This is a genomic window from Canibacter zhoujuaniae (assembly GCF_011752015.1).
GTDB lineage: Bacteria > Actinomycetota > Actinomycetes > Actinomycetales > Microbacteriaceae > Canibacter > Canibacter zhoujuaniae.
The window spans coordinates 1-56838 of the sequence record NZ_JAAIKA010000003.1 but is presented as its reverse complement, the minus strand read 5'-3'; the positions used below and the strand labels follow the sequence as shown (position 1 = coordinate 56838).

Below are 56838 nucleotides of genomic sequence, written 5' to 3'. Positions count from 1 at the left end.
GCTGGCAAATTAAATGAAGCAGCCCCAGAGCTAATTTGCAACTGGTTTGCGACCAGCTCAAGTTCAACCGTATCGCCCGGCAGCTTATTTGCAATTGTTGCAAGCAATCGCCCCGCAACTAGAACACGACCAGATTCATTAATCTCAGCCTGCACAGTTGTTTTTGCTGACACCTCAAAGTTAAAAATTGAGAATGTGACGTTGCCATCGTGTGCCTCAAGCAGAATGCCACCGAGAATTGGCTGTGCTGCACGTGCTGGCAACATTGCTACTGGAAAGCCAACAGCTTCTGCAAACACTTCACGGTTCATGCTAAAACGCATTGCGATGCTCCTATATTTAAGTGCTTGAAACCCAACACACTGAATGTAACTGTCTTTAATTTTTACATACGTGTATGTGATTTTGTAATTTCCCTTGGGTGACAAGGACTAACGAAAAATTTGATCCGCTTTGTAAATAACGGTTAGTAGTAATAGGGGCTGTGGATACTGTTGATAACTAGCTTGTGACCTTAAAAATCAATTGAACTACACATTTGTAAGTTGTTTATTAACAGTTAATAGCAATGTTTACCGCTAAATTACGCAGATGTAATTAGTTGTCCACAATCCACAGATTGTAGGTGTTAATACACAAAAAGTCACAGAAAATTTTGGTTATCCACAGGTGTCGTGTTTAAATCACGATTTTTGGGATAAATAATTAAGTCGGGCATGAGCTGTTTAAGAAGCTAAATTCTCTATTTTCCCGGTGATTTGATTCGTGTTGTGAGCTCTGAGATTGTTGTGTAAACCTTCGCATCGCTTCCGAGCAGCTGTGAAATTTTCTTTGTTGCGTGTAACACAGTTGAGTGGTCGCGCCCACCAAAGAAAGAACCTATTTTGGGCAGTGACAGACTTGTGAGCTCCCTGCAAAGATACATCGCAACTTGGCGTGCGAACGCAATATCTTTTGACCGCCCAGGCCCGGTTAGTTCATCATTTGAGACACCAAAATACTTTATGCATGCGTCGATAATCTCTTGCGGTTGAATGTCTGCGGCTGCATCGTCTGGCAGACTGCCTTTTAGTGCGGTCTGCACTAATTCAAGGGTGACATCTTCTTTATGCAAGCTCGCAAACGCAGTAACGCGCAATAGAGAGCCCTCAAGTTCGCGAATATTTGAGGTAATTTTTGAGGCGATGTATTCAAGCACATCGTTGCTGAACTGCAGATCGTCACGCTGCGCTTTTTTCTGCAGAATTGCGATACGGGTTTCTAGGTCGGGAACATGAATATCGGTTGACAAACCCCATGTGAAGCGTGACAGCAAACGCTCTTCAAAACCCTGCAACTCCCGTGGCTGCACATCGCTCGTTAAAACCACCTGCCGGTTGCTGTCGTGCATCGCATTAAAAGTGTGGAAAAACGTTTCTTGAGTTTCCATTTTGCCGCTGAAAAACTGCACATCGTCAACAAGCAGAACATTATATTCACGCCAGCGAGTGTTAAATTCTTGACCCCGGCCCTGCGAAATTGAGTTGATGTAGTCGTTGGTAAAGTCTTCAGCATTCACATAGCGCACTTTTAGATCAGGGTTTAATTCGAGCGCATGATTACCGATCGCGTGCAACAGGTGTGTTTTACCAAGCCCAGAACTACCGTATATAAAAAGCGGATTGTATGAATTTCCGGGCGCTTCTGCCACGGCCAGCGCGGCTGCGTGCGCAAGATTATTTGTTTGCCCAATAACAAAACTGTCAAATGTGTGTTTTGGATTCAGCTGTGTTTCAAGATTTGGTGTTACAGCGCGAGTTTCAATATTTTGGGGGCGGATCGCCGGCGCTGCTGGATTTACTGTAACCGGTGCGGCAGTTGTTTCTGCCTGTTTTGCAGTTTCTGTGTGACCCCACGGATTTATCGGTTTTGCCTCATTAACTGGGGTGGGATCTTTTGCTATTTCCGGTGCTGCTGTTTTTGGTGTTTCAGAAAGTTCAGGAACTTCTTCGAGATTAATAACTGTAATGTCGTTGAGATTACTGGCCTCGGGGATTTGTTTGAAAGCCTCAATAATTTGCAGCCGCAGGCTCATAATGATGCGGTGCGTGAATTTTAGATCGACTTCAAGGAAGAGAAAACCATCTGCGCTGCCCTGTGTGCGAGCAAGACGCAATTGAGCCCAGTATGAGGGTGTGACCGCGTTGTTGCGAAGAATTGCGATAACTTGATCCCAAATGTTTGCTTCAGTGCCCAAAATAATGCCGATCCACAAAGAGTATTAACAGGAGTTATACACAAAATACTGCAAATTATTACCGTTTTTTGGCGCAATTACAGAAAATTGTGGAAAACTCTCACGGAGATATCCACAATACCGCGATGCGCGGCGTGGAAGCTAACCGGATTTTTTGATACTCCACTAACGGCTGATTCTGCAGTTAAATGCACCGTGTGTTGTGGAATATTTTTTGCCATAACAGGGTGTTTACGCTAAAGTTAGTTATTTGTATGGTGCATATATTTGTGTCGCCTAGATAGTTGCAACCTTAAAAGGTTGTGAATCCAGTCTTATTTTCATGGAGAATTTTTATGAGCAAGCGTACATTCCAGCCAAATAACCGCCGTCGTGCCAAGAAGCACGGCTTCCGCCTGCGCATGCGCACCCGTGCTGGTCGTGCGATTCTAGCTGCACGTCGCCGCAAGGGTCGCAGCAAGCTCAGCGCATAAGCTATCTGCTGCCATGGCGGGCACGCACCGCATTAAGCGAGGCGAAGACTACCGCCGCATTGTGCGCAGCGGCTACCGCGTGGGAGGCAGGCTCAGCCTGGCCCACGCGGTTTTACTGTCCCCTGAAACACCCAGTCAGTTTGGGTTCATAATCTCAAAAACTGTCGGCAATGCTGTGACGCGCAATCGCGTGCGCAGACGCTTAAAAGAAATCTGCTACCAATCTGTGAAAGACGGCTTTTCTGGTGCGGCTGTTGTTTTTCGAGTGTTTCCAGGGGCTGCAGAAGCTAGTTTTCAAGAGCTTGAAAACGCGATCCGCAAGCAGCTTGAGCGACTAGATCGGGATCTGATTGATGCGAGTAACTAGATTGATACGGGTGCTTGTGCTGCTGCCGCGCAACTTCGCGATTGGGTTTATGCGTCTCTACCGTGCGATAATTTCTCCGCTTTACGGGGATGTTTGTAAATACTATCCAAGCTGTTCGCGGTACGCTTTAGAGGCATACCAACAGCGATCCTTTGTTATTGCCACAGGGTTGACCGTGTGGCGTCTGCTTCGCTGTAATCCATTCTCCCCTGGTGGCGTCGACCATGTGCACCGGGCAAAACAACCAAACACCGAACTGACTCGCGGCGGTTTTGTGAGACCTGCGAGTTGAAAGGCGTAAGTAAATGGGCTTTTTTGAAACACTGTTGTGGCCGATCCGTTGGGTCGTGGAAGCTGTGCTGGTGCTGTGGCACAACCTCTTCACTGCCTTAGGTCTCGAGTCTGCCTCGGGTATCACCTGGGTGCTAGCCGTCCTCGGGCTTGTTGTTGTTGTGCGCTCTCTGATCATCCCGCTGACACTTAAGCAGATTCGCAGTCAGCGCAAGATGATGGAGCTTGGCCCAGAAATGCGCAAAATCCAAGCTAAATACAAGGGCAAGCGAGATCAGTTCTCGCAGCAGCAGATGCAGCAGGAAACCTTTGCGCTCTATCGCAAACACGGCACAAATCCGCTCGCTTCGTGTTTCCCAATACTGGCGCAGATGCCTATTTTCTTTGCGCTGTTCTACGTGCTACGCAATGCTGCAAATAATGTGCCCGGTATCGGTTTTATGACACAGGAGCTAACAAGCTCCTTCAATAACGCAGTTTTCTTGGGTGCTCCGCTGAAGATGTCGTTTGGTGAGGCGAGAGACGCTGGTGAGTGGAGTGTGCTTATTCTGCTCGGTGTGATTATGGTGCTTATGATCGCCAGCCAGTTCTTCACACAGCTGCAAATTATGTCGAAAAACGTCTCAGACGAGACGAAGGCATCACCCATGTATCGACAGCAAAAAGTGCTGCTCTACGTGATTCCGTTCGCCTTCCTCTTCTCAGGGTTCATCTTCCCACTTGCTTTGAACATCTACTGGTTCTCTTCAAACATCTGGACAATGGTGCAGCAGGCGATAGTTATTAACCAAATGCCAACTCCAGGGAGCGAGGCGTGGCGCAATCGTCAGGCGCGACTGAAGGCTAAAGGAAAACTCACAGACGATGAGGTAGCTGAGCTAAACCGTGTCGAGGGCGTAAAAAACACTGCGGGCCAGCGGCAGCAGCCGATGAGCGCAAAGCGCGCGAAAAAGAAGGGTGGCAATCAGTAATGACTGAGAACGTTCAAAATACTGAAGACCTGTTAGAGCTTGAGGGTGATCTCGCAGCCGACTATATTGAAGGCTTGCTCGATATCTTAGATCTTGACGGTGACTTAGATCTTGCTGTTGTAAACGGTCGGGCCACTGTATCTGTTACAGGCGGGGGTGAAGAGCTAAATCGGATCGGAACTCCTAAAGTTGTGCAGGCACTGCAGGATCTCACCCGGCTTGCGGTGCAGCGTGAGACCGGCGAATTTTCACGGCTGATTTTGGATATTGGCGGATCGCGCCAGGCGCATGAAGAGAAACTGCGCAAGCGCGTTGATTACGCGATTACCCAAATTATTGCAGGGCGTGAAAGCGTTGAATTTAGCGGTCTTTCTTCTTACGAACGAAAGCTCATTCACGATTATGTCGCAGAATGTGGCTATAAATCTGAGTCTCAGGGTGAGGGCGCAGACCGTCGTTTAGTGGTCTCTGCCGCCTAAATTGTTTCACGTGAAACAATGACTGAAGTACGAGAACAAGAGCCGGAGTTTCTTGACGATTTAGCTGGCGCCCACGCCGACAAACTGCGTGACTTTGCGACAGATCTTTTTAATCGTGGCGAACTGCTGGGGTTAATTGGGCCGTTAGAGCCGGCGAGACTCTGGACAAGGCACATTATTAACTCTGCGCTGCTCGCACCGCTGCTGCGACAGAACGGAACACTCGCCGACATTGGTTCCGGCGGAGGGTTTCCGGGGATCGTGCTCGCCGCGCTGCGTCCAGACGTGCAGATTCGGTTAATTGAACCGATGGAGCGCCGGTGCGCGTGGTTGCATGAACAGCGCACTAACCTGAGACTGGATAATGTTGAGGTGCTGCGCGGGCGAGCTGAAGAATATCACGGTGCTTTTGAGGTGCAGCAGGTTACTGCGCGCGCTGTTACCGCACTCCGTAAGCTGCTTCCGATCACTGCTCCGCTATTGGAAAACGGCGGCGAAATGCTGTTTCTGAAGGGCCAAGGAATTGACGCTGAGATTGCGGCTGCTCAGAAACAACTGCAGCGAGCACGGGTGCACAACTATAAGGTGCATGTGCTGGGTCAGGAAATTACAGAACCGACCCGAGTTTTCCGCGGCACAGTAGCGCGTTAAACCGTTTGTTCAGCAGATTAGTGTGCGTAACTCCGAGATAAATTCATAGTGGTTATCGCTATGCTTGGAGGAGTATTTATTCACTAAAATTCTGAAGTTAGATAGGGAAGATGTCGCTCGATACCCCGTTAGCAAATGAGATTGCTGAGAAGCTGCGTCGCAAGCGCTATTTGGCAAAAGTGGCGACTCCTTTGCCAGATCAAGTGCGGGTTTTCACGGTCTCTAATCAAAAGGGTGGCGTGGGTAAAACCACCTCAGCTGTTAATTTAGCTGGTGCGCTTGCTCGTCGCGGGGCGCGTGTGCTGGTGATTGACCTTGATCCACAAGGAAACGCTTCTACCGCCCTCGGCGTTGCGCATATGCCAGATACGTCAAGTATTTACGAAGTATTAATCGGCGACGCTGAAATGGCCGATGTTGTGCAGCCGAGCACAGATCACGAAAACTTACTTTGTGTGCCGTCAACCATTCACCTTGCCGGTGCTGAAATCGAGCTAGTCGGTCTTGAACAGCGTGAATATCGTTTAGCTAATGCCCTGCACACCTATCTGACAGAGCAAACAGACCCGTTCCATTATGTGATTATTGACTGCCCTCCCTCACTCGGGCTGTTAACAATCAACGCTTTTGTAGCGGCAACAGAGGTTTTGATCCCGATTCAGTGCGAGTATTACGCACTGGAGGGCCTGTCGCAGCTCATCAACAATATTCAATTGATCAAGAGTCATTTAAACCCACGACTTGAGCTTTCAACAATTTTGTTGACCATGTATGCAACACGCACAAATCTCTCTGCAGAGGTTGCCGCAGAGGTGCGTGAGCACTTCCCCAAGCAGACACTGCATACGGTCATACCACGTTCTGTGCGGGTGGCTGAAGCGCCGAGCTTTAGCCAGACCGTGCACAATTATGACGGCAACAATATTGGCGCTCTTGCATACCTGGAAGCTGCGCACGAAATAGCTGAACGCTTTGCAGAGTCGTCTGAACCAACCCCAGTCGAAGAGAAAGAGGGTCACTAAATGGCTAAAAAACGCAGTGGTTTGGGTCGTGGGATTGGTGCGCTTATCCCCCAGGCACCGGCTGGTGCTGATCGCCCAGTTGATGTTTTCTTTCCTTCAGCTGGCGGCACAGCGGCTGCAACTGCAGACTCTGTTGCAAGCCAACTACAACAGTCTGGTGAGGCTGATGAGAAAACCGGTGTGACGGGGTATCTCAGCAATGCGAAGTCGCAACACGCGCAGGCGGTTAGTGCTGCCGGGCGCACGATCGACGACACAGCGCCCGAGGCAAAAGCACAGCAGTCACTAAAGACTGTGCCGGGTGCGCAGCTCACCGAACTTGCGCTGACCGACATCACTCCAAACCGTGTAAACCCGCGCACCGAGTTTGATGAAGAAGCGCTAAAAGAACTTGCGCACAGCATCAAAGAATTTGGTGTGTTTCAACCTGTTGTTGTGCGCGCCATCGAGCCGCAACCACCGATTGGGCAGCCACGCTATGAGCTCATCATGGGTGAGCGACGTTTCCGCGCGAGCGGGCGGGCAGGCTTAAAAACGATCCCAGCGATTGTGCGCTCGACGGCAGATGAAGACATGCTGCGCGACGCTCTGCTTGAGAATCTGCATCGCGCAGATCTGAACCCGCTTGAGGAAGCATCGGCGTATCAGCAGTTAATGAGCGACTTCGGTATCACCCAAGAGCAGCTTGCGGCAAAAATCGGTCGGTCGCGGCCGCAGATAGCAAACACACTGCGTCTATTGCGCCTGCCAGAGTCTATCCAGGTGCGTGTTGCAGACGGACGACACAGCGCGGGGCACGCTCGTGCGATCCTATCTCTGCGCGACACAGAGGCGATGGAGAAGTTCTCCGACAAAATTATTGCCGAAGATATGAACGTGCGTGCCGCTGAGAGCTATGCCGCAAAGTTAAAGGCGCCAGGCAAGGCAAAGGTGCGCACCGGCGGTATTAACAATTTTGGTGCAGCATCCAAGCAACTACAAGAACTCTATGAAACCGCCGTCGAAATCAATATGGGCGCAAAGAACGGCCGAATCGTTTTCAAATGGGAGACGTTTGCAGACCTTCAGCGTCTCTTGAAGGCTCTCGGCGCTGACTAATCCAACGAGGAGAAAATATGACTTTCCAAACTCTAACTCAGTCGCTTGCGCAGACAGGCGCTCAGATTGCCGGTATTGTTATTGCGGCGGTTATTCTTGTCGGTCTGGCAGTGCTGCTATTGCTGCTTGCCGCAAAGCGCCGCAAACGCGATGCTGATGACGATGCTGATGCAGCAGGTGCCGCAGCAGCAGACGCAGGAGGCGCTGCAGGTGCTCCCGCAGATGCTGAGGTCACCGCTGCTGGCAGCAGCGCAGCTGCGGTCTCTGACGACTCCAATACCGAGCGCATAATCGATCCGGATGCGATTGACGACGATCCGAGCAAATTCACCAAAGACTAATTAGATTAACGGTGAGAGACAAGAAGAGCCGGGCCCCAGTATTAACCGGGGCCCGGCTCTTGTGTTCATTTTACAGAACGAAGTATGCAGGCTAATTAAATAATGCCCTCAAGGTGCTGCTCAATCATCTGCTTTGGCATAGCGCCGATCAACTCACGCACCTCTTCGCCGTTTTTAAACACCTTCATAGCAGGAATGGAAGTGATTCTGAACTGTGCAGCAAGGTTCGGGTTTTCATCGACGTTTACCTTTGCAACGCGCAGCTTGCCCTCCTGCTCTGCAGCGATTTCATCGAGCACAGGAGCCACCATACGGCATGGTCCGCACCACGCTGCCCAGAAGTCAACCAGAACTGGAATATCCGACTCGAGCACATCGCTCTGGAAGCTGTCTTCGGTCACTGTAATTGCATTTGACATTGTGTCCTCCTTGAAATGTTTCACGTGAAACATTTATTTTTGGTTTACTTATGCAGCCTTATCTGTGAGGTTTGCGAGATAGTGCTCGACATCGATCGCGGCAACACAGCCACTGCCAGCGGCTGTGATTGCCTGACGGTAGCTCGGGTCGATCACATCACCCGCTGCAAAAACTCCGGCAATACTGGTCTTCGAGGTGCGCCCCTGCACAGCAATGGTGCCCTCTGCGGTGAGTTCCAGTTGATTGTGAATAAGGTGAGTGCGTGGATCAGAGCCGATAGCGACGAATAATCCGTTTACCTCGAGCGTGCTTGTTTCGCCGCTCTCAAGGTTGCGCAAATTGAGCGCCTTAAGCTCTTCAGAGCCAATAGCTTCAACCACCTCGGTGTTCCACACGAACTCAATTTTTGGATCGTTGAAAGCGCGATCCTGCATGGTTTTTGAGGCGCGCAGCTCGTTGCGGCGGTGAATCAGATACACCTTAGATGCAAAGCGGGTCAGGAAGGTTGCTTCCTCAATTGCAGAATCGCCGCCACCGACGACCGCCACAACCTTGTCACGGAAAAAGAAACCATCGCAGGTGGCGCACCAAGAAACACCGTGACCGGAGAGTTTATCTTCACCCGGCACCCCTAGCTTGCGGTAGGCGGAACCTGTTGCAAAGATAACGGTCGCTGCCTCATGCGCGGTGCCGTCAGCGGTCGTAATAACCTTGGTCTCACCATCAAGTGCGAGCTTGTCGACATCCTCGTAGCGCACCTGGGTGCCAAACTTTTCAGCCTGTTCCTGCATTTGCGCCATGAGCTCTGGGCCCTGCACGCCATTCGGGAAGCCGGGAAAGTTCTCAACCTCAGTGGTGTTCATCAGGTCACCACCCGGTGACACGGAGCTCGCGAACAGAACAGGTTTAAGACCCGCACGGGCGGTGTAGATTGCCGCGGTAAGACCGGCTGGGCCTGAGCCAATAATTGCTACGTTGTGCTTGGTCAATGTATCTCCTTGCCTTGTGACATAACCAACGCTACCGGAGTATTCTTTATTCCTCTGTCAGGATAAGCTGTCTGAGGCGTTTGCAACACTTCAATTCGGGCGTAGTGTGCGGCGCAGACCGGCACGGTGTTGCCTGACGGAGCGAACGATACCGAATGTAATAAGCCCCAGGGCTAGAACACCCACGAGGCTCAAACCGATAATTTCGACATTTGTTGAGAGGCGGATTGGGATCACTATGCGCCCGAGACCCTGCTCTCCGGTTGTGTCACTGATGCGCACTGTAAGCCCGGTGTCGGCGCTTGAAACTCTGCTTGAGATGGGCACGGTGAGGGTGACTGTCTCCCCCGGCATAACGGTAACAGCTTTATGTTCTGTGTCTTCGGGAGCAATTGAGATAGCTGCTGAGGTGGGGTGCGCCCGCACAGTAACCTGCGCTGTAAAAGGCAGATTGTTGCGCACCTGCACCGGCACGTTTGCTGAGGATCCAAACAGCTGTAGCTGTGGCGCCGCAACTAAATGGACTCCGCGTGTAAGCAGTTCATCGCGATCGGCAAAGCCGCTTGCAAGAGTTAGAAACGGTGTTTCTGTGCCCACCTGCTTCATGCCAAAAAGCGCAAGAAGTCGCGCGCGTTGATAGTCTACGAGCTGCTGTGGGTTAAGGAGCGCTTCCTTCCCAGCGGTTACTTCAGCTTCGCGCTGCAGCGCCTCATCTAGCGCCGCTAGGCGTTTTTCTAACTCGTCGTCAGTGACCGCTGTATCGTGTGTGTATTGCCCGACACCGCTTACTTGCGCTTCGAGGTTGGTCGTGTCCAGATAGCCAGCAGTGAGCAGGGTTTTGAGCAGCGCAACACCGCGATTATTGTCTGTTAGCTGCGTGCGATCCAGTGTGAGCACAAGCGGCTCATCGGTGCCGTCTGCCGTAGTGAGCCCTGCAAGTAACTCAGTTAACGCAAGGTTGCGGTCAAAAGAATCAGCTGCGGCGGTTGCTGCGGCGGCATAACCAGCGAGTGTTTCGTCATAGGCGGTGGCGCTGCCGGTGTTTAGTTGCGTGCGCACCGCAGTGTCACTCATTAGCAGGTCACTGCTGGCAGCAAGGATGTGCGGAAAACCGTGTGTTGCTGCGTAACCGACCGCAGCAGAGCTTGCGCTACCTGCGGCAAACCAGGCAAGCTGCGGTGCCTCCCAGGTTTCGAGTTCCGCCAGTGTTGGTGCCGAACCAGGAAAAATCCCGTCTTTAGTTATGAAACTAGCGCCCGTCGCCGTTAGCGGAGAGGCGAGCTGTAACAGCTGCTGTGCTGCTAAATCGGTGTCTCCCCAGGGCAGAATATATGTTTCCAGTGCGGTGTTTTCGAGGCGTGTCAGAAACTCCGTTGCCGCTGCTGGAGCTGCTGCACCGAGTGCTCGAATGCCCACAAAAATTCGAGGATCCACCGCTAACGTTGCACCCAATTGCTCTGCGGTGGTTAACAGCTGCGGCAGGGGCGCGCTCGGTTCAAAAACTAATGCGAGATCGTCTTCTGTTGGGAGGGTCGCAATATTGCTGGGGTAGATAATTGGCACAACAATGCTTAAATTGGGCGCCTCCCCCACTGTTTGCTCCCCCTCGCCGGCTGCTACCTCTTCTGCGGCGGGAGTTGCAGTTGTATTAGGTGCCTCTGCTGTATTAGGTATATCTGCTGAGTGAGGTGCAATAAGCAGCGGGTGTGTTGCCACTGTGACTGTGCCATCGTGTGCGGTGAGCCGCGCAACCAAACGATACACAGTCGGTCGCCTGTGGGTGCCCTCGCTTAAAGCTGCATGAAAAACACTGTTGTCGATTTCAAGCTGTGTGGTGAGGTGAGCACCCTCCCGCAACTCCGCAATGCTGTGTGAACCCAGCGGGAGATACCCTTCCGGGATTGGCTCACCATTAGTAAACTCTGCGGGCAGAGCGGCTGTCAGCGCAGCACGAGATGCGCGCTCACCTGTTTCAAGAAAAAGCTCAACGCTGCTCGGCTGCTGAAAAGCTGAACCGGTGTTGCTAACCCGCAGATCCAAGCGCAGATCATCGTCTGTGTTCTGCGGCTGTGCGGTGCGGTGCGCGATTTCTAACACCAGATTTGATGTTTTAATATCGCTCTCAGACGTGAAAACAGTTGCGTTAGCGGCGGGAGTGAGCGCAGTAAATGCGAGACAAAAGGCCGCAAGGGCTGCACTAAAACGCAGAGCGCTACCACCCCGCACCCACCTAATCATGTTTCGTATTCTACGCGAGCAGCACTTTTAGGAAACCTGAGCGCGGTAACCTAGAACTCATGCGTCCAATTGCTGAAGCCATGTTCGAACTGCACCAGATTGCCGACTCTGAACCGGTGCAGCTTCTGGCTGACGCCTTTTCTAAAGCGGGATACGAACTGGCACTAGTGGGTGGCCCAGTGCGTGACGCAATGCTTGGCAGGCCGGTTACCGACCTTGACTTCACAACCAACGCGCTGCCGGATAAAACGCGTGAAATTGTTGCCGCAGTGGCCAGCAAAACCTGGGATGTAGGGCGTGAATACGGCACAATTGCTGCGCGCGTTGCGGGTGAAACCGTTGAGATTACAACCTATCGCGCTGAAATATACCGTGATGATTCGCGCAAACCAGAGGTTACTTTTGGCGACACGATTGAAGATGATCTCGTGCGCCGCGACTTCACCGTAAACGCCCTCGCGTTTATGCTCCCCGAGCGGCGCATCGTTGACGTTGCGAACGGCATTACGCACCTCATGGAGGGAGTGCTCGACACCCCAAGCACGCCCGATCAGTCATTCACAGATGATCCACTGCGCATGCTGCGTGCGGCACGGTTTGCGGCGCAGCTTAAATTTAATCTCGCCGACCGTGTTACCGCCGCGCTCGCGGAGTATGCGCATCGACTAGAAATTATTTCAGCGGAGCGGATCCGTGATGAGTTTGTGAAGCTTATTTCCTGTGACCAGCCCATCCGGGGCTTGCGTATCTTAGTAGCTGCCGGTCTGATGGAGCTGTTTCTGCCCGAGCTGCCGGCGCTGCAGTTGGCGCAGGATGAGCACAAACGACATAAAGATGTGTACGAACACAGCTTGACAGTGCTTGAGCAGGCGATTGCCCTAGAGCGGGTGCGGTTTGAGGCGGTCGATGTGCCCTTAAGGATCGCCGCGCTTTTACACGATATTGGAAAACCGGCCACGCGACGCTTTGAGCGTGGCGCAGTGACGTTTTATAACCACGACGTTGTGGGCGCGAAACTCGCTAAAAAACGGTTGAAAGAGCTGCGTTTCGATAATGACACGGTGAAGCAGGTTGCTCGTTTGATCGAGCTGCACATGCGATTTTTCGGATACAGCGAGGGCGCATGGACAGACTCAGCCGTGCGACGCTACGTGCGGGATGCGGGAGAGCAGCTGGAACAGCTGCATATTCTGACCCGCGCTGATGTCACAACACGCAACCAGAAAAAGGCACGTCGCTTGGCGGCAGCCTATGACGAGATTGAGCGCCGCATTGCAGAGTTAGCCGAAGCGGAGGAGCTTGCGGCGATCCGCCCCGATTTGGACGGTGAGCAGATAATGCAGCTGTTAGAAATTAAACCGGGTCGTGCGGTGGGCGCTGCGTATAGGTATCTGCTTGAAATTCGGCTTGAGGAGGGCGCTCTGGGTGAAGAGGAAGCAACCCGCCGTCTCCTTGCGTGGTGGAACGAGCCAGAGCAGGCAAAACTGCGTTAGCGAGCGCAGTTTAAAAACCAGATTTATTTCAGCGCGCACAACCTGATAGAGTAATAAGGTTGCCTGTTCTGTCTGAACTGGCAATAAGGCACATTTTGCCCTCCTGTCACGGAAATCCCGTGGCCGTAGAGTCCGAAGGAGGTGGGTCAATAGTGCATCCATATGAACTAATGGTGATTCTCGATCCCCGCACCGATGAGCGCACTGTGCAGCCATCAATCGAGAAGTTCCTTTCTGTAGTTACCGCAGACGGTGGCGAGATTGTGGACGTTGATTACTGGGGTAAGCGTCGTCTCGCATACGAGATCAAGAAGCAGTCTGAGGGTATTTACGTTGTAGCTAACTTCAACGCAACCCCTGCAGCAACCGCTGAGCTTGATCGTCAGTTGAATCTTTCAGAGTCTGTGATGCGCACCAAGGTGTTGCGCACAGACGAACTAATTGCGCAGAAGGCTGAAGCAAACCGCCGTGAGCAGGCAAAGGCCGCTCGCGCTGCAAAAGCAGGCGCATAACAAATGAACGAGCCAATTATCACTGTCGTCGGCAACCTAGTGGCCGACCCTGAGTTGCGCACTTCGCAGTCAGGCAATCCGTGGGTTACCTTCCGTATTGCATCAACCCCACAAACCAGAGACCGCAATACCGGGAAATGGGTTGACGGTGAAGCGCTCTGGTTGGGTTGCCGTGCATTTGGCACGCTGGCTGAGAATATCGCCAGCACCCTAACCAAGGGCACCCGAGTTATTGTGCAGGGGCAGCTTTCCCAGCGCAGCTACACCGACAACCAGGGGCAGCAGCGCACCAGCCTCGACCTGAACGTAGATGCAATCGGACCTGAGTTGCGGTTTGCAACTGCGCAGGTTACTCGCAGTGCTGCACGCGGCCAGGGTGGCTTTGGCAGCTCGCAGGGCGGGTTTAACGGTCAGCAGGCACAGTCAGCTTGGGGCAGTGCCGCAGGCGGCGATACCGCGCAGCAGACCCCGTGGGGTAACGCTGGTGGTGCGCAGCAGGATCCGTGGGCAGATGCTGGCAACAGTGCTGCCGGTGGCGACACCGCAGCCGGTGGAGCAAACCAGGATCCGTGGGGCGCAGCGGGCACCTTCTAGTGCTCGTGAAAGTGCTCGTTCAAAACTAGAGAGATAAATTCATCGCGGGCTGCTTGGCAGCTCGTAGATTCTAAACTTTAAGGAAAAATTATGGCAGGCAAGGCAAGCGGCGCAGGTCGCAAGGGCCGCGGTAAGGCAGCAAAGCCTATCGCACCCGCTAAGAAGCAGACCGTTGGAGTAATCGACTACAAGGACGTCGCTACTCTGCGCAAGTTCATCTCTGAGCGTGGCAAGATTCGTTCACGCCGCATCACCGGTGTTTCAGTTCAGGAACAGCGCCTCATCGCAAAGGCAATTAAGAATGCTCGCGAGATGGCTCTGCTTCCTTACTCAGGCTCAGGCCGCTAAGGAGGAATATCATGGCTAAGATCATTCTTACCAATGAGGTGCAGGGCCTCGGATCAGCAGGCGATGTAGTAGAGGTAAAGAACGGCTACGCACGCAACTATCTCGTTCCACAGGGTTTTGCTGTGAACTGGACCCGCGGTGGCCAGGCACAGGTTGACCAGCTGCGCAAGGCTCGTGAAGCACGCGCGATTGCTTCAGTTGAAGAAGCAGAAGCGCTGAAGCAGAAGCTTGAAGCAGAGAAGATTCGCATTTACGTTAAGACCGGCACAGGTGGCCGTCTCTTCGGCTCAATCCGTCCGGCTAATGTAGCTGATGCGGTTGCTGAAGCTGGTATCGGCGAGGTTGATAAGCGGAAGATCACCGTTCCGTCAATTAAGTCAACCGGCGACCACAAGGCTGTTATTCATCTGCACGACGGTGTTGACGCTAACGTCACTCTGCAGGTTATCTCAGCGAAGTAGGTTTCTTGTCTCGTAAATAGCGAGACCGGACTACTGCAAATTTGACCCGCCTTAAGGTGTGATACTCACATCTTGAGGCGGGTTTTTGTTATTTCGGTGAGTGGTTTTACGATAAACGGCGTTTAAGGCGGGTTTGTGACTCACAATGATCGGATTACATCAGGAGGGCATCGAAAGTGCGTTAGAGCGGATTCTGTGAGGTCAAATTTTAAAGGCTGCGGTGGTTTAAAATTTGGAGATTTACGATTCGCTTTCCCGAGAAAGTGCGCACAGGCAAAGTTTTCCACAGGCTCTGCGCTCTATGTGGAAAACCTCAGGGAGCGTGATTTGCTGACATTTTTACGTTTTTGGGAAATTCACGCATGTGTGCGCCGGTGCTGTAAATTTTCCACACGCACATAAAAAATGCAAGTCTAAAGTTAAGGCTTAAGGTTGATATAAATTTCTTTAGAAGTTTATATAAATGCCTGGTCAGAGGGATAAAAATTATTTACTACAAGACAGTATTCACAATTTCTCAACATTAATGTGGATAACTTTACGGCGTTTTGCGCCTGTTATTAACAGAGTTATCCACAGCTTGAAAATTGTGAATTGCCCCGTTTTCAACGGCGCATTACGATAAAGCAGGGATAAACTCATACACCCCTGAGGTAGTCTCCTTGGTAGTACTTATTCACAGGCTGCTTATTCGATTTGGAGAACCGCATGAGTGACGCGAGCAATTGGGAGCTGCCAGCTGCAGATGCCTGGCAGTCTGATCCAACCCCAAACCAAGCTGGTGGCCCAATCACCATGCCACCGTACGATATGCGAGCCGAACAGGCCGTGCTCGGCTCAATGCTGCTGTCGGGTGACGCATTGGCAACAGTCACCGGAATTTTACGCGGCAGTGATTTTTTTGTCGGCAAGCATGAGGTGCTGTTCGATACGATCCTCAGTCTCTACTCACTCGGCGAGGCGGTCGATCCGGTCAGTGTGCCGGCGATGCTGCATAAAAAAGGTGATCTGCAGCGTGCGGGCGGGGAAGATTACATTCAGTCGCTCACATCGGTGCCACCGCGCACCGCAGCCGTCGAGTCTTATGCGCAGATTGTCGTTGAAAAGGCTCTTCTGCGCCGTCTGGTTACCGCTGGCTCGCGCATCACTGAGATGGGCTATCGCGGTCAGGGAGACGCAAAAGATCTTGTCAGTCAGGCTGAGCAAGAAGTCTTTAACGTCATGGGTGACGATAAGAGCGCAGACTACGTGCCGCTGAATGAGGCGGTGACTGACGCTGTTAACGAGATTGCGAAAGCGCAAAGCATGCCCGACGGGCTGCGCGGCGTGAGCACAGGGTTTCGTGAGCTAGACGAAAAAACAAACGGTTTTCGCGGTGGGCAGATGATTATTATCGCTGCGCGACCAGCGATGGGTAAGTCAACTCTGGCGTTAGATGTTGCCCGTGCCGCCGCCATCAAGAGCAACACAACAACTGTGTTCTTCTCTCTTGAAATGACTCGCACAGAGATCGCAACCCGTCTTATTGCGGCAGAGTCGAGCATCCCTATGGGGGTGCTTACACGGGGTGACCTTGACGATGACAACTGGAGCCGCCTCGCGCAGACGCAGGCAAAAATTAACGAGGCACCACTTTTTATCGACGACTCACCAAATATGACACTGGTGGAAGTGCGCGCAAAATGCCGCCGCTTAAAAGAGCGCAATAACCTCGGCATGGTTGTGATCGATTATCTGCAATTGTTGAGCAGCGGGCAGCGCGTCGAGAGTCGGCAGCAGGAGGTGAGTGAGTTCTCACGCTCGCTGAAGCTGCTTGCAAAAGAGCTTGATGTGCCGGTTGTGGCGCTCTCGCAGCTGAACCGTGCCTCAGAGCAGCGCGCAGACAAGATGCCGGCGATGAGCGACCTGCGCGAGTCAGGCTCCCTCGAGCAGGATGCCGACATGGTAATTCTGTTGCATCGCGATACCTCTTCAGAGCCGGATAATCCAAGAGCGGGCGAGGCAGATCTCATACTGGCAAAGCAGCGCAACGGCCCAACAGGCACGATTACAGTTGCGTTCCAGGGAATGTATTCACGCTTCCGTGATATGGCTTAATGCTGTGTGCGATGCTTAAACCGCTAATGTTTCACGTGAAACATCGCTCTTGCGCTCACAGCCCCGAGCGGTAGGATAGCTTGACGGTTTGCGCAGAATAGTGTGGAGAGAGATTGACTGCATCATCAAAAATTAAGCATGAAACCCGCGGCAAAATCAACCTCGGGCAGACGACCATTTCTGCCGCCTATATCACCGCTGCATTGGTGGTGCTCTTCACAGCACAGTTGCACAACAACCTAGCTTTTGATGTTGTGCTGCTGCTTGGCTCTTTTATTATCTTCTCTCTTGCGCGGGCCGGGCAGCTGATGCTAAACCGCCGTGCGAAAGCGGGTGGGTTTGCCCTTATCGGCTTAAGCATCGCGGTAGACCTGGTGGCCGCTCTGACCCTGCTAATTCTTGGTGGCACCGTTGTGTCAGTTACCACGGGGCTATTAATCTGGCTGGCCGGTATGACTGTGGTGCGTGTGCTTGCGCTGCTTAAAGATGCAGCGACCCCGGTAAAAGAACTGCGTGTTGCGACAGTGTTCACTCTGCTTGCAACACTGGCGGTGTTTTTGGTACGTGCCGATGCGATTGCAGCAATCGGTCTGTTTGGGGCGTACACTGTTGTTATAGGTATTTTCGGCATGATTGCCGCATTTGACCACGGGCGAAACGTCAAGTAACGCGCAGTTAGGCCTGTATCACAATCAAACACAGTGAGTTAGAGACTGTTAACGAAACTGCTTAAAGCAAAACGGGAGAATTTTTAATGTCTAAGCAACAGCAGCCGGTCGAACCGAGCAAGCGCGACCGCCTAAAACCGGTTGAGCTACTCGTTTTCTCCGCGATTATTGCCGTGTTTGCCTCGGCTGTTGTTGCTATGGCAACAAAAGATTTCCGCATGCTTGTGCCGGTGACGTTTATCGCCACATTTATAGTGACCCTAATGGTTGTCGCACTGCTTGGGCTGTCTGCGAAGCCAAACGCTGAAGATGAGCTTGCCCGCAAAGCCCTCGAAGAGATGCACCGCAACGAGGGCTCGGGCCACCACGACTAAATTAGATCGACCAGGGTGCTAGCGATACCCGTGTAGGCAGCTGGCGTAAGCTGCAGCAGTCGCTCTTTCGCCTCTTCGCCGATGTCTAGACCGCTGACGAACTCCTGGAGTTCAGCCTGCCCGATACGACGCCCGCGCGTCAACTCCTTAAGAGCCGCGTACGGATCGGTGATTTCAGAGCGGCCGGCGGTGACCTCAGCGCGAATCACGGTCTGGATCGCCTCAGCAAGCACCTCCCAGTTTGCATCCAAATCTGCTGCGATAGTGTCAGCTGCCGCATCAATCTGATTGAGCCCGCGCAGCACATTGTCGAGGGCGAGCACGGAGTGCCCGAAACCGACTCCGATATTGCGCTGTGCTGAGGAGTCTGTCAGATCGCGCTGCCAGCGACTGGTCACCAGGGTCTCGGCGAGAGAGCCAAGCACAGCGTTTGAGAGCTCTAGGTTTGCTTCAGCATTTTCGAAGCGGATCGGGTTGACCTTGTGCGGCATGGTTGATGACCCGGTTGCGCCCGCCACCGGTATTTGGCGGAAGTATCCGATTGAAATGTAGCTCCAGATGTCTGTTGCGAGGTTGTGCAGGATCCGGTTTGCGTGCACAACACGGTCGTACAGCTCTGCTTGCCAGTCGTGTGACTCAATCTGGGTTGTGAGCGGGTTAAAAGTTAATCCCAGGCTCTCAACGAAGCTCTGCCCGATCTTCTGCCAATTTGCTTGCGGATCAGCGCTAATGTGCGCCGCAAAGGTGCCTGTTGCGCCACTGAATTTGCCGAGATACTCAATTGCATCTATCTGCCGCAGCTGACGCTGTAAGCGGTGCACGAACACCGCAAGCTCTTTGCCCAGAGTTGTTGGTGTCGCAGGCTGGCCGTGTGTGCGGCTCATCATTGCTAGATCCTGATATTTCTTTGCCTGCGAAGTAAGTTCTGCAATTACCGCCGCAAGTTTTGGGCGCCACACTTTTTCAACAGCGTTTTTCACTGTGAGAGCGTAAGACAGATTGTTGATATCTTCGCTAGTGCAGCAGATGTGGGTGAGTTCAGCGATGCTATCGAGACCCTGACGTGTGAGCTGCTCACGCACAAGATACTCAACCGCCTTCACATCATGCTGAGTGGTTGCCTCAATCTCTGCAAGGCGGGCAATTTCTGTCTCGCCAAAGTTTGCTGCCCAGTCACGAAGCTCTGTAAGTTGCGCGTCAGACAGCGGTTTAGAGCCGAACATTGAGCGCTTAGTGAGATGCGCGATCCACTCAACCTCGATGTGCACACGCGCCCGGTTGAGCCCGGCTTCGCTTAGATAGTCTCCGAGCTCATTAACAGGCTTGCGATAGCGGCCGTCGAGCGGGCTGATGGGCTGAGGTGGCAAAAGTGACATCGGTTCCTCCGAGCTGGATGCAGGTTTCTAAATCTATTGTTCCCTATTTGCTTAGGCACACTCAAACCTCTTGCAGAAGCCGGTAAAGCGTGGCCGTGCGGCCGCGGCTGCGCTGGGTGAATTATCACGGTTTCGGAATACGCGACGACTACAATAATGAGAATGAATAATGACAGCCTCAAGGTGCGGTTTCGGCCGGAAGTCGCGAGTTTTCCCGCCTATCGGCAGGGTGCGGGGCTTAAGCGCGCGGGTTTTAAACTGTCAAGCAACGAAAGCCCGTGGCAGCCGCTGCCAGCGATCCTCAAAGCTGTGCAAGAAACAGATACTTTTAACCGCTACGCAAATCCGCAACTGCCAGAGTTGCGCGACAAACTTGCAGCCAAGTTTGCTGTCGCTGGTGACCAGATTCAATTTGGGGCTGGATCGGTCGCGATTCTCTACCAGCTTATTCATGCGGTAGCCGGGCCGGGCGATAACTACATCTGCGCCGAACCAAGCTTTGAGGCATACCCACTGCTCGGCCTCGCCTCAGGCGCCGCCCAGTTTGGAGTGCCACTCACCGCAGACGCACGCCTCAACCTCCCGGCAATGAGCCGCAGCATTAACGCGAATACACGCGCAGTTATTTTATGCTCGCCGAACAACCCGACAGGCCCGGTGATAACAGAAACCGAGTTTCTAGAATTTATGGCCGCCGTGCCCGAGCACGTGCTGGTGGTGCTAGACGAGGCATACGCCGAATTCGTCAGAAAAGCAGACGCAGTAGACGGCATGAAACACCTTGCTGCCTTCCCAAACCTAGTTGTTTTGCGCACCTTCGCTAAAGCACAGGGCATTGCCGGGCTGCGGCTCGGCTACGGTTTTGCAGACGCGGGCATTTGGCGGGCTGCTGCTGCGACCGCAATACCGCTGTCAGTTTCAACGGTTGCTGAGGTGGCGGGTATCGCAGCCCTCAGCGACGAAGCACAAACCCAGATGCGGGGCAGGGTGCAGCTAATTGTAAACCGCCGTGAGGCGCTGCTTGATGGGGTGCGAGCACTCGGCTTTAACCCACCAGATGCGCAGGGCAATTTTATTTGGCTGTCAAACGTTGAGATCTCTCGTGTTGGCCCGAAAGTGTTTGGAGACCCCGGAGCTAAGCTGGCCGAAAGCTTCCGGCAGGCTGATATTCTGGTGCGACACATTCCAGGGCGGGGTGTGCGCATCACCGTCGGCGAAGCAGAGAGCGTTGACGCGGTGCTTAACGCGCTCAAAGACTACCTAGCACAGCACGCTGGAGAGGGTAAGGATGACTAACACAGACCCCCAAGCGAGCTTTGATCTTGCCACCGGGCTCAGCGGGCTAAAGGGCGGTGACGATCCTGCGCCTGTGCGCTTCTTAGATGCTGCGGGCAACTGGGATCCGAGCGACTCCGCTGCACCGTTTGCGGCCGCGCTCGCAGAGATTACAGCAGAAGAGCTGAAAGCCTGGTATTCCGATATGGTTGTTACTCGCGCCTTTGACCGTGAGTGCACAAACCTGCAGCGGCAGGGGCATATGGCGCTCTGGGTGCCGAGCGTTGGCCAGGAGGGTTGCCAGGTTGGGTTTGCTAATGCGGCAGACACAGACGACTATATTTTCCCCGCCTACCGCGAGCACACCGTCGCGCGGGTGCGCGGGGTGGATCTTGTTGATGTTGGAAAACTATTCCGCGGCGCACACAACAGCGGCTGGGATCCGAAAGATCCGAAGAACGGCAACACACACATTTACACCCTGGTGTTGGGTGCGCAGGCGCAGCACGCGGTTGGTCATTCGCTAGCACAGCTGCTGGATGCAAAACAGGCAGCCGGAGTTAACACCATGGATCCGGGCGAGCCTGGCACCGCAACCGGGAAAGCGACGATGGTGTTCTACGGCGACGGCACCACCAGCCAGGGAGATACCAACGAAGCGCTTATCTTTGCGGCGAGTTACCAGACACCAACCCTGTTTATTGTGCAAAACAACAGATGGGCAATTTCGGTGCCCGTGTCTAGGCAGTCACGCACCCCGCTGTATCGCCGGGCGCTCGGCTTTGGAATTCCGGCTGTGCAGATCGACGGGAATGATCCGCTGGCAGCATACGCGGTTGCAAAAACATTCCTAGACGATGCAAAAAATGGTGGCGGCCCGCGCTATATTGAGGCCCTCACTTATCGGATCGGCGCGCACACCACGAGCGATGATCCAACCCGCTACCGCGATGCAGAAGAGCTGAAACACTGGCAGGAGAGCGACCCCATCAACCGCCTGGCGCACTATCTGCGCTCGCAGGGAGTGACGGACGAGTTTTTCGCGTCGGTTGATGACACAGCTGCCTCTGAGGCACACCGCGTGCGGGAGGCACTTTTGAGCATCGAAAAGGGGCACCCCGATTCAATGTTCGCCCATGTTTACGCTGAGAATCATCCGCTGATTGACGAGCAGCGCGCTTGGATGGCGGCATATGAGGCATCGTTTGAGGAGAGCGCAGAATGAGTGTAGAGACGAAAGCCCTTGCGCACGCCTTGAATCAGGCGCTAGCTGATGCGATGGAAGCTGACAGCAGCGTGCTTTTAATGGGTGAGGATATTGGCAAACTCGGCGGTGTTTTTCGCGTCACCGATAAGCTGATGAGCCGCTTTGGCAGTGCGCGGGTGCTGGATACCCCGCTTGCTGAGGCGGGTATCGTTGGCAGCGCTATCGGGCTTGCAATGGCGGGCTACAGGCCCGTGGTGGAGATCCAGTTTGACGGTTTTGTTTACCCCGCCTTTAACCAGATCGTCAGCCAATTGGCGAAATACCGCAGCCGCACGCAGGGCGCAATCACCCTACCGGTTGTGATCCGCATCCCCTATGGTGGGCATATTGGCGCCGTTGAACACCATCAGGAGAGCGTTGAAAGCTATTTTGCGCACACGGCAGGCTTGCGCGTGGTTGCGCCAGCAAATCCGAATGATGCATATTGGATGCTCAGGCAGGCGATCGAATCACCCGATCCGGTAATTTTCTTAGAGCCGAAGGCGAAATACTGGATGAAGGGTGAAGTCGATTTTGAGAAGCCAGCCGCTGGGCTCTATGAGAGCCGTGTTGCCCGCGCTGGCAGTGACGTAACCCTTATCGGGTGGGGTGCGATGACTTCAACTCTCTTGCAGGCGGCGCAGATTGCAGAAACAGAGGGCACATCTTGTGAGGTGCTCGACGTGCGCGGCCTGTCACCGGTTGATTATGAACCGCTGTTTACCTCTGTGCGAAAAACCGGCCGGGTTGTGATCGCGCAGGAGGCCCCGGGGAACGTCAGCCTCGGTAGCGAACTAGCCGCAACCATTACTGAACGCTGTTTCTATACTCTTCAGGCGCCAGTCTTGCGAGTGAGCGGTTACGATACGCCGTTTCCGCCGGCGATGCTTGAGGGGCTCTACCTGCCAGATGCAGACCGTGTGCTTGAGGCTGTCGACCGCACAATGCACTACTAAGAAAGGCTATGCACGATGAGCGAAAAGGTATTTAACCTCCCAGATGTTGGTGAGGGTCTCACCGAGGCCGACCTCGTGACCTGGCTGATTAAGGTGGGCGACACAGTAGAACTGAATCAAACCATCTGCGAGATTGAGACCGCAAAGAGCCTGGTAGAGCTGCCGAGCCCGTTTGTGGGCACGGTCACAGAGCTGATAGCCCAGGTAGGTGACACAGTGCCTGTTGGCGCACCGCTTCTGAAGGTTGACGACGGGGTTGCTGCTGCGGCGACAGGGGAGAACGCACCCGTTAGCGACGAGGATGCAGAGATCGCTGAGGCTGTTGCAGATGTTAGCGCAGGTGTGAACGAAGAGAAGCAGGCCGTGCTCGTTGGTTACGGGAGCCAGGTGCCTGCGCGCAGTCGGCGCAGGAGCGGGGGAGAGCCGCTGCTTGGCGCGAAACCGTCGGTTGCAGATTCATCACCCGTTTTGGTGAAACCACCGATCCGTAAACTCGCGAAAGACTTGGGCGTTGATCTTGCTAGTGTGCGCGGCTCGGGGATCGGCGGCGAAGTTTTGCGCGACGATGTTGTGCGTCACGCCTCGCAGGCGAGCGTGTTCCGCAACCTGGATACGCCCGAAGCGGCGAGCTCTCGTGAAGAGCGGATTCCGGTCAAGGGTGTGCGGAAAACGATAGCGAATGCAATGACTGCAAGCGCCTTCAGCGCTCCGCATGTGAGCGTTTTTACTGAAATAGATGCGACGCGCACGATGGAGTATGTCAAACGTTTGAAAGCATCACCTGATTTTGCCGGAGTGAAAGTGTCGCCCCTACTGGTGATGGCGAAAGCAATTATTTGGGCGGTGCGCCGCAACCCAATGGTGAACTCAACCTGGACAGATGAAGAGATTATCGTTCACAATTTTGTGAATTTGGGGATCGCTGCTGCAACGCCACGCGGGCTCCTTGTGCCCAACATCAAAGAAGCGCAGGATCTGTCGATGCTCAATCTGGCGAAGGAAATCGAAAAGCTAACGCTGACTGCGCGCGAGGGTCGCACCACGCCTGAGGAAATGGCTAATGGCACGATCACGGTTACCAACATCGGCGTTTTCGGAATGGATACCGGCACGCCTATCCTGAACCCGGGGGAGGTTGCGATCGTTGCCATGGGCACGATCAAAGAAAAGCCGTGGGTTGTGAACGGTGAGATTCTGCCGCGCATGGTGACAACCGTGGCGGGCTCCTTCGACCATCGCGTTGTTGACGGTGATGTTGTGTCGCGCTTTATTGCCGATGTCGCCTCGGTTATTGAGGAGCCCGCACTCCTGCTTGACTGATCACTTTGCGTGACAGCGCTGCTAATTGTTTCACGTGAAACAATTGCCGGCAGCAGAGTTAATCATGAGGTTCTTGGTGCAGCGTTAGCGGTGCGCACTAGTTGCGCAACTGCCGTTGCTAAGATTTAGTAGTTATACCGATTTAATTCAAGGAGCATCTGTGAGCACTGCGCGTGTGACGTGGAATGGTGAACTGGTTCAGGAAGCAGTAGATCTGCTCGATGAGGGCGGCAAAATTATTGTCAGCCCAACCAAGGTTGGTTACATCATTATGACAACAGACCTGGCGGGTCTGGAACGCAAGTTTGATGTTAAAAACAGAAAGCGCAACAAGCCTGGTGTGGTGCTGTGCGGCTCGATGGAACAGCTCAAAGAGCTTGCTGAGATGACTCCGGAGATTGAAAAGTTTTACCAGATGCACTGGGATCAGGATGTGTTGATGGGCTGCATTCTGCCGTGGAAAGAAGAAGCTAAGCAGAAGTACATCCCGGAGGGCGCTGCTGAGTTAATGACGGATGTGCGCGGCACCAGCTGCTTTGTCATCCGCTTTGGCACCCCAGGCGAGCAGATTGTTGCTGAGCGCTGGGCGAAGAGCAACGCGCTGTCTTTCGCAAGCTCAGCAAACCCTTCAGGGCAGGGCAACCGCGGTCTTGTTGAGGGGATCGGTGAGCGGATCGAAAACGGTGTTGACCTGATTATCGAGGGCAATGACTACGTTGCATCGATCCAGCCAGACGCAACCCCAGAAACCCGTTACGAGCAGGGCGTGATGGTGTCGTTTGTTGATGACGATGGCAACCTCGTGCCTGAGCAGCACGGTGAGCGGGATGTTACCCCAGCTCCGATTCTGATTCGTAAGGGTGTGTATCTGCCGCAGATCCTCGAAAATCTCGCAGAGTGCTTCAATAGTTGGGATTACAGGCACGGTCACTACTACTAAGCCGACACAGTAAAGGTGTTTAACAGCCCGGTTCGCGCGAATCGGGCTGTTTTGTTTGTGGCACAGCTAGACAATAACTACCGCGCCCAAAGCGGCGTTTCGGGAAGCCGATATAGATGTGCAATAGGCTGTAATCTATGACGCAAACAGTTGAGCTGCAGCAGCTCATTGACCAGTTGCTGCAAACCGCCGGGGTGCAGCAAAACGAGAACTTGGTGCGGCAATTAGTGGAAACTTCCCTCGGGCTCGGGACGGATCCGGCCAGCCGCCTGAATATGAAAATATCTGCTGCAGCGCTGCAAGAGATGCGCGCAGCCTTCAACATTTTTGAGCGCTTTGCTGAGGTGCCCAAGGTTAGTATTTTCGGATCTGCCCGCACCGCGCTCGACGACCCAACAGCCGAGCAGGCGGAAACGGTGGCGCGTCGCATGGCAGATTTGGGTTGGATGTCGGTGACCGGCGCAGGCCCCGGAATTATGGAAGCCGCCGCACGCGGAGCTGGGCCGCAGAAGGCGCTGGGTGTTTCGATCCGCCTGCCCTTTGAAGAGGAGCCGAGCGAAGTGCATGCGAACGGCAATCAGCACGTCGCGATGAAATACTTTTTTACCCGCAAGTTGATGCTTGTGAAAGAGTCGCGCGGATTCGTGTGCCTGCCCGGTGGCTTTGGCACCCTCGACGAAACTTTCGAGCTGCTCACCCTGCAGCAAACCGGCAAGATGATTCCTGCGCCAATAGTGCTGCTCGATCGACCGGGCGGCACCTTCTGGCACGGGCTGCAGAAGTATGTAACCGAGGAGCTTGAAGCAGGCGGCTTGATAACAAAAGGTGATCTCGATCGCGTGTTAATCACCGAATCGGTAGATGCGGCAATCACCGAAATTACAACATTCTGGCGCAACTATCACTCGATTCGCTGGATCGATAACACCCTTGTATTCCGGCTGCGTAACGACCCAACAGAAGCAGAAATAACACAATTGAATGAGCAGTTTGGGCCTCTGCTTGAGAGCGGCCAGTTTCAGCGCACCGCTGCCCATCCGCTGGAAATCAAAGACATGGATGTGCCGGATCTGCCCAGAATTAAAGCGGTTTTCGCGAAACGGAAAGTGGGCGAATTGCACCGTGTGATCCGCACCCTGAATAACTTCAAGACACCCGCAGTTTCGCTCGACTAGAGTTGTTAGCATGGCTGATTCATCATTTGACGTAGTAAGCAAGATCGACCATATGGAGGTCGAAAACGCGACCAACCAAGCGCGCAAAGAGCTTGAGCAGCGTTATGACTTTAAGGGTGTTGGGGCTGAAATAACGCTCAGCAAAGAGCAGATTTTAGTGAAGGCAAACAGCGAAGAACGCGCCCTCGCAGCGCTTGATGTGCTGCAGTCAAAGTTTGTGAAGCGCGGCCTCTCACTAAAGTGTCTCGACGCAGGAGAGCCATACGCGAGCGGTAAGGAATACCGGATCGAAGCAAAGCTAAAAGAGGGGATCGACCAGAAGACCGCGAAAGAGCTGAACAAGCTCATTCGCGATGAGGGGCCGAAGAGCGTGAAAAGCCAAATTCAGGGTGACGAGCTGCGTGTTTCTTCAAAGAGCCGGGACGACCTGCAGGCAACTATCGCCCTGCTGAAAGAAGCAGATGTTGAGGTTGCCCTACAGTTCGTGAACTTCCGCTAAGGGGTCGTAAACATGGTTGAAAACCTACTCGCGCCCGAGCCAACCCTGCTCCCAGACGAGCCAGAAGTGCGTGACGCGCTCGCGGCTGTCACAGGCGACGATGCGGCACGCTTGAGTGCTGTCGCTAAGGTGGTGCAGCAGCATCCAGAATCCTCCTTAGCGTGGGCGGAGCTTGCGAACCTTGCCGCAGTGGCCGGCGACGACTTGAACGCCTACGCCTACTCGCGAATTGGCTACCACCGCGGCCTTGATGCCTTGCGGAAGAACGGCTGGGGTGGTGTGCGACAGGTGCCGTGGCGGCACGAGCCAAACCGCGGAGTGCTGTTGGCTTTTTATGCGCTAGCGCGATCCGCAGCAAAAATTAGCGAACAGGGTGAGCCTGCGCGCCTTGTTAAACTATTGGAGGACTCAGATTCAGCCGCGATAGCTGCAATCGAGGCTGCATTAAAAGAACAGGGATACCCTCTCTTAACCGCCGCTGACGCGGCATAGCGAAAGGAGCGCGCCCAGATGCCTGCTCTGTTGATTTCCGGCGCCCAATGGGGTGACGAAGGTAAGGGTCGTGCTACCGACCTGCTCGGCAGCAAGGTCGATTACGTAGTTAAATTCAACGGCGGTAACAACGCCGGTCATACGGTTGTTATCGGCGATGAAAAGTATGCCCTGCATCTGCTGCCATCTGGCATTTTAACCCCCGGTGTTGTGCCGGTGATAGCTAATGGCGTGGTTATTGATCTTGGGGTGCTAAAGCAGGAGCTCGACGCGCTATCGAGCCGCGGGGTTGATGTGTCGCGTCTGAAGGTGAGCGCTAACGCACACGTGATAACCGCGTATCACCGCACACTCGACAAGGTTACAGAACGCTTTCTCGGAAAGCGACAGATTGGCACCACCGGGCGCGGTATTGGCCCCACTTACGCCGATAAAATCAACCGCGTCGGCATCAGAATCCAAGATATTTTTGACGAAAGCATTCTGCGTCAAAAGGTTGAGGCTGCGCTCGAGTTTAAGAACCAGGTGCTGGTCAAAATCTATAACCGCCGTGCAATTGAGGCAGACGAGGTTATTGCAGACCTTTTGAGCTATCGAGAGATGCTTGAGCCGATGGTGTGCGACACTTCGCTGCTGCTGCACCAGGCACTGGAAGACAATAAAACTGTGCTGTATGAGGCAGGGCAGGCAACCATGCTCGACATCGATCACGGCACATACCCGTTTGTGACCTCATCAAACGCGACAACCGGTGGTCTTATCACCGGTTCGGGCATCGGCCCGCAGCATCTGACCCGGGTCATCTCGGTGATTAAGGCATACACCACGCGAGTTGGTGCAGGGCCCTTCCCGACAGAACTTTTTGACGAGAACGGTGCATACCTGGCTGAAAAAGGTCACGAGTTTGGCACCACCACCGGGCGGCCCCGCCGCTGCGGTTGGTATGACGCACCGATTGCGCGCTATGCTGCGCGAATCAACGGCGTGACAGATTTTGTTTTAACGAAGTTAGATGTGCTTTCCGGGTTGGAAAAGATTCCGGTGTGTGTCGCATATGATGTGAACGGTGTGCGATATGACGAAATGCCGGTAAACCAGAGCGACTTCCACCACGCGAAGCCTATCTATGAAGAATTTGACGGCTGGACGGAAGATATCTCAGCCGCCCGCACTTTTGAGGATCTCCCAGAGAACGCGCAGAAGTATATTCGTGCGCTCGAGGAAATGAGCGGTGCGCGTTTTAGTGCGATTGGTGTCGGCCCTGAGCGTGAGCAGGTGGTAGTGCTGCACTCGCTCACCGACGACTAACAAGCTGCGACAGAGGTTTAAATTGGCTGACCAAGAAGCAATAACGGCAGCGGACGTGACGCAGCAGCTAAAGCGTTTGCGCGGCTCAATCGATAACATTGACGCGGCGCTGGTGCATATGCTCGCTGAACGTTTTCGGTGCACACAAGAGGTTGGGCTGCTGAAGGCGCAGCACAGGCTGCCGGCGAGCGATCCGGCCCGCGAAGACTGGCAGATTGCGCGGTTAAAACAGCTTGCGATAGACGCTAATCTCGACCCGGAGTTTGCCGAAAAATGGTTTAACTTCGTGGTTGCCGAGGTGATTCAGCACCACAAGCGCATTGCCGCTGGTGCCGAATAGCAGCTTGCGGGCTGAGGTGTGCCGCTGTGCCCGGTAGTGAGTTAGTCTAGATCCGCACTAAAATCAGGCAGATCGTCAAGGTTAATATCAAGCTCGTCGAGAGCGTCAAAATCATCGTCGAGCTCGTCATCATAGTCTTCTTCTGCCGCATTCTGCGATCCGCGCGCGGCCGCAGCAGCGCCGAAGCTACCCAGTTCTGCCGCGGAAACACCGCTAGCTGTGATGAGAGAATCTAGGGCAGCGAGCATAGAATCTGCATCGATATCTGCGCTCGCGTTGGCGCTGACCGGCTCATCATCGCTCTCAGCGGTTAGGGGGTCAGCTGATTCGTCGCTATTTTCGTCCTCGGCGGCTGCGTCATCTGCGTCAGCGCCCGTGCCATCTGCAGAGTCGCTCAAATCTATGTGGTCAAAATCAGGATCGAGGCGATCGTCGAGAATCTCCTCCTCAAGATTCCAGATAGGCTCGCCAAAATCACTCTCATCCAGCTGCTGCAGCAGATCCGCAAGCTGCTCGTCTTCTTCAGCAACCAACTCACGGGCGTGCGCCTGCACTGTCTCGCGCGCAGATTTAGCGCCCAAATCGGCGATCGCATCTTCTAGTGCCGTGCGATAAATTTCGACAACTTCGTTGATCTCTGCCTGGCTGAAGCGACTCATCATGCTCCTCATCTGGTGTGAGTGGGTAGAAATAGCCTATCTAAGATACGGGGCGCACGAAAAAATTTTGCCAATAGTAACTTGCAACCGTAACTATCAAGCAGCGTGTGCGCGAGCGAGAGCGATTGCGTCTAACACCCGCTGTCGCAGCTGATTGCCGCGCAGCGCAAACCCACGCTGCAGCTCAGCATACTGTGCGCGACCTGCCGGGGTCTCAATCGGCACAGCTGCGTAGCCGTATTCGCTGATGTCATAGGGCGAGGCCTGCATATCAACCAGACGAATATCGCGGGCCAATTCGAAACAGTCGAGCAGCAGCTCGCCCGGCACGAGAGGCTCCAATTTTGCAGCCCACTTATAGACGTCCATACCAGCGTGTAAACAGCCCGGCTGCTCAGTCTCAGGCTGGGTTTCGCGGGTCGGGTTGAGTGTGTTTAATGGTGCTGCCGCGGGGGTAAAGAATCTGAAAGCATCAAAGTGCGAGCACACAATGTAACTGTCTTCTACAACCCGATCGGTCGCTAGGTGCCCTATCCGCAAGCGCAGGCCGCGGTGCCGCAGCTGTTCCGGTGTTAGCTTGTAGACCATCGCCCACTCGTGCAAGCCAAAACACCCAAAGCGCGGTGTGCGCTCAAGGGTCTGACGCAGTAGGTTTTCAATGTAGTCGACGGTGCGCCCGCGCTTCTCCATAAACGCTGTCACATTCACCCACGCATCACTGTTTGTTTGCGGATCAGAGGCGCTGTAGTACTTCCACCCGCTGCGAGATGCGGCGCCGTTTTCCAGAGTTACCCCAGCGCCCGGATGCCAGGTTTTTATTTGGGCGGGTTTAAAAGGATAGTAGGTGAAAAGAAAATCCCAGATGGGGTGTTTTTCTCCGCGTGCTTTGCGCTCAAGATGAGCCCTCGTAAACTCGGTTGCGCGCGCAATATGGGCGCGCTCGCGCTCACGCCACACCGTCTCGACTAGACGCGCGCGATCCTCCCCCGATCGTGCTGCAGCCGTCACCGCACAAAACCTCTGAGCGCATCAAGCTGGCGGCGCTCACGCTTTGAAGGGCGACCTGCGCCGCGCTCGCGGACAATCTCTGCGGGCCGTTCGGGTTTTGGCGGCAGTTTCGGAGTGAGATCGGTAAAAAGCGCAGCTGCCTCTGCCGCGCTGCCACGCTTGGTGGCGAAAGCCTCAACTCGATATATGCGCTCAACGGAATATAGGGTTGATCGCACAGTGTCGCCGAGTTTTAGATTATGCGCAGGTTTAGCGGTAGCGCCGTTGACCTTAATATGACCCGCTTTGCAGGCGGTGGTTGCCTGTGAACGGGTTTTCGCGAGTCTTGCAGCCCACACCCACACATCGACACGCACACCTGACATGCAATCCAGTTTATGCAATAGGGCGCTAAATATGTTGTGTGCTGCCGCAGCGAGGGAAGTAGCGCGCGTGGGCGGGTGCAGCTTAAGCAGCTGCCACAATGGAATTATGTCTGCCTACAAGACGATCGCTGAGACCGTGGATACTGAGCTGGAAATTCAACGCTCCCGATTTTTGACACGGTTAGTGCGGGTTGAGAGCGAAGAGGCGGCGCGCGAGGTGATCGCCAAGGTAAAAGCTGAGCACCCGCGTGCCCGACACCACTGCACAGCGTTTGTGATCGGCCAAGATGCAAGACTCGCCCGCTCGAACGACGATGGTGAACCCTCGGGAACGGCGGGAGCGCCAATGCTGGAGGCGCTGCAGGCGGCGGGTTTGAGTGATGTTGTGGCTGTTGTGACCCGCTATTTTGGTGGTGTGTTATTGGGTGCTGCCGGGCTCACCCGCGCCTATCGTGCCGGAGTTGCCAGCGCCGTAGATAAGGCGCGCACTGTAATTCGGCAAGAGCAGCAGCGGGCTACCGCAACAGTCACATACGAACAGGCAGGCCCGCTCACCGCAGCAGCACGCAGACTGGGGATCGCTGTCGGAGACGCAAACTACAGCGATGTTGTTGCACAAGACTTTTGGCTCACAACAGACACAGATGCGGATCACCGGTTTCTCGAGCTTGTTGCTGCACACACCGCCGGCACCGGTCGAGTGGAGTTTAAAGAGATGCAATTCAGGGATCAAACTTAAGCCCGATATAAATTAAGACAGCACTAAGTTAGGCTTACAGTATGAATTTCTGGAGCGAGATTGTGGGCCAGCAAGACGCTGTTGCGGCGCTCGATCACGCTGCGAGCCCGGAGGGCGCTAACGATCTCGCGCACGCCTGGTTGATTACCGGGCCACCCGGGTCGGGCCGGTTTAATCTTGCGCTGCGTTTTGCTGCCGCACTGGTGGCACGTGACACAAGTGATGCTGCGCGCGCTCGCGAATACAGTGCGGTAGCTGCGGGCACACATCCTGATGTGCTGGTTGTGCGCACACAAACAAATCAGCTCGGCGTTGAGCAAATACGTGAAGCGGTCACCAGCGCCTATTATGCGCCGGCGGTGAGCCCCCGCAGAGTCATTGTGATTGAAGATGCGGATCGGATGAATACGGCTGCCGCAAACGCGGCTTTAAAAGCGCTGGAGGAGCCACCGCAAACCACAGTTTGGATCCTTTGCACACCAGCAGAGGCAGATCTTTTGCCAACAATTCGCTCACGCACCAGGCTGGTGCGCCTGGTGACCCCCGATAGTGAGCAGGTCGCGCAGCTGCTGTGTGAGCGTGACGGAGTAGAGCCGTCGTTAGCGAGCCGGGCAGCGCAGCTCGCGCAGGGGCATATTGGTATGGCCAGGCGCTTGGCGATAGATGCAGAGGCAATGCAGCGGCGCGAGAAAACGGTAGAAATTGCGCTCGGTGTGCGCACTCTGCCAGAAGCGATGGCGGCCGCTGTGCAGCTGAGCGAAATTAGTCTTGCTGATGCAGAGGCGCTGGTAGCCAGGCAGCTGGATGCGGAACGTCGCGAGCTAATGCAGCAGATGGGTCTGCAGCTCGGAGATCCCGTGCCGGCAGAGATTCGTCGTGATATGAAGGCGATCGATGACACCGAAAAGGGGCGTCTGTCGCGCGGCAAAGTTGATGCGACAGATCGGGTGCTGCTTGACCTGTTGGCGCTCGCACGCGACCTTTTAGTGTTGCAGCTGGGCGCTAAACAGCCACTAATTAATAGTGCGTATCGTGACCGGATCGCAGAATATGCGGTACAGTCGCATCTAAAGGAAACATTGCAGCTTGCTGACACGCTTGAAAAAGCGCGGCAGCGGGTGGTGCGAAATGTGCGTCCTGAATTAGTTTTAGAGGCTGCTTTCGCAGCCATTGTGGCATATCGATATAGCAATAGAAAGTAGGTGTAACTGTGAGCAACCGAGGTTTTGGCTGGCGAAGTTTGGCAGCCGGCTCAGTGATTTTGCTGAGCCTGACGGGGTGCGTCTCAAAGGCGAGCGTTGACGGTTCTGCTGGATCTACAGGCGGTGACATGCCGGCAGATTTCACAGAGCAGGAGGTTAAGTGGGAAGACTGTGGTGAGGGCCTAGAGTGTGCGACTGTGTTAGCGCCACTCGACTGGAGCAACCCAGATATCAACGGGGAGACTGTTGAGCTTGCTCTGATGCGCAAGCCTTCAACAAACCCGAACCCGAAGGGCACACTATTTTTGAATCCGGGCGGCCCCGGCGCATCGGGTATTGAATATCTAGAATATTCAGACGCTGCAGAGACCCTGCTTGATGAATTCAATCTTGCTAGCTGGGATCCACGCGGTGTGGGTGATTCAAGCGCGATCGAATGCTACACAGATAAAGAGCTTGACGATGCGCTCTTTAGTGTCGACCCGAACGACGCAGAAGCTGGCACGCAGGAGTGGCTGGATGATGTGTATGCCGAAAACCAGAAAATGGGTGCCGGCTGTGAGCGACACTCTGGCGAGCTCTACAAATATGTGGGCACAGACTCAACCGTGCAGGATCTCGATCTTCTAAGGGAGCTTGTCGGTGACGAGAAGCTGAACTACCTCGGTTTCTCTTACGGCACGTTTATTGGCGCGAAATATGCGGATCGATTCCCGAATAAAGCTGGGCGGCTCGTGCTAGATGGGGCGCTTGACCCAACAGCTGACACAGCTGATGTTGTAGCTGTGCAGACAAAAGGTTTCGAGCTGGCGCTGACCAACTATCTCACCGCCTGTGTCGCGGGTGATTGCTGGTTTGATGGCACTGTCGATGATGGGAAGAAGATCATCGCAGACATGCTGGCTAAGGTAAAGGCAGAGCCACTAACCGGCAGTGATAGGCGTCAGGTGGGTGTTGACACCCTGCTCACAGCGATCGCCACACCGCTATACAGTGAAAACAACTGGCCGCTGTTAGACGACCTTTTCTCTGAGGTGCTCGAGGGTGGCGCAGATACAGCGCTCTATCTCGCAGATTTTTACTACAGCCGCGACAACGAAGATGGCACATACTACGATAACTCGCAGCAGGCGTTCATCGCGATTAACTGCCTCGACTACACGCAGTCAAAGCCTGATCTTGCGGCAATGCGTGCAGACGCTGAACAGCTTGCCGCTGCAGCACCACTCTTTGGCCCCTACCAGGGTTACAGTGATGCAAGCTGCTGGGGTTGGCCAGCTACCGCTGCCGATACGCGCACAGCTGTGACAGGTGCCGGAGCGCCTCCGATTATCGTGATTGGCACCACAGGGGATCCTGCTACACCGTATGAGTGGGCGGTTGCGCTTTCTGAGCAGCTTGAGAGCGGCACCCTGCTCACCTTCAAGGGTGAGGGCCACACTGCTTACGGTGGCAGCAGCAGCTGCATCAATAACGCGGTAGATTCTTACTTTAAGACGGGCGCAGTGCCTGAATCGGGCACCGTTTGTGACTAGCAGAGCGCCTGCGCTAAAGTAAATAATTGTGCCCTAGGGCGCACATGCACCGCTTGCGGTGCTGGCCAACTTAGCTCAGTCGGTAGAGCAGCTCCCTCGTAAAGAGCAGGTCACGGGTTCAATTCCCGTAGTTGGCTCCGATAGAACGTCACTCTGGATACAAAGATTTCCGGCCCGGCCGGGAAGTGTCCGGGGTGGCGTTTGCCGTTTTGGAGCGTTATTTGGGGTGGGGAGACCCGTCTTCGGTTTGTCGTCTTAATGATCCGCCAATAGCCAACCAGACAATGCCCCTCAGCTCCCATCCGTCAGCGTCTTTTGCTAATATATGTGACATGTCATCTATATCTACCTTTGCTGCAGAGCACACCATCGCAGCCCCACTAACGGCCATTCACGCAACATTGTGCGACATCGAAAACACCCCCTCCTGGAACCCGGCCTTCACCTCAGCGAAAGCCACCTCCACCCCTGGGAAATTCTCCATTCAGGCCCTGGGCCTACTACGCGGAACACTCGAGCTCAACCAGCAGGCTAATACAGTTCGCATGACCATCACACTGCCCGGCCTGCGAGAAGAAAGCTCCTGGCACCTCAGCAGCCAAGGCGCACGCACGCGGGTGCGCCACGAGATCTTCCAGCAGGGGCCACTGGTGGCGCTCATCGGCCAGCATGAGGCCAGCTTGGTCCCCGGCAAACGATTGAGCCGACTTGCACAGGTAGTAACGACTGGAAGCCTCGCATGAACCAGGCCTCACAGCTATCAGACCACCCCCAACAGCTGCGCTACCTCATCCTCGCACTGCAACGCCAGGGAAACCGCCAGCTCAACGCCGCTTTTGCCCACTTAGACTTGACTGCCGCGCAAGCCGAGGCCTTAGAAATCATTCACACATACGGCCCGCTGAGCACCAAGGAAGTCGGCGCCTATCTGGTGTGCGAGCCAGGCAGCCCCAGCCGCCTGCTGGCAACGTTGGAAAGCAAGGGGCTCACCGTGCGTGCCACTTCCGACAGTGATAAACGCGCCACCATGCACTCACTGTCTCCCACTGGCAAGAAGGCTGCGCGGGAGGTGCTTTCCATCCAGCAAGATTTTAACCGCCAGCTTTCCCTTGACGTACACCATGTGGAATCCTCCCACCCGAACGACTTCCTGCAGCAGCTGACGGAACTCGTGCAGGAGAGGGACCTGCGACAATCGCTCAGCAATCGCTTTCCAGAGCTGTTTGGTTAGCGGCACCCAACGCCATCGCGCACGGGCGTGAATCTGCCGCGGCAGTTATCGGCGGGCACCGCCGCTGAGGGCTTTCGGTTGTGTTTATCCATCCCGGTCTGCGGTGTATAACCGGGGTGGCGTCTTCGCTGTTCTGGAGCGTACACGGCTCTGCCTGGCTCTTGTGTGAGTGTCGAGAGCCGATAATGTGAAGACAGCGTGGCTTTTCGTGGTCGTTTCGAGTGTTGAGCTGAGACAGTCAAGGCGGCGGTATGCCACACTGGAGCAGGCGAGGAGAAGAAGTGAACGAGCAGGTGCAGCTAGTTAAGTCGAAGCAGCGTGTGGCCGACCATGGTGAGGTATTCACCCCGGAGTGGATGGTCAACGATATGCTCGACCTGGTGAAGGACGAGTCGGAGCGGATCGATGCGCGCGTGCTGGAGCCGGCCTGCGGTGAGGGCGCCTTCCTGCAGGAGATTCTGCGCCGGAAGCTCTCGACTGTGCAAGCCCGCTACGGTAAGAACGATTTTGAACGCCGCCACTATGCACTCCTGGCCCTCATGAGCACCTATGGTATTGAACTGCTCGCCGATAATGCTGAGATCTGCCGCGCTAACCTCCTGGCTATCTTCACGGATTTCATCGGTGAAGATCCTGACGGCACGTGGGTGGCGGCAGCTCGCGCAGTTCTTGCGCTCAATATTGCGCAGGCCGATGCTCTAACCATGACTACCCCAAACGGTGAGCCTCTAACATTTGCCGAGTGGGGCTATCTCGGGGCGGGCAAGTTTCAGCGGAGAGACTTTCAGTATCAGGACCTGACGAAGCGTGCAGCTTTTGGGGAAGACACCCTGTTCGGCGCCATGGACATCGCTGACATCTTCACCCCGGATACCTCGTTCCCTCCAATGACTGTGACAGAGATTGCCGCTAGCGGAATGCAGCAGACATGAGCATCTCAAACCTCCTTCTGAGCAACCACAATCCGGATGTGCTCACCTGCATCGCGAACCTCTCGAACGATGAAGTGTTCACACCTCCAGAAATGGCTGCTGCTATGCTCGACCTCGCCGCTGAGGCATGGGCACGTGACCATGACGGGGAGAGCCTGTGGGCGAACCCGAACGCCCGCGTGTTGGATCCGTTCGTGAAAACCGGGGTATTTCTACGGGAGGCGACCCGCCGTTTCAACGAAGGCCTCATTACCGTTATTCCTGATGCTCAGGAGCGGGTCAACCACATCCTCACCAAGCAGATTTACGGGATTGCTATCACTGAGCTCACTGCCCTCATGTCCCGCCGCAGTGTGTACTGCTCGAAGTACGCTAACAGCGAGCACTCCATCTGCACGGCCTTTGACACTCCAGAGGGTAATATCTGGTTTGAACGCACCGAGCACACCTGGGATGACAAAACCGGTAAACGTGAGAGTCGTGTTGACCCGCTCTCCGGTGCGGAAATCGCTATTCGCACTGGTCGGCGCTGCTCCCACTGTGGGGCTGGCGAGAACGACTACGGACGTGGCGAAGACCTTGAGACCCACGCCTACGCCTTCATCCACACTGACGACATTAAGCAACGCATTAGCGAAATATTTGGAGCAGACATGCACTTTGACCTGGTGATCGGAAACCCGCCGTATCAGCTCTCTGACGGCGGCCATAGCGCATCAGCGAGCCCAATCTACCAGTTGTTCGTGGAATCAGCGAAAGACCTCGACCCCGAACACGTGGTCATGGTGACCCCCTCACGATGGTTCGCTGGAGGTAAAGGTCTCAATGACTACCGAGACGAGATGCTTCACGATCATCGGTTGCGCACCTTAGTTGACTACCCCAAGCTGTACGAGGCATTTCCTGGCGTGAAGATCCGCGGTGGAGTCTCTTACTTCCTGTGGTCACGTACTTATGATGGACCATGCAGCATCCAGACCATGTGGGATGGGAAACCTACAGGCCCAGCGGTGGAACGCTACTTGGACGAATTTGACGTTCTGGTTCGACGAAACGAAGCAGTGCCGATCCTGAAGAAGGTCCTGGCCCGGCGCGAGGAGTCGATAGAAGGCCAGATTTCATCGCGTAAACCATTCGGCTTTGCGACGAACTATCAAGGAGAGAGCAGAATATCGCGACGCAAAGATCCAATCAAACTTTTTGCAAATCAGGAAGTGCGCTTCACTGATCGTGCTGAAGTCCAAGTCAATCCAGAATGGATCGATGACTGGAAGGTCTTAATAACTCGCGTTCAAGGAACTAGCGCTGCTGTCGAAACACAGTTCCTCTCCAAGCCAATAGTGGCGGAGCCAGGAACGGCGTGCACCGAGACCTACATTGTTGCGGGACACTTTGACGTTCGTGAAGAGGCCGAGTCGCTCGCCTCGTATCTTCGCACTCGTTTTGTTCGTTTTCTGGTTTCACTTCGAAAGTCAACTCAGGATGCGCCTCGTGGTGTCTATAGATTCGTTCCCGCCCAGCCCTGGGATCGCGAATGGACGGATGAGGAGTTGTATGCCAAATACGGGCTGACCGAGGAGGAGATCGCGTTCATTGAGTCGATAGTGCGCCCGATGGAGGATGACTGATGCCCAGGCGGGATGAGGAGCTGCTTCCCGCAAAACCCTCAGCACGGCTGCGGATTTATGCGTGGTCACCGAAGCACCCTCCAGCCGGCTATGCGGGGCTAATCAAGATCGGCCAGACGACCAAAGAGGATGTGCGCGAGCGGATCCGCCAGTCCCAGGGGCAGATGCAGCAGGAGTTCACCCTGCACGCCGACATCATTGCTGAGCGTGAGGACGGCAGCATCTTTCGTGACAAGGAGGTCATCCAGCGCCTGAAGGCGAAGGGTTTTGCCAACCCGCACTTTGGGTCAGCGACGGAGTGGGTGCGCTGCAAACCCGCTGATGTGCTCACTGCTATTGCGGAATTGCGCGCCGGCGTGGAGTACACGGGTGAGCGATACCAGACCTTCGCGATGCGCCCCGAGCAAGCCCGCGCTGTTGAGCAAACCATCGTCTATTACAACTCTATCTGGGAGGAGGATCCGGGCGCGGTGCCGCGCTTCTTGTGGAACGCGAAGATGCGCTTCGGCAAGACCTTCACCACCTACCAGCTCGCCAAGCGTATGGGTGCCAAGCGTGTGCTGGTCGTGACCTTTAAACCTGCCGTGCAAGAGGCCTGGCGTGAAGACCTCGCTAGCCATGTGGATTTTGAGGGCTGGCAGTATCTGAGCGCGAAAACCCTCGATGAGGGTATCGAAGTTAGGGCAGATCAGCCTTTGGTCTACTTCGGATCCTTCCAGGACCTCCTCGGGCGCGACAAGAAGACCGGCCTGATCAAGCCGAAAAACGAGTGGATTCACACCGTCAACTGGGATCTGGTGGTCTTCGATGAATACCACTTCGGTGGCTGGCGGGACAACGCCAAAGCTCTCTTCGAAGGTGAGGACGAAAAAGAGGCCGCCAAGGAGCTCAAAGCTGAGTACCACGAGGGGCTGGCCGCCTTCGATGAAGAGCTCGACGAGCTTGGCAGCGATGAGAATGACTTTCTTCCCATCACGACCCGCTCCTACCTCTACCTCTCGGGCACACCCTTCAAGGCTCTGGCCACGGGCGAGTTCATTGAAGAGCAGATCTTCAACTGGACCTACACCGACGAGCAGCTTGCTAAGCGTCAGTGGGCTGCAGAGCATCCCGGAGAATGGAACCCGTATGCTGCGCTGCCGGAGATGCGGCTCTTGACCTACCGGATGCCCGATGACCTAGTGGCTATCGCGCATCAGGGTGAGTTCGACGAGTTCGATCTCAACACCTTCTTCGAAGCCACAGGCAGCGGTGACAAAGCTAGGTTTGTTCACGAGTCGGATGTGCAGAAATGGTTGGAGCTGATTCGTGGCGAGCACGCACCCACACAGATGGATATGCTCAAAGCCGGTGGCCGCCCGCCCTTCCCCTACGCGGATGCCCGGCTGCTTCCCTACCTCCAGCATTCGTTCTGGTATCTGCCGAACGTTGCTGCCTGCCAGGCTATGGCGAACCTGCTCGCCGCCCGACACAATACCTTCTGGCACCAATACCAGGTGATTGTCGCCGCTGGAGCGGGCGCTGGGGTTGGGGTTGAAGCGCTCCCACCCGTGCGTGAGGCGATCGGGGATGGGCACGACACCAAAACCATCACGCTCTCGTGCGGCAAGCTCACCACCGGGGTGACCGTCAAACAGTGGTCATCGATCCTCATGCTGCGCAACCTCACCAGCCCGGAATCCTACTTCCAGGCCGCTTTCCGGGTGCAGTCCCCGTGGGCGATCAAGAACCCCGATGGGGATGACCCACGCCGGGAGGAGATCCTCAAACCCGTGGGGTTTGTTTTTGACTTCGCGCCAACCCGCGCTCTGCACCAGATTGCCGACTACGGCACGGGGCTGCATCCGGAGGCGAAGAGCCCCGAGCACGCTGTCGCCGAGCTCGTCAACTACCTACCGGTACTGGCCTATGACGGTGCGTCGATGCAGGAGATAGACGCGGGCGAGGTGCTCGACATCGCCATGTCTGGCACCTCAGCCACCCTGCTGGCAAAGAAGTGGGAGTCTGCGATCCTCGTTAACGTCGACAATATGACGCTCAAGAAGATTATGAACGACGAGCGAGCTATGGAAGCGATCCTCAATATCGAAGGCTTCCGCGCGCTGGGTGCTAACATCTTCGAGACCGTGGTGAACAAGAGCGAACACGTGTCGAAGACGAAGAAGGAAAAAGGCGACTCGCTGACCGCGAAAGAGAAGAAGGAGCTCTCAGCCGAGGAGAAGGAGTATAGGTCAAAGCGCAAGCAGATCCAGGAAAAGCTCATCAAGTTCGCCACCCGGATCCCCGCGTTCATGTATCTGACCGACTTTAGGGAGAATACGCTCTACGACGTCATCACCAAGATCGAGCCTGAACTTTTCAAGCGGGTCACCGGTCTATCTGTGGAGGATTTCAACCTCCTGGTGAACCTGGGGGTCTTCAACTCTATCCATATGAACCAGGCGGTCTTTGCGTTCCGCCGCTACGAGGACGCCTCACTGTCTTACGTCGGTTACGCCTCCCATGCGGAGCAAAATCGCCGGGAAGACCTCCATAAAGTTGGCCTCTACGACACCGTCATCACCCTCGAAACGCCTTAGACTGCCCTGACTGTCTCAGCCCGGCGCTCGAAATGGGCGTGCAGAAACCCGCTGTCTTCACATTATCGGCTCTCGACACTCTCAGAAGAGCAAGACGGGCCCGTGTTCTTTTAAGGCGCTAGCGGCGTTTCAGCAGTGCGTTAAAAACTCCGCGCACCACCTCGCGCACCACTGTTTGCCCGGTGCGGCTGCCCAACACCTGCTCGAGTGTGCTTTTCTGGCTTCGTGCGGTGGTTCGGGTTGTTGTGCGGCTAGGGCGTGGCAGCGACTCTGGCGGGCCGTAGCTGCGTGCCTGATCCTCAACTGGAACTTCTGCGCTGTTAGTGCCGTTCGCGCTCTGATTCATGCGATTTGCAAGAATTTCGTAAGCGCTTTCCGGGTCAACCGGGGTGCCATATTTTGCGAGCAGCGGTGAAGCTGCAACAGCTGCCGCAATTGTTTCCGGTGCTGTCGGATCCATGCTGCCCTGCGGTGCCCGCATTCTGGTCCATGCGGTGGGTGTCGGCGCGCCACTCTCGCTCAACACCGTAATAATAGCCTCGCCGGTGCCCAGTTGTGTGAGCACATTTTCAAGCTTGTAGCCGCTTTGCGGATAGGTTGCAGAGGCCGCTTTTAACGCCTTCGCATCATCAGGAGTGTGCGCGCGCAACTGATGCTGGATCCGCGACCCGAGCTGGGCGAGCACATCATTTGGAATATCTTTCGGGCTCTGTGTGATGAAGAATACACCCACACCCTTTGAGCGAATCAGTCGCACAGTCTGCACAACCTGGTTCACAAACTCCTTCGATGCGCCGTTAAACAGCAGATGCGCCTCATCGAAGAAAAACACGAGCTTTGGTTTTTCAAGATCGCCAACCTCAGGCAGGGAGTTAAAGAGATCGGCGAGCAGCCACATCAGGAATGTCGAGAATAAACGCGGCTCATTGGCGACACCCGGCAGCTGCAGCAGCGACACAATGCCCCGGCCGTCGGAAGCAAGCCGCAGAAAATCGTTTGCGTCAATCTCTGGCTCACCGAAGAAAACATCGGCCCCTGAGGCAGCAAAGTTAGACAGCTCACGTAAGATAACACCCGCAGTTTGTTTCGAGACGCCGCCGAGAGAGGCGAGTTCTTCCTTGCCTGCCGGGCTTGTGAGGTGCATGAGCACGGCGCGGAGGTCTTTCAGATCGACAAGCGGCAGACCGTTGGCGTCGGCGTATTGAAAAACTAGTGACAGGCTCGATTCTTGCGTGTTGTTGAGCCCTAAAATCTTTGCAAACATCAGCGGGCCGAAACTGGTGACCGTTGCGCGAATTGGCACACCCTGCCCGCGCCCACCGAGTGAGTAGAACTCAACAGGAGATGCGGCCGGCTGCCAGTTTTGACCGATTCCTGCGGTGCGGGCAAGCAGTTTTTCGCTCGCCGTGCCAGGCGATGCAACACCAGACAGGTCACCCTTCATATCGGCGGCAAAAACCGGCACACCGTTGGCGCTCAACTGTTCAAGCAAAATCTGCAGGCTCTTGGTTTTGCCCGTGCCGGTCGCACCCGCAATAAGCCCGTGCCTGTTCAACTGCGAAATTGGAATGCGGATCTGCACCTCAGGCAGCGCCTCCCCATTCACCAGTGCGCCAAGCTCAAGCGCGAGCCCCTCAGAGCGGTAACCAGCTTGCACCGCAGCAACCTGCGCGGAGTTTAAAGGCCCCAAACCCGTGCCGGCAGGTGGGGTAGCGTGCGGTGTCGCTGAGTCATCTTGTGGGGTAACCATAGTGACAGAATACCGCCCGCGCCCTCTAACACCGCAGACTAAACTAGTAGCCATGCCAACAAACTTCCGTTTAGCGTCTGTCAACGTCAATGGGGTGCGTGCCGCATACCGGAAAGGTATGGCAGAGTGGCTCGCAAACAGCGGCGCAGATGTGGTTGCGCTGCAAGAGGTGCGCGCCACAACCGAACAGTTGACTGAATTAATTGACGACAGCTGGCATATTGAACACGATGCGGCTGCGGCGAAGGGGCGCGCGGGTGTTGCGCTTATCAGCCGGGTTGCGCCCGATGCTGTGCGACGCGGGGTGGGGGGCGCTGCGGCGCACTCTGACGGTCGCTGGCTGGAGGCAGACTATACGATCGACGGTGAGCAGATTACGGTCGTGAGCGTCTACATGCACTCAGGCGAGGTTGGCACAGAACGGCAAGAACAGAAGTGGGCGATGCTTGACGCGATGAGCGCCCGCCTCGCCGAGCTCGCCCAAGAACGCGACCGTGTTGCTGTTGTGGGAGACCTCAACGTTGGCCATCGCGAGCTCGACATTAAGAACTGGAAGGGCAACAGAAAAAAGGCGGGCTTCCTGCTTGAAGAGCGCGCCTATTTCGACGCATTTTTTGCGCCGGCAGGTGAAAAAGCTCAGACGGTGGACGGATCGGAGCGCGCAGGCCTCGGCTATATCGACGTTGGCCGCACATTTGCTGGTGAGGTTGAGGGGCCATACACTTGGTGGTCAAATCGCGGGCAGGCGTTTGACAACGACACCGGATGGCGCATCGACTATCACGTTGTCACCCCGGCGCTGGCATCAGCTGTCACCAACTATCGGGTTGATCGGTATCCGAGCTACGATGCGCGCTGGAGCGATCATGCGCCGGTTGTCGCCGACTACCGGCTGTCATAGGGCAGCCGACCGATCCGCAAGCAAGTTTTCAGACGAAAGTAAAAAGATGAATAAACCAGTGATTTTTTCGGGTATGCAGCCGTCTGCTGATTCGCTGCATCTTGGTAACTATGTGGGTGCGCTAACCCAGTGGGTTGAGCTGCAAGACAGCTTTGACGCGTATTTCTGTGTTGTAAACATGCATGCGATTACCGTTCCGCAGGATCCACAGGAGCTGCGCGAGCGCACCCGTCGCACGGCAGCGCAGTACATTGCTGCCGGCATAGACCCCGCAAAATCGACGCTGTATGTGCAGAGCGACGTGCCAGCGCACGCAGAACTCGCGTGGGCGTTTAACACGATCACCGGTTTTGGTGAGGCCGGGCGCATGACTCAGTTTAAAGATAAGTCGCAGCGTTACGGCTCTGATTCAACCACGGTGGGGCTTTTCACATACCCGATTCTGATGGCGGCCGATATTCTGCTCTATAACGCAGACATTGTGCCCGTTGGTGAAGATCAACGCCAGCATGTTGAGCTGACCCGTGATATCGCGCAGCGTTTTAATCAGCGTTTTGGCGACACTTTTGTTATTCCGGAAGCGCAAATTCAGCAGGGCACAGCAAAGATTTTTGACCTGCAGAATCCGACAGCGAAAATGTCGAAATCAGCTGAGAGTGATGCGGGTTTGATTAACGTGCTTGATGATCCCGCAAAAACTCGAAAAAAGATTATGCGCGCGGTCACCGACACCGACGGAGAGATTCGTTTTGACCGCGAAAACAAGCCGGGAGTTTCAAACCTGCTCACGATTTTTGCGGTGCTGGCTGGGCGCTCAATCGAGAGTATCGAAGCAGAGTATGCTGGCCGCGGCTACGGTGACCTGAAGAAGGGCCTCGCTGAGGTTGTTGAAGCAACCTTCTCGCCGATTCGTGAGCGCACCAACGAACTGTTGAGTGACCGGGCAGAGCTTGACCGTTTGCTCGCAGGCGCAGCAGAGCGCGCTAATGCGGTTGCAAACGCAACTCTGGATCGTGTCTACAAGGCGATGGGCCTGCGCTAAAACCCACCTAAACCGCACACAAATTTGGGTAGTATGCGTGCGGTTACCGGTAAAAGAAGCGCGTTAGCCAATTTAAATAAAGGGAGATACGACTGCGGTGTTGAACGGTCAGCTGCTAGAGGAGGCGATGCAGCGCGCCTGCGTTATCGCGCGTCGCGGCCCCGCTGACACCCCCAACCCGCAGGTCGGATGCGTGTTAGTTGATGCTGCGGGCCGCATCGTTGCCGAGGGTTGGCATTTAGGCTCCGGCACCCCGCACGCTGAAATTGCGGCGCTCGCGGCAGCTCAGACGCGCGGCGTCACAGATTTTAGCGAGCTTACCGCCGTGGTCACACTAGAACCCTGCAACCACACCGGCCGCACAGGCCCCTGCGTTGCAGCATTAAAAGCGGTGCGGATCGGCGCGGTAGCGTTCGGTTCAACCGACCCCGGCGCGCTATCCGGCGGCGGAGCGGGTGCGCTTGCGGCAGCCGGGATACCCGTTAAGGCCGGAGTCGGGAAACTCAGCACAGATGTTTTGCGCAGTGACTGGCTGCGTCGTGTGGGCGGCGGCAGTAAAGCGAGCAATTCAACCGGTGCGGCAGGAGCAGCTGCACTATCTCGCCCGTACACTATTGCCAAGTGGGCGCAGACTGTAGACGGGCGTGCGGCCGCAAGCGACGGCAGCAGTCAGTGGATAACCGGCGCCGCAGCCCGCGCCGATGTGCATTTACGCCGCGCGGCAGCTGACGCGATCGCAGTGGGCACCGGCACCGTGCTCGCAGACGATCCGAGCTTGACAGCGCGCGCTGTTAACGGCGAGCTGCTTGTGCCGGCCAGGGAGCAGCCGCGACCCGTGATCTTTGGCAAACGCGAGATTCCCGCCGCGGCGCGGGTAAACAGTCACCCGGCTGGCGCGCCGATCCGCAAGAATGGCACAGATTTGGTGAAAGACCTCAATGAGCTTAAGGCGCAGGGGATAAACACTCTGTTTGTTGAGGGCGGCCCGACCCTGATTAGTGCGTTACTCGCGCTAAACCTTGTTGATGAGTGCCTGGTCTATATTGCGCCCGCGCTGCTCGGCGGCAAGCGCCACGCAATCGGTGATATTGGTGTGGAATCAATTGCGGAAATTAAACGTTTTAGTGCGGTGGAGACGCGCCAGCTCGGCGACGACCTGCTGGTGCGCTTGGTTATGAAGGAGGCACTTGGTGTTTACGGGGCTGATTGAAGCTACCGGTGAGATTGTGGCGATTGAAGCAGCTGGTGACGGTGTTCGCCTGACGGTGCGTGGTGCGGAAGTGCTCACCGATGTGCAGCACGGTGACTCTATTGCTGTTTCGGGTGTCTGCCTCACCGCGGTGGAGTTTAATAAAGAGCAGTTCACTGCCGATGTGATGGAGCAGACCCTGCGTCTTTCAACACTCGGGCGTGCGCAGATTGGTAGGCGCGTGAATTTAGAGCGTGCTGCGAAGGTGGGCGCCCGCTTGGGTGGTCACATTGTGCAGGGGCATATTGACGGCACAGCCGAAGTGCTTAAGGTGCGCCCGGGCGATAAGTGGCGGGTGCTGCGTTTTTCACTGGCAGCAGAGCACGCGCCGCTCGTTGTTGATAAAGGCTCAATCACTGTTGACGGGGTTTCGCTCACTGTTTCTAAGGTGTCTGATGCTGCGACGGCGGCCGACCAGCAGTGGTTTGAGGTGTCGCTAATTCCGGAAACACTCAGCGCAACCACCCTCGGAGAGCGTAAAGTGGGAGACGTTGTAAATATCGAAACAGATATTCTTGCGCGTCATGTTGCGCGTTTGACAGCTTTCGGATCGCGCGTAACAGGCGGTGCTAGGCTGCACGACGCCGCGCAAACTACTGAAATCCAGGATGGAGCAGAATAACCATGCCAATCGCTGAGATCCCTGAGGTGCTTGAGGCGTTGCGAGCCGGCAAACCGGTCATCGTTGCAGATGATGAGGATCGAGAAAATGAGGGCGACGTTATTCTCTCGGCAGAGCTAGCCACGCAAGAATGGGTGGCTTGGACGGTGAAGCATTCGTCCGGTTTATTATGCGCCCCAATGACCAACGAAATAGCTGATCAGCTTGATTTACCGATGATGGTGGAGCGCAATGAAGATGCGCGTTCAACCGCCTACACTGTGACGGTTGACGCAGCAGAGGGCGTGACCACCGGTATTAGCGCAAAAGACCGGATGACGACGCTGCGGGTTTTGGCGAACCCTGAGGCGAAAACAAGCGATGTGAATCGCCCGGGGCACATTCTTCCGTTGCGTGCGGTTGACGGCGGCGTGCGTGAGCGCGCAGGGCACACTGAAGCATCGGTAGAGCTGATGCGGTTGGCTGGCCTTAGGCCGGTAGCAGCAATTGCAGAAATTGTTGCCGATGATGGTGAGATGATGCGTCTGCCAGAGCTTCTAGAGCTTGGTGAGCGTGAGGGTGTGCCGGTCACAACAATTGAACGCTTGATTGCATTCCTTACCGAGAATGATGCTGTGACCGGGGAAAATACTGTTAAAACTCGCACACGACGGGTTAGTTTAAAGGCCGATACACTCGTGCCAACAAAATACGGTGACCTCAGAATGCTTGCATTCCGTGATCGGCATTTAGGGGTCGATCACATCGCTGTAGTAGGGCTAGATGCCGACGGCAACCGCCCGGGTTTGGGTGCCACAGTGCGCGTGCACTCGGAGTGTTTGACCGGCGAAGCATTAGGGTCTTTGAAGTGCGAGTGCGGCCCGCAGCTTGACGCGGCTCTGCAGCACATCGCGGCAGAGGGCGGTGTTGTGCTCTACATGCGCGGGCAGGAGGGGCGCGGTATTGGGCTCGCTAACAAGATGCGCGCATACGCGCTGCAGGAAGAGGGCTTTGACACAGTAGACGCCAATCTACAGCTCGGCCTGCCGGCAGATAACCGCGATTACGCGCCAGCCGCACACATTCTGCACGAGCTCGGCGTCAACAACGTGCGACTGCTCACCAACAACACAGACAAGATAGCGCAGCTTGCAGCGCACGGAATTACCGTCACTGAACGGGTGCCGTTGATTGTGGCTGTGGGCGACGAGAACCGAGACTATATGGCTGTTAAACGTGACCGGATGCAGCACACTCTGCCTCAAGATTTAGGAGGAAACTAATGAGCGGCCAGGGCGCACCAGATTTACGAGTAGACGCTACCGGAATGCGTGTTGCGATTGTTGCCGGCAGCTGGCATCAGGAAGCGACAGAGGCGATGATTGCCGACGCACTTGCCACGGTTGAGAGTGCCGGCGCTAGCGCTGATGTTTATCGTGTTGCCGGCTCTTTTGAGCTGCCGCTTGGCGCACAGGCGGCCGCCACCGCAGCTGTCGGCTATGATGCGGTGGTCTGCCTCGGCGTCATTATCCGCGGTGGCACGCCCCACTTTGACTACGTCTGTAACGCAGTCACCGACGGGCTGACAAGGGTGCAGTTGGATACCGGTAAGCCCATCGGGTTCGGTGTGCTGACAACCGACAACGAAGAACAGGCCTTTCAGCGGTCGGGCTTGCCCGGAGCAGCTGAGGCTAAGGGGCGTGAGGCAGCCGAAGCTGCGCTGCACCTTGCCGTAACCCAGCGCCAGATTGCGGCGGCTGGTTAAACTGCTGCTATAGCGCCGTGTGGCATTCGATGTGGAAAAAGTCTGAATTAGAGCGAGGAACAAACCGTGTTAGCGAAGCAAAAGACTGAAAAAGATCCGCATCGAGCCTCGGTGAAAGAGCTGCTGCCGTATGTTTTACAGCAGCGTAAACTGCTCACCATAGCGTTAGTGCTTGGCGCGTTGGCTGCTCTGCTGGCACTGGCGCAGCCGGTTTTGGTCGGCAAGATTATTGAGCGCGTCCAAATGAGTGAACCGCTGGGTGTTTTGGTCGCTCTGCTGGTGTCTTGTGTGGTTGTCGGATCAATATTTTCTGGGCTTGAACACTACACCCTGCAGCGTATGGGTGAGGGTGTTGTCTTGAATTCACGCCGCAACCTCATCAGGAAATTGGTTTTTCTGCCGATTCCAGAGTTTGATCGGCGTCGTTCGGGTGATCTTGTCAGTCGGATCGGTAGCGACACAACTGCGCTGCGCGCCGTGCTCACACAGGGGCTTGTTGAGGCGATAGCTGGCAGCCTGGTTTTAGTTGGTGCTGTTATTGGAATGCTGGTTACTGACGCCGTGCTGTTCTTTGCGACCGCGGCGGTGCTAGCGGCAGCACTGCTTGTTGTTGTGGTGATTTCGGCGCGGATGCGACCGCTGATGACCGAGACACAGCAGCAGGTTGGTGACCTTGCGGCGGGGGTAGACCGTGCAATCTCATCTATTCGCACTATTCGGGCAAACGGTGCCAGCGAGCGTGAGGCAACCCTGCTTGAAACACAGGCAGAAAAAGCATTCGGTTTGGGCCTGCGAGTGGCCCGTCTGTCTGCGCTGATCGTACCGCTGTCGTTTATCGCACTGCAGCTGGTTTTCCTCGTTGTTATCGGGTTCGGCGGGTGGCGTGTAGCGCACGGTGACACCACAATTTCTGAGCTTGTGATGTTCCTGATTTTTGTTTTCCTGCTTGCATCGCCACTCGGGCAGATTTTTGGCGCGGTGGCCTCAGTTAATGGGGCGCTTGGTGCGCTGGGGCGGATTCAGGAGGTCACACGACTCGACACGGAAACCGCAACAGATGCGCAGCTTGCGCCCGCGGGTGAGTTAATCCCGCTGTCAGAGGAGGATCCCGCCGCCGCGCATATCGAATTTTCTGATGTGCATTTCACCTACCGTTCTGCCGCACCCGACAGAGTTGAGGCGCGCAGCCTGGTTGGGGGTCGGCGCGAACGCAACCAGTATCGCCCGCCGAAGATTGTGGAAACCCCGGTGTTGCACGGTGTGAGCTTTAGCGTGCCCCGCGGTAAACGAGTTGCTTTGGTTGGCCCCTCGGGTGCGGGTAAGTCAACGATTTTAGGGCTAATTGAACGTTTTAGCGATCCGGATAGCGGCGTTATCAGTTTTGGTGGAATCGACCTGCGCAATCTAGATCGTGCTGAACTGCGCGCACAAATCGGTTATGTTGAGCAGGATGCTCCGGTGCTTGCTGGCACAGTGCGCGATAACCTTCTGTTGAGTGCGCCGAATGCGAGTGATGCGGAGTGTGAAGCGGTGCTTAGGCAGGTTAACCTGGGGGGCCTGCTCGACCGTGCTGCAGCACAGGGCGATCTTGCAACCGGCCTTGATGCTGAAGTTGGCGACCAGGGCATCCTGCTGTCGGGCGGCGAGAAGCAGCGCCTGGCGATTGCCCGAGCTCTGCTGGCAAACACCCCTGTGCTACTGCTTGATGAATCAACCGCGAATCTTGATGGTGTTAACGAAGCTGCGATGCGCGACGCTATTAACGCTGTGGCTGCCGATCGCACTCTAGTGGTGATTGCCCACCGGCTCGCTACTGTTGTTGACAGTGATCTCATTATCGTTCTGGATGAGGGCAGAGTGCTCGGGCAGGGCACTCATAACGAGTTGATAGAGACGGTGCCGCTGTATCGAGAGTTGGCACAGCGCCAGCTTTTGGTGCGCGAGTAGCGCAAAACTTGGTAATCGCATCGGACTATCGTGGGCGTTATCGCCATTATTTGAAATAACACCCACGATTCGTTCCGGATTCACTGCGCCCTGCAGACGCTACCGTGTGCCGCGGCGTTTTTCGCGCTTCCCGATGCTTTGGCGGGTAAGCCCCAGCGCGCCAACTGCGGCAGCAGTTAACAGCACAGCTAAGCCCATCAACGGTGTTGCTGAGGGTGCGCCGGTTGCCGCCAACTTTGGGCTTGATGGAGGTGGCGTTGGCAGCGGTGGTGCGGGGGCAGGTGGTTCAGAAACTGTAGTCGTCTCGTTTGGAATTCCGCACTTACCGCGGTGCACTCTAACCCACTCACCCGTGTCTGGATCTTGGATTTCTACGGTCTCAACCCAATAGAAGGTGCCGTAGCTTTGTGCCGTGACCGCGGGTGACTTAAACTCTCCAACACCAGCAACCGGGATGGCCTCAGTGGCAGCAACCGGCTGCGCCTCACACACTGCATTAGGATCCTGCAATTCATCTGCCTGCCACAGCACAGGGTTGCCCTTTTCATCTATGACAGGGTGCCAGTCAGGGCCGTATTTAGGCTCTCCAGCTACCGGCTTTTTGAACAGCTCAAAACTGATGCGCGCGGGGAGATCCGGCAGCGATCCTGAAACGATAGCGGTGTCGTAAATTGCTGCCCTGAAATATCCCTGCGCCTGTGCTTTGGTTGCAACCTCGGGAGTGTTCACTTTGAACGTCTCCTCGGGTATGCCGTAGTCGTCACACCCCTCTTTGACTAACCCGCGCACTGTTTCGGGTTGATCCTCGCGATGCACGCACCAGACGAAGCTAATATACCCCTCACGCAGTGTGAGTGGAACGCGAAATTCAGCGCTCTCGACCGGGTCGTTAGGTGAGTTTACTAACACAGATAGAGGTTGCCCGACAGCGACAGCATCTGCTGGCACGCCACTCTGTCTTTGCGGTTTGCTTGCGCTGTAGTAGGCGATGCCGCTGAGGGTTACGGGCACACGGTTACCCTGCGCATCCTGCAACCAGCCACCGTTTTCAGGGTGCGCCGCAACCGCGTCTACAGTGGTTTCACCAATAGAGCGTGCAGTATCGCGAACCTTAGTTGTGAGTGTGAGCTCGGTGGGCACAGTTTGGCCTTCGGTGCGCTGCCCAAACCCGTCGGTGAAGAAATATTTTTCGGGAATCGCTGGCGCGCCACTAATACCGGCCTGACTGTGCGGCTCTAACACCTCGGGAAGCTGCTTTTCGTGCTCTATATTCCAGACCCAGGTGTAGTAGCCAGCTTCGTTTGCGATCAAATTATGCGTGTCAACAGAGTATGTGCCGGCACCCTGCTTGGGGTCTGAGGTCACCTCTGCATGACCTGCCACCGGGGCGCCGTTTGGCACTGTCATTGAAGGGTTTAGTTTCGGGTCGCTCAAAAACGGGCCGTAGAGTGTGCCGGTGGCGTGAATTGGCGCATATATCGGTGTGCCGTCGGGGGAGTGCATTGTGCGCCACTGGTTCTGACTCTCAGCGGCAGTGAAGAATGTAACCGTATCGCTAAAACTTGCTCCCCTTGCAACAAACTCGCTCTCCACCGCCGACGACAGCCCCGGTGACCAGAGGGTGTCCATTGTGGTGTAAATATCTTGCAGTGGTTTTGTTTCTTCGAGCGTTTCAGTGCGTGGCGGAGTTGGTTCACTGGTGACCACGGCCTGCATGCCGGGAATTTTTGAAACTCGGACAGTGCCCGGATAGACCGTGCGAGTCACTCTATTTGTTTGGGAGCCACTAAATGACATCTGGTAGTAGCGATTCCAGCCGGCCTCTGGCGGAGCTTCGCCCACAAACTCAAAGGTGGCCGAAGCGTTTAAAGGCTCAGAGAAAGTGTGCTCTGCCACAAGTTTGCCGTCAATTTTTAGTTTGCCGTTTACCACTTTAAGTTTGGTGGTGCCAGCCGGTGCGGTGATAGTCCCGGAATAGCCGCTAGCGCTTTTCACACTGAGCTGGCCGGGGGTAAAATCAGCGGTTGCGGCGTTTGAGGCGCGCACCGCATTGTATGCTTCCGCAACCATTTGCTCGTACCGGTTGCTGGTGTAGCCGCTTTTACGGGCGGTATCCAGGATCAAATTAAAGTAATCCCAATACTTACCGGTAACACCCAGCTGGCCGCGTAATTGCCAGACTGCTAGCTGCACATCGGTCGCCTGCTGATTGTCTGCGGTTTGCCCCCATTTTGTGAGAATGTAGTTGAGCGCCTGGAGATGCTCGCCTGTAACCGCAACCGAGCCCATAACTGTGCCCGCAGCCGGGCCGTAATTCGCTACCTCTTGCCATGCGGGAACATTGGTTACGTTAACTGAGGCGGCATCCCCTCTACCAGTATGAATCTTGATTCCAATTTCGAGGCAGTAGTGCACAAGTTTGCTGCTGTCTATGTAGAAGCCGCCGGCGCCGATTCCACTTGGGCTGTAAAACCCGGGCCCGTTTTCAGCAGCTTGCGCGGCCGGCGCTGTGTGTTGCATGCCGAGCGGATCAAGCGCGTTACCGCCGTTAAAAACGGCAGATCCCGCGATTATCGCGCCGCAGACTAGCAGAGCGCCGATCCGCCCCCGACTGTATTTATGTTTGGCCTTAGCCGTCATCCCTATCTCCTTGCTGTTGGGGTGTTTTCCATAACCGTAGGAGAAGAGGGGCGGGCAAAATCAGCGCCTAAAAGAATCTGTGGATAATTTTCGCAGCTCAGATTTATCCACAGAGCGTGCTAGCGATAGTGATCCAAAAATTTATTTTCAGAACAGCACACTATTTGGAAATATGCGTATAAACTTACAAATCGGATTATGTTTTTGATCCTTGTCGACTGGTAAAGAAGCCGGAAAGGAGCGCGAAGTGGCGCAACAAAATGGTTCGCTGAAGCGCAACCTCGGGTTGTGGGCTATTGTTGGCCTCGGCCTGGGTTATATGACCCCAACTGTGGTGTTTGATACGTTCGCTATCGTGTCGGAAGACACACACGGGGCGGTTCCATCTGCGTATGTTATCGCTCTTGTCGTGATGGCTTTCACCGCGATTAGCTACGGCAAAATGGTGAGAGCTATTCCAAGCGCTGGCTCGGCCTACACCTACACCCGTGAGTCGATGCACCCAAATGTTGGTTTCATGGTGGGCTGGGTTGCGCTGCTCGACTACATCATGCTGCCACTTGTGAACGTGCTTATTCTGCGCCAGTACATGGAGCAGCTGGTGCCGGCGGTAAACCCGTGGCTTTGGGTCTTCCTGTTTTCTGGAATCGTCACCGCTTCGGTCTACTTCACAATGAAGGGCACCTCAAACCTTAACTCCCTGCTGCTTGTCGGCGCGCTGATCATCATGGCTTCATTCCTTGTAATGCTGATCGGCCAGGTGCAAAAGGGTGCGGGCACCGGTCAACTCTGGACAGTGCAACCTTTTATCGGTCAAGACTTCGATTTCGTGAAAGTCGTCGCAGCAGCAACCGTTGTGTGCTTCTCGTTCATCGGGTTTGACGCGGTAACCATGTATGCGGAAGAAGCAAAAAATCCAAAAATCATGCCGAAAGCGATCTTGCTGACTGTGCTGCTTGGCGGTCTGATCTTCTTAGTAGCAAGCTACTTTACCCAGCAGCGTTTCCCAGATAACTCGACGTTTGGCGATGTTGAAAACGCACTACCCCAGATGGGTCAGCAGGTTGGCGGCGATGTCTTCATGTGGATCTTTACCGCAGCAGGTTTTGCGGCAACGATGGCATCCGCCCTTGCATCACACGCGTCAGTGGCCCGAATGCTGCTCGTAATGGGTCGCAACGGTGTGCTGCCGCGCAAATTCTTCGGTTATGTCTCACCAAAGACCAACACCCCAATCTACACAGTTCTTTTGGTGGGTGTTGTCACACTGCTAGCGGGATGGCTGGATCTTGAGTTCACTGCACACCTCATCAACTTTGGCGCCCTTATCGCCTTCACCTTCGTGAATTTGTCTGTGATCGCCTACTACGCCGTGCGTCAGGGGCGTCGCAAGACTCGAAAAGACATCATGAAGTACATTGTGATGCCGATTATCGGAACCGGTATGACGCTCATACTGTGGGTAAATCTTGAATCCGTATCGCTCATGCTCGGTAGCATCTGGCTGGCTATCGGGTTGATCTACTTGGTTTTCCTAACTAAGGGCTTTAGAACTCAACCAGCTGGTTTTGATGAAGCGCAGCCGGTCACCGGGTTTACCAAAGCGCAGACAGAGACTGCAGAGAAATAATTTATTAAACGCACAAAACCCCGCCAGTTTCATTTGAGAGTGGCGGGGTTTTGCGTGTCTGTAACGCAAGGGCACTAAACAAGAAAAAGCCCCACCGCAGCAAAGAGATGCAGTGAGGCATCAGCGGAGGATAGGGGATTTGAACCCCTGAGGGCGTTAACCCAACACGCGTTCCAGGCGTGCGCCATAGGCCGCTAGGCGAATCCTCCAGGTGTAGTGCCGCTTGCGACACACAACGTTAAGTTTAGCGATTAATCGACTTCAATGCGCGCCGGCTGAGCGTTGTGCCACGAAATTGCTATGGCCGCGCCAAGGAACACAAACTGTAAAATCGCGAACGGGTTGCAGAGTGCGATCGCCATCTCGAGAGCGAAGGGGCTTGATCCTGGCGGCGCGGTGATCGCGGCGAGGGATCCATCAGCCTGCACATCGGGCACAGTGACGGCGAAGGTTGCAGCGCAAAGCCATGAGAGGGCAGCGGAGACTATCACCCCCCGGGTTGTGCGACGCCCCGCGCGCGCAGTGATTGCCAGACGCCTGCTAAGCCACACAGAAACCAAAAGATAGGGTAGGGCGATACCCAAGGCATACCAGACGGTGTTTGAGCCGAGCAGCCCAAAGAGCACGCGCCCGAACGCGATAAAAGTTGCAAGCAGCAAGCCCATAGCGAGAACAGTTGTTTTCACAGTAACTAGCCTAGCCGGTTGCGCAACACGCGCAGACGAAAAACTTTGCGTCTGATTTGAAACTTTTCGTCGTTATCTGATATCTTAGACGAGTTGTCATAGACGCAAACGCCCCGATAGCTCAGTGGTAGAGCACTTCCATGGTAAGGAAGGGGTCGCCAGTTCAATCCTGGCTCGGGGCTCTGGTCTTTTTATAAAAGCTTTGCGCTTGAAAGGCCAACGCGGCTGAGTAGCTCAGTTGGTGAGAGCGCACGACTCATAATCGTGAGGTCGCGGGTTCGAGTCCCGCCTCAGCTACCGTTTATTTACGCCCACAGCATTGGTGAGTCTTCTTCCTCCCATGCAGCCTCTAGCAGGTCAAGATCAAGATCGCAGACTACCGGCACGTGATCGCTGGGCCCCGCACCCTCCCGCTCTTCAGCTGCGATATAGCCGTTCGTGACGGCATCGGTAAAGCTGTCTGATCCGAGAATAAAGTCGATGCGCATACCGAGATTCCGCTCAAATTTAGCTGCCTGGTAGTCCCAGAAGCTGTAGCCGTGCGGTTGGTGCGGCCGCACAACATCTGTGAGAGTGTCTGTGAACTGTGCAAACTCGGCTCGCTCACGCTCTGAAACGTGGGTTGAAGCGCCGGGAATGAACGCTGGATCGCCCATATCTGCCGCGGTTGGGGCGATATTCCAGTCACCCATTAAAGCAAGCGGTAGGTGCGGATCTGCGGCCAACCACGCGTGCATTTGCTGTCTGAGGGCCTGCAACCATTCGAGTTTGTATTCATAGTGGGGGTTGTCGAGGGAGCGGCCGTTTGGCACGTACAGCGACCAGAGGCGCAGTTCCCCGATGGTTACGCCGAGTGCGCGCGCCTCTTGCGGGAGGCCGTTTGGGTCTGTGCCCTGCACAGTTTCTTGCCCTTTGACTGCTTTACCAAAACCGGGCATGCCGTCGAAAGCTGTGGTTATGTCTGTCATCTTGTGGCGGCTCGCAAAGGCGACGCCGTTCCACTGGTTGAGACCGTGTGCCACAACCTGATAGCCGGCATCCTCAAACGCTGCGACCGGAAACTGATCGGGGCGACATTTGATCTCTTGCATTGCTAGCACGTCGATATCATCGCGCACCAGGTAGTCGACAACCCTGCCAACGCGGGTGCGGATAGAGTTCACGTTCCAAGTTGCAATGCGCATAACTTAGAGGTTAGTCGATTTTGCCCGTTACGGTAGCTGCAACCACTGACTCACTGCCAGCGCGTCGGTACATAAGTAAAGAGCCTGACCCCGGGAAAGTTCCCAGAGCCAGGCTCTTACTTGGTGTGTTGTGTGCAGCCGGCCGATCTTAAAGGCCGACCGGCTGCGCAACAGTCACAGGCGTTTTAGTTCTTGCGGCGACGCAGCAGAAGTGCTGCAGCACCTGCGAGGCTAGCCAGCGCAGCCATGCCGAACAGAGTTGAATTCTCTGCACCGGTGTTTGCCAGCACCTTCTTAGCCTTACCTGATCCGTTATTTACCGGATCAGTCTTGCCGTCACCTGCGTTGCCACCCTGATCTTCGCCACCATCGGTTGGTGCACCGGTGTTGTCTTTAGAGTTCGGGTTGGTCTTTGGATCGTTAGCGTTTGGATCGTCAATAGTTTTACCTGTTGTTGGATCCACGATGGTGTTGATTTCTTCACCATCTTTTACGCCGTCACCATCGGTGTCAGG

At 55.2% G+C, this 56838-nt stretch carries 57 protein-coding genes and 4 tRNA genes (1 of these 61 only partly in view); 46 read left to right on the top strand and 15 right to left on the bottom strand.

All coding sequences use genetic code 11. The features are described from left to right. Together dnaN and dnaA are read right to left on the bottom strand one after the other, a co-directional pair. Positions 1–323 carry the beginning of a DNA polymerase III subunit beta gene (gene dnaN, locus HCQ99_RS06645; RefSeq protein WP_166987835.1) on the bottom strand. 820 nt of this gene lie to the left of the window's left edge, so only the first 323 of its 1143 coding nucleotides appear in the window; its start codon is at positions 321–323; the stop codon falls past the left edge of the window. Between the two features lie 419 nt (positions 324–742). Next, on the bottom strand, positions 743–2248 hold the full coding sequence (gene dnaA / locus HCQ99_RS06640) for a chromosomal replication initiator protein DnaA (RefSeq protein WP_166987874.1): 1506 nt from the start codon (positions 2246–2248) through the stop codon (positions 743–745). 323 nt (positions 2249–2571) lie between these two features. On the opposite strand from dnaA, the gene rpmH reads away from it, so the two are divergent. The 9 genes from rpmH (at position 2572) to HCQ99_RS06595 (ending at position 7929) form a co-directional block, all read left to right on the top strand. After that, complete coding sequence (gene rpmH, locus HCQ99_RS06635) at positions 2572–2709, top strand: 50S ribosomal protein L34 (RefSeq protein WP_166987832.1); 138 nt, start codon at positions 2572–2574, stop codon at positions 2707–2709. Between the two features lie 13 nt (positions 2710–2722). Continuing rightward, positions 2723–3076 carry a ribonuclease P protein component gene (rnpA, locus tag HCQ99_RS06630; RefSeq protein ID WP_166987830.1) on the top strand — a complete coding sequence of 118 codons (354 nt, stop codon included), beginning with the start codon at positions 2723–2725 and terminating at the stop codon, positions 3074–3076. Further along, positions 3063–3368, top strand: coding sequence for a membrane protein insertion efficiency factor YidD (yidD, locus tag HCQ99_RS06625; RefSeq protein ID WP_166987827.1), 306 nt, complete (start codon positions 3063–3065; stop codon positions 3366–3368). Before rnpA ends, yidD begins: the two co-directional genes overlap by 14 nt. 13 nt (positions 3369–3381) lie before the next feature. Beyond that, the gene (gene yidC, locus HCQ99_RS06620; RefSeq protein ID WP_166987825.1) at positions 3382–4338 is read left to right on the top strand and encodes a membrane protein insertase YidC; all 957 of its coding nucleotides are present in this window, start codon (positions 3382–3384) and stop codon (positions 4336–4338) included. After that, complete coding sequence (locus tag HCQ99_RS06615) at positions 4338–4817, top strand: Jag family protein (RefSeq protein WP_166987823.1); 480 nt, start codon at positions 4338–4340, stop codon at positions 4815–4817. The genes yidC and HCQ99_RS06615 overlap by 1 nt, the downstream gene beginning before the upstream one ends. Positions 4818–4835: 18 nt before the next feature. Next, positions 4836–5468 carry a 16S rRNA (guanine(527)-N(7))-methyltransferase RsmG gene (gene rsmG, locus HCQ99_RS06610; protein ID WP_166987820.1) on the top strand — a complete coding sequence of 211 codons (633 nt, stop codon included), beginning with the start codon at positions 4836–4838 and terminating at the stop codon, positions 5466–5468. Positions 5469–5578: 110 nt separating this feature from the next. Continuing rightward, a complete protein-coding gene (locus HCQ99_RS06605; RefSeq protein ID WP_166987818.1) occupies positions 5579–6490 on the top strand; it encodes a ParA family protein in 912 nt (303 codons plus the stop codon). After that, positions 6491–7588 carry a ParB/RepB/Spo0J family partition protein gene (locus HCQ99_RS06600; protein ID WP_166987815.1) on the top strand — a complete coding sequence of 366 codons (1098 nt, stop codon included), beginning with the start codon at positions 6491–6493 and terminating at the stop codon, positions 7586–7588. It abuts the gene before it with no gap. 17 nt (positions 7589–7605) lie between these two features. Then, positions 7606–7929, top strand: a complete 324-nt coding sequence (locus HCQ99_RS06595; protein ID WP_166987813.1) for an LPXTG cell wall anchor domain-containing protein — start codon at positions 7606–7608, stop codon at positions 7927–7929. A gap of 95 nt (positions 7930–8024) precedes the next feature. Here HCQ99_RS06595 and trxA read toward each other — a convergent pair whose 3' ends face one another. The 3 genes from trxA to HCQ99_RS06580 form a co-directional block, all read right to left on the bottom strand. Then, positions 8025–8348, bottom strand: coding sequence for a thioredoxin (trxA, locus tag HCQ99_RS06590; RefSeq protein ID WP_166987810.1), 324 nt, complete (start codon positions 8346–8348; stop codon positions 8025–8027). Between the two features lie 48 nt (positions 8349–8396). After that, a complete protein-coding gene (gene trxB, locus HCQ99_RS06585) occupies positions 8397–9338 on the bottom strand; it encodes a thioredoxin-disulfide reductase (RefSeq protein WP_166987808.1) in 942 nt (313 codons plus the stop codon). Positions 9339–9428: 90 nt separating this feature from the next. Continuing rightward, positions 9429–11576, bottom strand: a complete 2148-nt coding sequence (locus HCQ99_RS06580; protein WP_166987806.1) for a DUF6049 family protein — start codon at positions 11574–11576, stop codon at positions 9429–9431. A 59-nt stretch (positions 11577–11635) separates the two neighbouring features. On the opposite strand from HCQ99_RS06580, the gene HCQ99_RS06575 reads away from it, so the two are divergent. The 8 genes from HCQ99_RS06575 (at position 11636) to HCQ99_RS06540 (ending at position 18123) form a co-directional block, all read left to right on the top strand. After that, a complete protein-coding gene (locus HCQ99_RS06575) occupies positions 11636–13069 on the top strand; it encodes a CCA tRNA nucleotidyltransferase (protein ID WP_166987803.1) in 1434 nt (477 codons plus the stop codon). Positions 13070–13221: 152 nt separating this feature from the next. Continuing rightward, positions 13222–13581, top strand: a complete 360-nt coding sequence (gene rpsF, locus HCQ99_RS06570) for a 30S ribosomal protein S6 (RefSeq protein WP_243854814.1) — start codon at positions 13222–13224, stop codon at positions 13579–13581. A 3-nt stretch (positions 13582–13584) separates the two neighbouring features. Then, positions 13585–14175, top strand: a complete 591-nt coding sequence (gene ssb, locus HCQ99_RS06565; RefSeq protein ID WP_166987800.1) for a single-stranded DNA-binding protein — start codon at positions 13585–13587, stop codon at positions 14173–14175. A gap of 90 nt (positions 14176–14265) precedes the next feature. Then, complete coding sequence (gene rpsR / locus HCQ99_RS06560; RefSeq protein ID WP_166987797.1) at positions 14266–14523, top strand: 30S ribosomal protein S18; 258 nt, start codon at positions 14266–14268, stop codon at positions 14521–14523. Between the two features lie 11 nt (positions 14524–14534). After that, positions 14535–14984, top strand: a complete 450-nt coding sequence (rplI, locus tag HCQ99_RS06555; protein ID WP_166987794.1) for a 50S ribosomal protein L9 — start codon at positions 14535–14537, stop codon at positions 14982–14984. 795 nt (positions 14985–15779) lie between these two features. Then, positions 15780–17081 (top strand): replicative DNA helicase, encoded by a 1302-nt coding sequence (gene dnaB / locus HCQ99_RS06550; RefSeq protein WP_243854816.1) that lies wholly within the window; start codon positions 15780–15782, stop codon positions 17079–17081. A gap of 113 nt (positions 17082–17194) precedes the next feature. Beyond that, positions 17195–17749, top strand: coding sequence for a hypothetical protein (locus tag HCQ99_RS06545; protein ID WP_166987791.1), 555 nt, complete (start codon positions 17195–17197; stop codon positions 17747–17749). An 86-nt stretch (positions 17750–17835) separates the two neighbouring features. Next, a complete protein-coding gene (locus tag HCQ99_RS06540) occupies positions 17836–18123 on the top strand; it encodes an ABC transporter ATP-binding protein (protein ID WP_166987788.1) in 288 nt (95 codons plus the stop codon). Here HCQ99_RS06540 and purB read toward each other — a convergent pair. Next, positions 18120–19499 (bottom strand): adenylosuccinate lyase, encoded by a 1380-nt coding sequence (purB, locus tag HCQ99_RS06535; RefSeq protein ID WP_166987785.1) that lies wholly within the window; start codon positions 19497–19499, stop codon positions 18120–18122. The genes HCQ99_RS06540 and purB overlap by 4 nt on opposite strands. A 162-nt stretch (positions 19500–19661) precedes the next feature. On the opposite strand from purB, the gene HCQ99_RS06530 reads away from it, so the two are divergent. The 10 genes from HCQ99_RS06530 to HCQ99_RS06485 all read left to right on the top strand — a co-directional run bounded on the left by HCQ99_RS06530 (position 19662) and on the right by HCQ99_RS06485 (position 29050). Continuing rightward, a complete protein-coding gene (locus HCQ99_RS06530) occupies positions 19662–20795 on the top strand; it encodes an aminotransferase class I/II-fold pyridoxal phosphate-dependent enzyme (protein ID WP_166987782.1) in 1134 nt (377 codons plus the stop codon). Further along, positions 20788–21999 (top strand): thiamine pyrophosphate-dependent enzyme, encoded by a 1212-nt coding sequence (locus HCQ99_RS06525; RefSeq protein ID WP_166987779.1) that lies wholly within the window; start codon positions 20788–20790, stop codon positions 21997–21999. The genes HCQ99_RS06530 and HCQ99_RS06525 overlap by 8 nt, the downstream gene beginning before the upstream one ends. Beyond that, entirely contained in the window at positions 21996–22976 is a 981-nt protein-coding gene (locus tag HCQ99_RS06520; protein ID WP_166987776.1) for an alpha-ketoacid dehydrogenase subunit beta, read from the top strand. Before HCQ99_RS06525 ends, HCQ99_RS06520 begins: the two co-directional genes overlap by 4 nt. 15 nt (positions 22977–22991) lie before the next feature. Beyond that, on the top strand, positions 22992–24296 hold the full coding sequence (locus HCQ99_RS06515; RefSeq protein ID WP_166987773.1) for a dihydrolipoamide acetyltransferase family protein: 1305 nt from the start codon (positions 22992–22994) through the stop codon (positions 24294–24296). Between the two features lie 160 nt (positions 24297–24456). Next, a complete protein-coding gene (locus tag HCQ99_RS06510) occupies positions 24457–25236 on the top strand; it encodes an L-threonylcarbamoyladenylate synthase (RefSeq protein ID WP_166987770.1) in 780 nt (259 codons plus the stop codon). Between the two features lie 137 nt (positions 25237–25373). After that, a complete protein-coding gene (locus HCQ99_RS06505) occupies positions 25374–26411 on the top strand; it encodes an LOG family protein (RefSeq protein ID WP_166987767.1) in 1038 nt (345 codons plus the stop codon). A gap of 10 nt (positions 26412–26421) precedes the next feature. Then, complete coding sequence (locus HCQ99_RS06500; protein ID WP_166987764.1) at positions 26422–26910, top strand: YajQ family cyclic di-GMP-binding protein; 489 nt, start codon at positions 26422–26424, stop codon at positions 26908–26910. 12 nt (positions 26911–26922) lie between these two features. Next, positions 26923–27402 carry a DUF3151 domain-containing protein gene (locus HCQ99_RS06495; protein WP_166987761.1) on the top strand — a complete coding sequence of 160 codons (480 nt, stop codon included), beginning with the start codon at positions 26923–26925 and terminating at the stop codon, positions 27400–27402. A gap of 18 nt (positions 27403–27420) precedes the next feature. Next, the gene (locus tag HCQ99_RS06490; RefSeq protein ID WP_166987756.1) at positions 27421–28710 is read left to right on the top strand and encodes an adenylosuccinate synthase; all 1290 of its coding nucleotides are present in this window, start codon (positions 27421–27423) and stop codon (positions 28708–28710) included. A gap of 40 nt (positions 28711–28750) precedes the next feature. Continuing rightward, on the top strand, positions 28751–29050 hold the full coding sequence (locus HCQ99_RS06485) for a chorismate mutase (RefSeq protein WP_166987865.1): 300 nt from the start codon (positions 28751–28753) through the stop codon (positions 29048–29050). A gap of 41 nt (positions 29051–29091) precedes the next feature. Here the strand turns inward: HCQ99_RS06485 and HCQ99_RS06480 are convergent, their stop codons facing one another. From HCQ99_RS06480 to HCQ99_RS06470, 3 genes are all read right to left on the bottom strand, one after another. Beyond that, complete coding sequence (locus HCQ99_RS06480; RefSeq protein WP_166987753.1) at positions 29092–29709, bottom strand: hypothetical protein; 618 nt, start codon at positions 29707–29709, stop codon at positions 29092–29094. 96 nt (positions 29710–29805) lie between these two features. Continuing rightward, on the bottom strand, positions 29806–30717 hold the full coding sequence (locus HCQ99_RS06475; RefSeq protein WP_166987750.1) for a 3-methyladenine DNA glycosylase: 912 nt from the start codon (positions 30715–30717) through the stop codon (positions 29806–29808). Further along, positions 30714–31082: an RNA-binding S4 domain-containing protein gene (locus HCQ99_RS06470; protein ID WP_166987747.1), complete on the bottom strand. Its 369-nt coding sequence runs from the start codon at positions 31080–31082 to the stop codon at positions 30714–30716. The genes HCQ99_RS06475 and HCQ99_RS06470 overlap by 4 nt, the downstream gene beginning before the upstream one ends. 106 nt (positions 31083–31188) lie before the next feature. Here HCQ99_RS06470 and HCQ99_RS06465 point away from each other — a divergent pair, with 106 nt between their 5' ends. The 9 genes from HCQ99_RS06465 (at position 31189) to HCQ99_RS06425 (ending at position 40928) form a co-directional block, all read left to right on the top strand. Then, positions 31189–31821, top strand: coding sequence for a YigZ family protein (locus HCQ99_RS06465; RefSeq protein ID WP_208317183.1), 633 nt, complete (start codon positions 31189–31191; stop codon positions 31819–31821). A gap of 41 nt (positions 31822–31862) precedes the next feature. Then, positions 31863–33023, top strand: coding sequence for a DNA polymerase III subunit delta' (locus HCQ99_RS06460; RefSeq protein ID WP_166987744.1), 1161 nt, complete (start codon positions 31863–31865; stop codon positions 33021–33023). Positions 33024–33061: 38 nt separating this feature from the next. Beyond that, positions 33062–34558, top strand: coding sequence for an alpha/beta hydrolase (locus tag HCQ99_RS06455; protein WP_166987740.1), 1497 nt, complete (start codon positions 33062–33064; stop codon positions 34556–34558). 64 nt (positions 34559–34622) lie between these two features. After that, positions 34623–34695 (top strand) — tRNA-Thr (locus HCQ99_RS06450). Positions 34696–34890: 195 nt separating this feature from the next. Further along, a complete protein-coding gene (locus HCQ99_RS06445) occupies positions 34891–35301 on the top strand; it encodes an SRPBCC family protein (RefSeq protein ID WP_166987737.1) in 411 nt (136 codons plus the stop codon). Then, positions 35298–35789 (top strand): MarR family winged helix-turn-helix transcriptional regulator, encoded by a 492-nt coding sequence (locus HCQ99_RS06440; RefSeq protein ID WP_166987734.1) that lies wholly within the window; start codon positions 35298–35300, stop codon positions 35787–35789. Before HCQ99_RS06445 ends, HCQ99_RS06440 begins: the two co-directional genes overlap by 4 nt. Before the next feature lie 281 nt (positions 35790–36070). After that, positions 36071–36721, top strand: coding sequence for an N-6 DNA methylase (locus HCQ99_RS06435; RefSeq protein ID WP_166987731.1), 651 nt, complete (start codon positions 36071–36073; stop codon positions 36719–36721). After that, entirely contained in the window at positions 36718–38349 is a 1632-nt protein-coding gene (locus HCQ99_RS06430) for an Eco57I restriction-modification methylase domain-containing protein (RefSeq protein WP_166987728.1), read from the top strand. Before HCQ99_RS06435 ends, HCQ99_RS06430 begins: the two co-directional genes overlap by 4 nt. Then, positions 38349–40928: a DEAD/DEAH box helicase family protein gene (locus HCQ99_RS06425; protein ID WP_166987725.1), complete on the top strand. Its 2580-nt coding sequence runs from the start codon at positions 38349–38351 to the stop codon at positions 40926–40928. Before HCQ99_RS06430 ends, HCQ99_RS06425 begins: the two co-directional genes overlap by 1 nt. Before the next feature lie 118 nt (positions 40929–41046). On the opposite strand, the gene HCQ99_RS06420 is transcribed toward HCQ99_RS06425, so the two are convergent. Further along, positions 41047–42678: a helicase HerA-like domain-containing protein gene (locus tag HCQ99_RS06420; RefSeq protein ID WP_243854813.1), complete on the bottom strand. Its 1632-nt coding sequence runs from the start codon at positions 42676–42678 to the stop codon at positions 41047–41049. Between the two features lie 52 nt (positions 42679–42730). Between HCQ99_RS06420 and HCQ99_RS06415 the strand changes: the two genes are divergently transcribed. From HCQ99_RS06415 to HCQ99_RS06385, 7 genes are all read left to right on the top strand, one after another. After that, the gene (locus HCQ99_RS06415; protein ID WP_166987719.1) at positions 42731–43579 is read left to right on the top strand and encodes an exodeoxyribonuclease III; all 849 of its coding nucleotides are present in this window, start codon (positions 42731–42733) and stop codon (positions 43577–43579) included. A gap of 46 nt (positions 43580–43625) precedes the next feature. Continuing rightward, the gene (trpS, locus tag HCQ99_RS06410; protein WP_166987716.1) at positions 43626–44621 is read left to right on the top strand and encodes a tryptophan--tRNA ligase; all 996 of its coding nucleotides are present in this window, start codon (positions 43626–43628) and stop codon (positions 44619–44621) included. 97 nt (positions 44622–44718) lie between these two features. After that, complete coding sequence (ribD, locus tag HCQ99_RS06405) at positions 44719–45831, top strand: bifunctional diaminohydroxyphosphoribosylaminopyrimidine deaminase/5-amino-6-(5-phosphoribosylamino)uracil reductase RibD (RefSeq protein ID WP_243854812.1); 1113 nt, start codon at positions 44719–44721, stop codon at positions 45829–45831. Further along, positions 45812–46492 carry a riboflavin synthase gene (locus HCQ99_RS06400; protein ID WP_166987714.1) on the top strand — a complete coding sequence of 227 codons (681 nt, stop codon included), beginning with the start codon at positions 45812–45814 and terminating at the stop codon, positions 46490–46492. The genes ribD and HCQ99_RS06400 overlap by 20 nt, the downstream gene beginning before the upstream one ends. A 2-nt stretch (positions 46493–46494) precedes the next feature. Continuing rightward, on the top strand, positions 46495–47754 hold the full coding sequence (gene ribB, locus HCQ99_RS06395; protein ID WP_166987711.1) for a 3,4-dihydroxy-2-butanone-4-phosphate synthase: 1260 nt from the start codon (positions 46495–46497) through the stop codon (positions 47752–47754). After that, on the top strand, positions 47754–48236 hold the full coding sequence (gene ribH, locus HCQ99_RS06390) for a 6,7-dimethyl-8-ribityllumazine synthase (RefSeq protein WP_166987708.1): 483 nt from the start codon (positions 47754–47756) through the stop codon (positions 48234–48236). The genes ribB and ribH overlap by 1 nt, the downstream gene beginning before the upstream one ends. A gap of 66 nt (positions 48237–48302) precedes the next feature. Next, a complete protein-coding gene (locus tag HCQ99_RS06385) occupies positions 48303–50183 on the top strand; it encodes an ABC transporter ATP-binding protein (RefSeq protein ID WP_166987705.1) in 1881 nt (626 codons plus the stop codon). A gap of 99 nt (positions 50184–50282) precedes the next feature. On the opposite strand, the gene HCQ99_RS06380 is transcribed toward HCQ99_RS06385, so the two are convergent. Then, the gene (locus HCQ99_RS06380) at positions 50283–52823 is read right to left on the bottom strand and encodes a hypothetical protein (RefSeq protein WP_166987702.1); all 2541 of its coding nucleotides are present in this window, start codon (positions 52821–52823) and stop codon (positions 50283–50285) included. A 247-nt stretch (positions 52824–53070) separates the two neighbouring features. On the opposite strand from HCQ99_RS06380, the gene HCQ99_RS06375 reads away from it, so the two are divergent. Beyond that, complete coding sequence (locus HCQ99_RS06375) at positions 53071–54453, top strand: APC family permease (protein WP_279586821.1); 1383 nt, start codon at positions 53071–53073, stop codon at positions 54451–54453. A gap of 124 nt (positions 54454–54577) precedes the next feature. Here HCQ99_RS06375 and HCQ99_RS06370 read toward each other — a convergent pair. Beyond that, a tRNA-Ser gene (locus tag HCQ99_RS06370) sits at positions 54578–54662 on the bottom strand. 42 nt (positions 54663–54704) lie between these two features. Beyond that, positions 54705–55139: a hypothetical protein gene (locus tag HCQ99_RS06365; RefSeq protein WP_166987699.1), complete on the bottom strand. Its 435-nt coding sequence runs from the start codon at positions 55137–55139 to the stop codon at positions 54705–54707. Between the two features lie 110 nt (positions 55140–55249). On the opposite strand from HCQ99_RS06365, the gene HCQ99_RS06360 reads away from it, so the two are divergent. Both HCQ99_RS06360 and HCQ99_RS06355 read left to right on the top strand, forming a co-directional pair. Then, positions 55250–55321 (top strand) — tRNA-Thr (locus tag HCQ99_RS06360). A 41-nt stretch (positions 55322–55362) separates the two neighbouring features. Next, positions 55363–55436 (top strand) — tRNA-Met (locus HCQ99_RS06355). Between the two features lie 8 nt (positions 55437–55444). On the opposite strand, the gene HCQ99_RS06350 is transcribed toward HCQ99_RS06355, so the two are convergent. Together HCQ99_RS06350 and HCQ99_RS06345 are read right to left on the bottom strand one after the other, a co-directional pair. Next, positions 55445–56323 (bottom strand): exodeoxyribonuclease III, encoded by an 879-nt coding sequence (locus tag HCQ99_RS06350; protein WP_166987696.1) that lies wholly within the window; start codon positions 56321–56323, stop codon positions 55445–55447. Positions 56324–56508: 185 nt separating this feature from the next. Next, on the bottom strand, positions 56509–56838 hold a 330-nt coding region (locus HCQ99_RS06345; protein ID WP_166987693.1), incomplete at its 5' end, for an LPXTG cell wall anchor domain-containing protein.

Excerpts from the sequence above, each read along its gene's own strand:
- HCQ99_RS06420 (WP_243854813.1), bottom strand. The coding sequence starts at position 42,678 with ATGGTTACCCCACAAGATGACTCAGCGACACCGCACGCTACCCCACCT.
- HCQ99_RS06525 (WP_166987779.1), top strand. The coding sequence starts at position 20,788 with ATGACTAACACAGACCCCCAAGCGAGCTTTGATCTTGCCACCGGGCTC.
- rpsR (WP_166987797.1), top strand. The coding sequence starts at position 14,266 with ATGGCAGGCAAGGCAAGCGGCGCAGGTCGCAAGGGCCGCGGTAAGGCA.
- HCQ99_RS06440 (WP_166987734.1), top strand. The coding sequence starts at position 35,298 with ATGAACCAGGCCTCACAGCTATCAGACCACCCCCAACAGCTGCGCTAC.
- HCQ99_RS06465 (WP_208317183.1), top strand. The coding sequence starts at position 31,189 with ATGTCTGCCTACAAGACGATCGCTGAGACCGTGGATACTGAGCTGGAA.
- trpS (WP_166987716.1), top strand. The coding sequence starts at position 43,626 with ATGAATAAACCAGTGATTTTTTCGGGTATGCAGCCGTCTGCTGATTCG.
- HCQ99_RS06495 (WP_166987761.1), top strand. The coding sequence starts at position 26,923 with ATGGTTGAAAACCTACTCGCGCCCGAGCCAACCCTGCTCCCAGACGAG.
- rplI (WP_166987794.1), top strand. The coding sequence starts at position 14,535 with ATGGCTAAGATCATTCTTACCAATGAGGTGCAGGGCCTCGGATCAGCA.
- rpmH (WP_166987832.1), top strand. The coding sequence starts at position 2,572 with ATGAGCAAGCGTACATTCCAGCCAAATAACCGCCGTCGTGCCAAGAAG.
- HCQ99_RS06580 (WP_166987806.1), bottom strand. The coding sequence starts at position 11,576 with ATGATTAGGTGGGTGCGGGGTGGTAGCGCTCTGCGTTTTAGTGCAGCC.
- HCQ99_RS06425 (WP_166987725.1), top strand. The coding sequence starts at position 38,349 with ATGCCCAGGCGGGATGAGGAGCTGCTTCCCGCAAAACCCTCAGCACGG.
- ssb (WP_166987800.1), top strand. The coding sequence starts at position 13,585 with ATGAACGAGCCAATTATCACTGTCGTCGGCAACCTAGTGGCCGACCCT.
- purB (WP_166987785.1), bottom strand. The coding sequence starts at position 19,499 with ATGTCACTTTTGCCACCTCAGCCCATCAGCCCGCTCGACGGCCGCTAT.
- dnaB (WP_243854816.1), top strand. The coding sequence starts at position 15,780 with ATGCCACCGTACGATATGCGAGCCGAACAGGCCGTGCTCGGCTCAATG.
- rnpA (WP_166987830.1), top strand. The coding sequence starts at position 2,723 with ATGGCGGGCACGCACCGCATTAAGCGAGGCGAAGACTACCGCCGCATT.
- HCQ99_RS06480 (WP_166987753.1), bottom strand. The coding sequence starts at position 29,709 with ATGAGTCGCTTCAGCCAGGCAGAGATCAACGAAGTTGTCGAAATTTAT.
- HCQ99_RS06430 (WP_166987728.1), top strand. The coding sequence starts at position 36,718 with ATGAGCATCTCAAACCTCCTTCTGAGCAACCACAATCCGGATGTGCTC.
- yidC (WP_166987825.1), top strand. The coding sequence starts at position 3,382 with ATGGGCTTTTTTGAAACACTGTTGTGGCCGATCCGTTGGGTCGTGGAA.
- HCQ99_RS06505 (WP_166987767.1), top strand. The coding sequence starts at position 25,374 with ATGACGCAAACAGTTGAGCTGCAGCAGCTCATTGACCAGTTGCTGCAA.
- HCQ99_RS06575 (WP_166987803.1), top strand. The coding sequence starts at position 11,636 with ATGCGTCCAATTGCTGAAGCCATGTTCGAACTGCACCAGATTGCCGAC.
- HCQ99_RS06490 (WP_166987756.1), top strand. The coding sequence starts at position 27,421 with ATGCCTGCTCTGTTGATTTCCGGCGCCCAATGGGGTGACGAAGGTAAG.
- HCQ99_RS06445 (WP_166987737.1), top strand. The coding sequence starts at position 34,891 with ATGTCATCTATATCTACCTTTGCTGCAGAGCACACCATCGCAGCCCCA.
- yidD (WP_166987827.1), top strand. The coding sequence starts at position 3,063 with ATGCGAGTAACTAGATTGATACGGGTGCTTGTGCTGCTGCCGCGCAAC.
- HCQ99_RS06520 (WP_166987776.1), top strand. The coding sequence starts at position 21,996 with ATGAGTGTAGAGACGAAAGCCCTTGCGCACGCCTTGAATCAGGCGCTA.
- HCQ99_RS06415 (WP_166987719.1), top strand. The coding sequence starts at position 42,731 with ATGCCAACAAACTTCCGTTTAGCGTCTGTCAACGTCAATGGGGTGCGT.
- HCQ99_RS06530 (WP_166987782.1), top strand. The coding sequence starts at position 19,662 with ATGAATAATGACAGCCTCAAGGTGCGGTTTCGGCCGGAAGTCGCGAGT.
- HCQ99_RS06500 (WP_166987764.1), top strand. The coding sequence starts at position 26,422 with ATGGCTGATTCATCATTTGACGTAGTAAGCAAGATCGACCATATGGAG.
- rsmG (WP_166987820.1), top strand. The coding sequence starts at position 4,836 with ATGACTGAAGTACGAGAACAAGAGCCGGAGTTTCTTGACGATTTAGCT.
- ribH (WP_166987708.1), top strand. The coding sequence starts at position 47,754 with ATGAGCGGCCAGGGCGCACCAGATTTACGAGTAGACGCTACCGGAATG.
- HCQ99_RS06540 (WP_166987788.1), top strand. The coding sequence starts at position 17,836 with ATGTCTAAGCAACAGCAGCCGGTCGAACCGAGCAAGCGCGACCGCCTA.
- HCQ99_RS06600 (WP_166987815.1), top strand. The coding sequence starts at position 6,491 with ATGGCTAAAAAACGCAGTGGTTTGGGTCGTGGGATTGGTGCGCTTATC.
- HCQ99_RS06595 (WP_166987813.1), top strand. The coding sequence starts at position 7,606 with ATGACTTTCCAAACTCTAACTCAGTCGCTTGCGCAGACAGGCGCTCAG.
- HCQ99_RS06605 (WP_166987818.1), top strand. The coding sequence starts at position 5,579 with ATGTCGCTCGATACCCCGTTAGCAAATGAGATTGCTGAGAAGCTGCGT.
- HCQ99_RS06515 (WP_166987773.1), top strand. The coding sequence starts at position 22,992 with ATGAGCGAAAAGGTATTTAACCTCCCAGATGTTGGTGAGGGTCTCACC.
- trxA (WP_166987810.1), bottom strand. The coding sequence starts at position 8,348 with ATGTCAAATGCAATTACAGTGACCGAAGACAGCTTCCAGAGCGATGTG.
- HCQ99_RS06460 (WP_166987744.1), top strand. The coding sequence starts at position 31,863 with ATGAATTTCTGGAGCGAGATTGTGGGCCAGCAAGACGCTGTTGCGGCG.
- HCQ99_RS06470 (WP_166987747.1), bottom strand. The coding sequence starts at position 31,082 with ATGTCAGGTGTGCGTGTCGATGTGTGGGTGTGGGCTGCAAGACTCGCG.
- HCQ99_RS06380 (WP_166987702.1), bottom strand. The coding sequence starts at position 52,823 with ATGACGGCTAAGGCCAAACATAAATACAGTCGGGGGCGGATCGGCGCT.
- ribB (WP_166987711.1), top strand. The coding sequence starts at position 46,495 with ATGCCAATCGCTGAGATCCCTGAGGTGCTTGAGGCGTTGCGAGCCGGC.
- HCQ99_RS06350 (WP_166987696.1), bottom strand. The coding sequence starts at position 56,323 with ATGCGCATTGCAACTTGGAACGTGAACTCTATCCGCACCCGCGTTGGC.
- HCQ99_RS06615 (WP_166987823.1), top strand. The coding sequence starts at position 4,338 with ATGACTGAGAACGTTCAAAATACTGAAGACCTGTTAGAGCTTGAGGGT.